At 71.8% G+C, this 56,600-nt stretch carries 50 protein-coding genes (2 of these 50 only partly in view); 38 read left to right on the top strand and 12 right to left on the bottom strand.

Going from position 1 to position 56,600, the window contains the following annotated elements; translation table 11 throughout:
- The 6 genes in view from HLB44_RS29315 to HLB44_RS29340 are tightly spaced (at most 24 nt apart) and all read right to left on the bottom strand, a layout consistent with a single transcriptional unit that may run on beyond the window.
- On the bottom strand, window positions 1-426 hold the 5' end (the start) of the coding sequence (locus HLB44_RS29315) for a diguanylate cyclase (protein WP_173131600.1). 2,328 nt of this gene lie to the left of the window's left edge; only the first 426 of its 2,754 coding nucleotides appear in the window; it begins with the start codon at window positions 424-426; the stop codon falls past the left edge of the window.
- On the bottom strand, window positions 423-2,549 hold the full coding sequence (locus HLB44_RS29320; protein ID WP_173131604.1) for an HD domain-containing phosphohydrolase: 2,127 nt from the start codon (window positions 2,547-2,549) through the stop codon (window positions 423-425). Before HLB44_RS29320 ends, HLB44_RS29315 begins: the two co-directional genes overlap by 4 nt.
- A 4-nt stretch (window positions 2,550-2,553) precedes the next feature.
- Window positions 2,554-2,892, bottom strand: coding sequence for a circadian clock KaiB family protein (locus HLB44_RS29325; protein WP_173131606.1), 339 nt, complete (start codon window positions 2,890-2,892; stop codon window positions 2,554-2,556).
- Window positions 2,889-3,236, bottom strand: coding sequence for a circadian clock KaiB family protein (locus HLB44_RS29330; RefSeq protein ID WP_173131609.1), 348 nt, complete (start codon window positions 3,234-3,236; stop codon window positions 2,889-2,891). The genes HLB44_RS29325 and HLB44_RS29330 overlap by 4 nt, the downstream gene beginning before the upstream one ends.
- The gene (kaiC, locus tag HLB44_RS29335; RefSeq protein ID WP_246312532.1) at window positions 3,233-4,948 is read right to left on the bottom strand and encodes a circadian clock protein KaiC; all 1,716 of its coding nucleotides are present in this window, start codon (window positions 4,946-4,948) and stop codon (window positions 3,233-3,235) included. Before kaiC ends, HLB44_RS29330 begins: the two co-directional genes overlap by 4 nt.
- A 24-nt stretch (window positions 4,949-4,972) precedes the next feature.
- A complete protein-coding gene (locus HLB44_RS29340; RefSeq protein ID WP_173131611.1) occupies window positions 4,973-6,379 on the bottom strand; it encodes a PAS domain S-box protein in 1,407 nt (468 codons plus the stop codon).
- A 175-nt stretch (window positions 6,380-6,554) separates the two neighbouring features.
- Between HLB44_RS29340 and HLB44_RS29345 the strand changes: the two genes are divergently transcribed.
- From HLB44_RS29345 to HLB44_RS29420, 16 genes are read left to right on the top strand one after another with little or no spacing between them, the layout of a single operon-like run.
- Window positions 6,555-8,921, top strand: coding sequence for an EAL domain-containing protein (locus tag HLB44_RS29345; protein WP_173131614.1), 2,367 nt, complete (start codon window positions 6,555-6,557; stop codon window positions 8,919-8,921).
- A gap of 52 nt (window positions 8,922-8,973) precedes the next feature.
- Window positions 8,974-9,888 (top strand): sigma-70 family RNA polymerase sigma factor, encoded by a 915-nt coding sequence (locus HLB44_RS29350; RefSeq protein ID WP_173131617.1) that lies wholly within the window; start codon window positions 8,974-8,976, stop codon window positions 9,886-9,888.
- 6 nt (window positions 9,889-9,894) lie between these two features.
- Window positions 9,895-10,845 carry a type IV pilus biogenesis protein PilM gene (locus HLB44_RS29355; protein ID WP_173131620.1) on the top strand — a complete coding sequence of 317 codons (951 nt, stop codon included), beginning with the start codon at window positions 9,895-9,897 and terminating at the stop codon, window positions 10,843-10,845.
- A complete protein-coding gene (locus HLB44_RS29360; protein WP_173131623.1) occupies window positions 10,842-11,444 on the top strand; it encodes a PilN domain-containing protein in 603 nt (200 codons plus the stop codon). The genes HLB44_RS29355 and HLB44_RS29360 overlap by 4 nt, the downstream gene beginning before the upstream one ends.
- On the top strand, window positions 11,444-12,115 hold the full coding sequence (locus HLB44_RS29365) for a hypothetical protein (RefSeq protein WP_173131626.1): 672 nt from the start codon (window positions 11,444-11,446) through the stop codon (window positions 12,113-12,115). The genes HLB44_RS29360 and HLB44_RS29365 overlap by 1 nt, the downstream gene beginning before the upstream one ends.
- Before the next feature lie 2 nt (window positions 12,116-12,117).
- Window positions 12,118-12,528 (top strand): hypothetical protein, encoded by a 411-nt coding sequence (locus tag HLB44_RS29370; protein WP_173131630.1) that lies wholly within the window; start codon window positions 12,118-12,120, stop codon window positions 12,526-12,528.
- The gene (gene mshL, locus HLB44_RS29375; RefSeq protein WP_173131633.1) at window positions 12,528-14,078 is read left to right on the top strand and encodes a pilus (MSHA type) biogenesis protein MshL; all 1,551 of its coding nucleotides are present in this window, start codon (window positions 12,528-12,530) and stop codon (window positions 14,076-14,078) included. Before HLB44_RS29370 ends, mshL begins: the two co-directional genes overlap by 1 nt.
- An 8-nt stretch (window positions 14,079-14,086) precedes the next feature.
- On the top strand, window positions 14,087-15,799 hold the full coding sequence (locus HLB44_RS29380) for a GspE/PulE family protein (RefSeq protein WP_173131636.1): 1,713 nt from the start codon (window positions 14,087-14,089) through the stop codon (window positions 15,797-15,799).
- A complete protein-coding gene (locus HLB44_RS29385) occupies window positions 15,796-17,028 on the top strand; it encodes a type II secretion system F family protein (RefSeq protein WP_173131639.1) in 1,233 nt (410 codons plus the stop codon). Before HLB44_RS29380 ends, HLB44_RS29385 begins: the two co-directional genes overlap by 4 nt.
- 56 nt (window positions 17,029-17,084) lie before the next feature.
- Window positions 17,085-17,357: a hypothetical protein gene (locus tag HLB44_RS29390; RefSeq protein ID WP_173131642.1), complete on the top strand. Its 273-nt coding sequence runs from the start codon at window positions 17,085-17,087 to the stop codon at window positions 17,355-17,357.
- Between the two features lie 49 nt (window positions 17,358-17,406).
- Entirely contained in the window at window positions 17,407-17,820 is a 414-nt protein-coding gene (locus tag HLB44_RS29395; protein WP_173131644.1) for a type II secretion system protein, read from the top strand.
- A gap of 28 nt (window positions 17,821-17,848) precedes the next feature.
- Complete coding sequence (locus HLB44_RS29400) at window positions 17,849-20,638, top strand: DUF6701 domain-containing protein (protein ID WP_173131647.1); 2,790 nt, start codon at window positions 17,849-17,851, stop codon at window positions 20,636-20,638.
- Window positions 20,619-21,095, top strand: a complete 477-nt coding sequence (locus tag HLB44_RS38000) for a pilus assembly FimT family protein (RefSeq protein WP_173131650.1) — start codon at window positions 20,619-20,621, stop codon at window positions 21,093-21,095. Before HLB44_RS29400 ends, HLB44_RS38000 begins: the two co-directional genes overlap by 20 nt.
- A complete protein-coding gene (locus HLB44_RS29410) occupies window positions 21,085-21,543 on the top strand; it encodes a type IV pilus modification PilV family protein (protein ID WP_173131653.1) in 459 nt (152 codons plus the stop codon). The genes HLB44_RS38000 and HLB44_RS29410 overlap by 11 nt, the downstream gene beginning before the upstream one ends.
- Before the next feature lie 7 nt (window positions 21,544-21,550).
- Complete coding sequence (locus HLB44_RS29415; protein ID WP_173131656.1) at window positions 21,551-22,438, top strand: prepilin-type N-terminal cleavage/methylation domain-containing protein; 888 nt, start codon at window positions 21,551-21,553, stop codon at window positions 22,436-22,438.
- Window positions 22,435-22,878, top strand: coding sequence for an MSHA biogenesis protein MshP (locus HLB44_RS29420; protein WP_173131659.1), 444 nt, complete (start codon window positions 22,435-22,437; stop codon window positions 22,876-22,878). Before HLB44_RS29415 ends, HLB44_RS29420 begins: the two co-directional genes overlap by 4 nt.
- 94 nt (window positions 22,879-22,972) lie before the next feature.
- Here the strand turns inward: HLB44_RS29420 and HLB44_RS29425 are convergent, their stop codons facing one another.
- Together HLB44_RS29425 and HLB44_RS29430 are read right to left on the bottom strand one after the other, a co-directional pair.
- A complete protein-coding gene (locus HLB44_RS29425; RefSeq protein ID WP_173131662.1) occupies window positions 22,973-25,027 on the bottom strand; it encodes a PAS domain S-box protein in 2,055 nt (684 codons plus the stop codon).
- Window positions 25,028-25,036: 9 nt separating this feature from the next.
- The gene (locus HLB44_RS29430; RefSeq protein ID WP_343051622.1) at window positions 25,037-25,783 is read right to left on the bottom strand and encodes a response regulator; all 747 of its coding nucleotides are present in this window, start codon (window positions 25,781-25,783) and stop codon (window positions 25,037-25,039) included.
- 249 nt (window positions 25,784-26,032) lie between these two features.
- Between HLB44_RS29430 and HLB44_RS29435 the strand changes: the two genes are divergently transcribed.
- The 9 genes from HLB44_RS29435 (at window position 26,033) to HLB44_RS29475 (ending at window position 37,018) form a co-directional block, all read left to right on the top strand.
- Entirely contained in the window at window positions 26,033-26,875 is an 843-nt protein-coding gene (locus tag HLB44_RS29435; protein ID WP_173131668.1) for a universal stress protein, read from the top strand.
- An 18-nt stretch (window positions 26,876-26,893) separates the two neighbouring features.
- Window positions 26,894-27,355, top strand: coding sequence for a universal stress protein (locus tag HLB44_RS29440; protein ID WP_173131670.1), 462 nt, complete (start codon window positions 26,894-26,896; stop codon window positions 27,353-27,355).
- A 7-nt stretch (window positions 27,356-27,362) separates the two neighbouring features.
- Window positions 27,363-28,085, top strand: coding sequence for an ABC transporter ATP-binding protein (locus HLB44_RS29445; RefSeq protein WP_343051623.1), 723 nt, complete (start codon window positions 27,363-27,365; stop codon window positions 28,083-28,085).
- Between the two features lie 13 nt (window positions 28,086-28,098).
- A complete protein-coding gene (locus HLB44_RS29450) occupies window positions 28,099-30,471 on the top strand; it encodes an ABC transporter permease (protein ID WP_173131676.1) in 2,373 nt (790 codons plus the stop codon).
- Window positions 30,472-30,473: 2 nt separating this feature from the next.
- On the top strand, window positions 30,474-31,697 hold the full coding sequence (locus HLB44_RS29455) for an efflux RND transporter periplasmic adaptor subunit (RefSeq protein ID WP_246312533.1): 1,224 nt from the start codon (window positions 30,474-30,476) through the stop codon (window positions 31,695-31,697).
- Window positions 31,698-31,791: 94 nt separating this feature from the next.
- Window positions 31,792-33,150: an MBL fold metallo-hydrolase gene (locus HLB44_RS29460; RefSeq protein ID WP_173131682.1), complete on the top strand. Its 1,359-nt coding sequence runs from the start codon at window positions 31,792-31,794 to the stop codon at window positions 33,148-33,150.
- A gap of 959 nt (window positions 33,151-34,109) precedes the next feature.
- A complete protein-coding gene (locus HLB44_RS29465) occupies window positions 34,110-34,835 on the top strand; it encodes an ROK family transcriptional regulator (RefSeq protein ID WP_173131685.1) in 726 nt (241 codons plus the stop codon).
- Between the two features lie 5 nt (window positions 34,836-34,840).
- Window positions 34,841-35,773: a LacI family DNA-binding transcriptional regulator gene (locus HLB44_RS29470; RefSeq protein WP_173131688.1), complete on the top strand. Its 933-nt coding sequence runs from the start codon at window positions 34,841-34,843 to the stop codon at window positions 35,771-35,773.
- Window positions 35,774-35,935: 162 nt separating this feature from the next.
- Entirely contained in the window at window positions 35,936-37,018 is a 1,083-nt protein-coding gene (locus tag HLB44_RS29475) for an aldose epimerase family protein (RefSeq protein ID WP_173131691.1), read from the top strand.
- A 27-nt stretch (window positions 37,019-37,045) separates the two neighbouring features.
- Here HLB44_RS29475 and HLB44_RS29480 read toward each other — a convergent pair whose 3' ends face one another.
- Both HLB44_RS29480 and araD read right to left on the bottom strand, forming a co-directional pair.
- On the bottom strand, window positions 37,046-37,948 hold the full coding sequence (locus tag HLB44_RS29480) for an SMP-30/gluconolactonase/LRE family protein (protein WP_173131694.1): 903 nt from the start codon (window positions 37,946-37,948) through the stop codon (window positions 37,046-37,048).
- 3 nt (window positions 37,949-37,951) lie between these two features.
- On the bottom strand, window positions 37,952-39,673 hold the full coding sequence (araD, locus tag HLB44_RS29485; protein WP_173131697.1) for an L-arabinonate dehydratase: 1,722 nt from the start codon (window positions 39,671-39,673) through the stop codon (window positions 37,952-37,954).
- 112 nt (window positions 39,674-39,785) lie between these two features.
- On the opposite strand from araD, the gene HLB44_RS29490 reads away from it, so the two are divergent.
- Entirely contained in the window at window positions 39,786-40,562 is a 777-nt protein-coding gene (locus HLB44_RS29490) for an SDR family NAD(P)-dependent oxidoreductase (protein WP_173131699.1), read from the top strand.
- 36 nt (window positions 40,563-40,598) lie between these two features.
- On the opposite strand, the gene HLB44_RS29495 is transcribed toward HLB44_RS29490, so the two are convergent.
- Window positions 40,599-41,564: a LysR family transcriptional regulator gene (locus HLB44_RS29495; RefSeq protein WP_173131702.1), complete on the bottom strand. Its 966-nt coding sequence runs from the start codon at window positions 41,562-41,564 to the stop codon at window positions 40,599-40,601.
- Window positions 41,565-41,708: 144 nt separating this feature from the next.
- Between HLB44_RS29495 and araD1 the strand changes: the two genes are divergently transcribed.
- The 12 genes from araD1 to HLB44_RS29555 all read left to right on the top strand — a co-directional run bounded on the left by araD1 (window position 41,709) and on the right by HLB44_RS29555 (window position 55,302).
- Entirely contained in the window at window positions 41,709-42,713 is a 1,005-nt protein-coding gene (gene araD1 / locus HLB44_RS29500; RefSeq protein ID WP_173131705.1) for an AraD1 family protein, read from the top strand.
- 81 nt (window positions 42,714-42,794) lie between these two features.
- On the top strand, window positions 42,795-44,228 hold the full coding sequence (locus HLB44_RS29505) for an aldehyde dehydrogenase family protein (RefSeq protein ID WP_173131708.1): 1,434 nt from the start codon (window positions 42,795-42,797) through the stop codon (window positions 44,226-44,228).
- A 31-nt stretch (window positions 44,229-44,259) separates the two neighbouring features.
- On the top strand, window positions 44,260-45,219 hold the full coding sequence (locus HLB44_RS29510; protein WP_173131711.1) for an ABC transporter substrate-binding protein: 960 nt from the start codon (window positions 44,260-44,262) through the stop codon (window positions 45,217-45,219).
- Window positions 45,220-45,250: 31 nt separating this feature from the next.
- Window positions 45,251-46,315: a multiple monosaccharide ABC transporter substrate-binding protein gene (gene chvE / locus HLB44_RS29515; RefSeq protein ID WP_173131714.1), complete on the top strand. Its 1,065-nt coding sequence runs from the start codon at window positions 45,251-45,253 to the stop codon at window positions 46,313-46,315.
- A 62-nt stretch (window positions 46,316-46,377) separates the two neighbouring features.
- On the top strand, window positions 46,378-47,919 hold the full coding sequence (gene mmsA / locus HLB44_RS29520; RefSeq protein ID WP_173131717.1) for a multiple monosaccharide ABC transporter ATP-binding protein: 1,542 nt from the start codon (window positions 46,378-46,380) through the stop codon (window positions 47,917-47,919).
- On the top strand, window positions 47,903-49,123 hold the full coding sequence (gene mmsB / locus HLB44_RS29525; RefSeq protein WP_173131720.1) for a multiple monosaccharide ABC transporter permease: 1,221 nt from the start codon (window positions 47,903-47,905) through the stop codon (window positions 49,121-49,123). The genes mmsA and mmsB overlap by 17 nt, the downstream gene beginning before the upstream one ends.
- Before the next feature lie 3 nt (window positions 49,124-49,126).
- Complete coding sequence (locus HLB44_RS29530; RefSeq protein ID WP_173131724.1) at window positions 49,127-50,611, top strand: sugar ABC transporter ATP-binding protein; 1,485 nt, start codon at window positions 49,127-49,129, stop codon at window positions 50,609-50,611.
- A complete protein-coding gene (locus HLB44_RS29535; RefSeq protein WP_173131727.1) occupies window positions 50,608-51,657 on the top strand; it encodes an ABC transporter permease in 1,050 nt (349 codons plus the stop codon). The genes HLB44_RS29530 and HLB44_RS29535 overlap by 4 nt, the downstream gene beginning before the upstream one ends.
- Window positions 51,658-51,757: 100 nt before the next feature.
- Entirely contained in the window at window positions 51,758-52,771 is a 1,014-nt protein-coding gene (yjfF, locus tag HLB44_RS29540) for a galactofuranose ABC transporter, permease protein YjfF (RefSeq protein WP_173131730.1), read from the top strand.
- A 22-nt stretch (window positions 52,772-52,793) separates the two neighbouring features.
- The gene (locus HLB44_RS29545; RefSeq protein ID WP_173131733.1) at window positions 52,794-53,711 is read left to right on the top strand and encodes a 2-dehydro-3-deoxygalactonokinase; all 918 of its coding nucleotides are present in this window, start codon (window positions 52,794-52,796) and stop codon (window positions 53,709-53,711) included.
- Entirely contained in the window at window positions 53,708-54,325 is a 618-nt protein-coding gene (locus tag HLB44_RS29550) for a 2-dehydro-3-deoxy-6-phosphogalactonate aldolase (RefSeq protein WP_173131736.1), read from the top strand. Before HLB44_RS29545 ends, HLB44_RS29550 begins: the two co-directional genes overlap by 4 nt.
- Before the next feature lie 122 nt (window positions 54,326-54,447).
- Window positions 54,448-55,302 carry a substrate-binding periplasmic protein gene (locus tag HLB44_RS29555; protein WP_173131739.1) on the top strand — a complete coding sequence of 285 codons (855 nt, stop codon included), beginning with the start codon at window positions 54,448-54,450 and terminating at the stop codon, window positions 55,300-55,302.
- Window position 55,303: 1 nt separating this feature from the next.
- On the opposite strand, the gene HLB44_RS29560 is transcribed toward HLB44_RS29555, so the two are convergent.
- Window positions 55,304-56,600, bottom strand: partial view of an ATP-binding protein gene (locus HLB44_RS29560; RefSeq protein ID WP_173131742.1) — the 3' portion only. 1,016 nt of this gene lie beyond the right edge of the window; only the last 1,297 of its 2,313 coding nucleotides appear in the window; its start codon lies off the right edge, out of view — the gene reads right to left on this strand; its stop codon occupies window positions 55,304-55,306.

The following is a 56,600-nucleotide window of genomic DNA, read 5'->3' on the forward strand; positions in this document are numbered from 1 at the left end:
CGGCACGACGAGGAAGATGCTGCCGGCGAGCACCATGCCGAGCGCGGTCGCGCGCGAGGGACGCCCGGGAAACGGATTGCGGCCGGGATCGATCAGCCAGGTGTGCAGCGCGCGACCATCGATGCCGAAGTCGGCGCCGAAGCCGTATTCCGCCAGCACCAGCAGCCCGAGCGCGGCGAGGGCGACGCCGGCGGCTGTCTTGACCGTGCGCCGCCACGCGGGCAGCCCCACGCCGGCCAGCAGCGCCAGTCCGGCCACTGTGAACCCCAGCGCGGTGTCGAACACCATCAGGAAGCCGGGCACCAGGCGCACCAGCTGGGGCTGCCGCAGCAGCCAGCCGGCCATCGTGAACAGGCCGAACAGTGCGAGCAGCGCGCCGAGCACGGCGACGCTGCGGCGGGCGAAGGGGGCAGACAGGGTGGTCATGACTTGTCCCAGCTGAAGCCGTGGGTCCGGAAGACGCGCAGGCAGGCGTCCACCGCTTGCGGGTCGAGCCACGAACCGCGCCGGGCCTCGACCTCCGCCAATGCCGCTTCGATGCCCAGGCCGGCGCGGTAGGGCCGGTGCGAGGACATCGCCTCGACCATGTCGGCCACCGCGAGGATGCGTGCCTCGAGCGCGATGGCGTCGCCCTTCAGGCCCTGCGGGTAGCCGCTGCCGTCGATGCGCTCGTGGTGCTGGTGCACCATCTCGGCCACCGGCCACGGAAAGCGGATGTCCTTGACGATCTCGTAGCCGGCCTGGGCGTGGGTCTTGATCAGCTCGAACTCGAGCTTCGACAGCCGCGTCGGCTTGGACAGCAGCTCCGCCGGCACCTGCACCTTGCCCAGGTCGTGGATCAGCGCGCCGAAGTGGATGCCTTCGACCGCCGGCTCGGCCAGGCCCATCTCGCGCGCGATCGCCGCCGCCAGCGCGGCCACGCGCCGCTGGTGCCCGGCGGTGTACGGGTCGCGCATCTCCACCGTCGCGGCGATCGCGTCGATGGTCGAGACCAGTGCCGCATGCAGCGTTTCCTGGGCACGACGGCGCTCGGCGATGTCGATGCGCTGCGCCGCGCGGGCGCGCAGGTTCGAGACGCCGTAGGCCAGGTTGGCCGCCAGCTCCTCCAGCAGCTGCACCTCGGCGGCATCGAACGATTCGTCGTCGGCGGCGGCGATGACCACCGCGGCGAGCGGTCGCTCGCCGGCCGCCAGCCGCAGCGGCAGTGCGAGCAGGCCGGGCCAGTGCTGGAAGACGCGCGGCCCGCACGGGGGACCCTGCACGGCCTCGCCGGCGCGCATCAGCTGCGTCCGGCCGAGCCGCAGCGCGCGCGCCAGCCCGTGCTGGCCGTGCGCGTCGTCGCGCCATGTCAGCGGGCCGGCGGCGAGCGCGGCGGGGTCGATGCCGGTGCAGCCGCGCGGCTCGATCGAGCACGGCGCATCGTCGAGCGCATAGCCGACGAAGGCCATCGGGTAGCCGCCGATATCGCACAGGATGCGCGTCATCTGCGCGATCAGCCCGTCCTCGTCGGCGGCCCGCACCAGCGCTTCGTTGCCGGCGCTCAGCGTCCGCAGCGCACGGTTGGCGCGTTCGATCGCGTGCTGGCGCGCCAGCCGCTCCGAGATGTCGCGGACGAACCCGGCCGCGCACCACCGCCCGTGCAGCCGGACCGCCGAGATCGCCAGCTCGACCGGCAGCTCCTCGCCGCCCTTGCGCAGGGCGTGCATCTCGACCACGTGGCCGATCACCGCGCCGCCGCCGTCGCCGACGAAGCGGGCGAAGCCGCCGGCGAAGGCGTCGTAGTAGCGCGCCGGCACCACGAGCCGGTGCAGTTCCGCGCCGACCGCTTCTTCGGCGGTGTAGCCGAGCATGCGCTCGGCCGAGGCATTCCAGAACGTGATCCGGCCGGTGCCGTCCATCAGGATCACCGCATCCATCGTCGCGCCCGTGATCGCCTGGAAGGTCTGCTCGCCGGCGCGCAGCGACTGCTCCACGCGCAGCTGGTCCTCGAGCAGGCTCAGCAGCGCCCGCCGCGAGCGTTCGGACTGCTCGAGCTGCGACCGCGCCAGCGCGCCGCGCTCGCGCTCGCGCAGGTCGGACACCACCAGGGCGACCCGGCCTTCGGTGCCGCCGAGCGGCGTGGCCGTCACCAGCGCCGGCCGGCCGCTGCCGTCGCCGCCGGCGAGGTCGATCTGCTGCGGCACGCCGGCCGCGGCGTCCGGCCGCAGCAGCGCGTCCAGCGCCGCGCGATCGCAGGCGACGGCCATCTCGCGCGCCAGCGTGCCGATCACCGTCTTCAGCGGGCGCTCCAGCAGGCGCGCGAGCGCCTCGTTGGCATACAGCAGGCAGCCCGACGCATCGACCGTGGCGGCGCCTTCGTGCATCGCTTCGACGAAGGCGCGGTACGGCGTTTCCGCGCCCTCCAGCGTGAACACGTTGTGCGCGCCCGGCGCGCCGGTCACCAGCGCGTCGACGCTGCCGCTGCGCAGCGCGGCCAGCACCGCCTCGGCCTCGTCGAGCCGCTCGCGCAGCGCCGCGTTCTCGCTCACCAGGTCGGGCTCGGCACGCATCGCTTCAGCGGCTGCGGATGTCGAGCGCGGCGAACAGACGCACGCGGTCGGACAGGTCGCCGATCAGGCGGCGCACCGGCGGCGGCGCGTCCTTGACGAGCGTCGGCGCGGCGAGGATGCGGCCCTGCAGCGCGAGCAGCGGCTCCTGGTAGACATCGATCACCTCCAGCTCGTAGCGCCCGGCCAGGTGCTGCTCGCACGCCGCGCGCAGGTTGGCGATGGCGTGCGCCGAACGCTCGGTGGCGCCGGTGACGTACAGGCGCAGCACATAAGCGGCCGCCGCATCGTCCTCGAGCGCGTGCTCGAAGGCCTGCGTCGCCGTCGGTTCGAGACGATCGCTCATGATGCCGTCCCTTGCGAGGGCAGGGCGGCCAGCGGTACCAGCTTCAGGCCCACCAGGGCCTTCTCGGTATCCGACAGGTCGCCGACCACCTTGCGCAGCGGCGGCGGCAGCTTGCACACCACCGTGGGCATCGCCAGGATGCCGTCCTCGTCGGCGCGCTGCGGGTCGGCCTTCAGGTCGATCACCTCGATGCGGTAGCGCCCGCGCAGGTGCTGCTCGGCGATGCGCTTGAGGTTGGCGAAGGCGGTCATCGAGCGCGCGGTCTGGCCGGCGACGTACAGGCGCAGCTCCCACACCTCGCCGGCGGCAGCGACGGCGGGGCCGGCGATGGCGGGCGCGTTCATGCGCGCTCCCCGGCGGCCGCTTCGTCCTTGCGCAGCGTGGCCCGGGCCGAGCGGTCGGTCTCCAGCAGCACCTCGCTGCGCTCGGCCTGCGCGATCAGCGTCTCGGCCTCGAGCATCTCGGCGGCCGATTCGGCGCGCAGCATCAGGATCCGGGCCTCGACCACCTCGCGCCGGCGCTCGATGTCGCGCCGGCGGGCCTGCACCTCCTGGGCCCGCACCAGCGTCTCGGCCTTCTCGGTGCTTTCCTGCACCTGGCGCGCCGTGCCCGTGAGCACGCCGGCGGTGCCGAGGTAGACATCGCGCAGCTCGATGCCGCGGTCGGTCAGCAGGAACTCGCGCATCTGGTTCGAGTGCGCCATGCCGCGCGACTTCAGCAGGTAGAGCAGGCGGTTGCGCTCGCCGTTGCTCTCCACGTCGCGCAGCAGCAGCCAGGTGTCGGCCAGCGACGAGATGTGGGTGTCGGTGGCTTCCAGCGTATTGCCGGCGTGGTTCAGGCTGGTGAACAGCGCGGTGATCTGCAGGCTCTTCAGGAAGTCGATCAGGCGCGTCAGCATCGCCCGCACTTCGAGCGCCGAGCCGATGGTGGTCAGGTTCGATATCGGGTCGATCACCACCACCTGCGGGTGGAAGCGGTTGACGGCGCGGTGGATGGTCGCCAGGTGCAGCTCGAGCCCGCAGGCGGTGGAGCGCGACGGCAGGATCTGCAGCTTGCCGCCGTCGACCCACGGTTGCAGGTCGATGCCGATGGAGCGCATGTTGCGCACGATCTGCGCCGGCGATTCCTCGAGCGCCAGGTACAGGCAGCGCTCGCCGCGGCGGCAGGCGGCGTCGACGAAGCTCGCCGCCAGGCTCGACTTGCCGGTGCCGGCGGTGCCGGACACCAGGATGCTGCTGCCGCGGTAGTAGCCGCCGCCGCCGAGCAGCGCATCGAGCCGGTGCACGCCGCTGGGCACGCGCTCGGACGACACCGCATGCGTGAGGTTCAGCGAGGTGATCGGCAGCACGGAGATGCCGTCGGCGTCGATCAGGAACGGGTACTCGTCGGGTCCGTGCACCGAGCCGCGGTACTTGACGACGCGCACCCGCCGCGTCGCGATCTGGTCGACGATGCGGTGGTCGAGCACGATCACGCAGTCGGCCACGTACTCCTCCAGGCCATGCCGGGTGTAGGTGCGGTCGCCGCGCTCGCCGGTGATCACCGCGGTCAGGCCGCGGGCCTTGAGCCACCTGAACAGGCGCTGCAGCTCGGCGCGCAGGATGGTCTCGTTGGGAAAGCTGCCGAACAAGGTCTCGATGGTGTCGAGCACGATGCGCCGGGCCCCCACCGAGTCGATCGCGTTGCCGAGCTGGATGAACAGGCCCTCCAGGTCGTAGTCGCCGGCCACCTCGATCTCGCTGCGGTCGAGCTGGATGTGCTTGATCGCCATGCGCCCGCTCGCCACCAGCGCATCGAGGTCCACGCCGAGCGAGGCGACGTTGCGGGTCAGCTCCGGCGGCGTTTCCTCGAAGGTGACGAAGACGCCGGGTTCGTTGCAGTCGAGGGCGCCGCGGATCAGGAACTCCATGCCGAGCAGCGTCTTGCCGCAGCCGGCACCGCCGCAGACCAGTGTCGGACGGCCCCGCGGCAGGCCGCCGGCGGTGATCTCGTCCAGGCCCGGGATGCCGGTGGGGCACTTCTCGATGCCGGTGGTCATGCCTGCTGCTCGGTCCATCGTCTGCTCCGTTCGTTTCGGGTGTTAGTCGGCGCTCGGATAGGGCGCCGGGTGTTCGAGTTGCCGCGCGAGCGTGTTGACCTCGCGCTTGAGTGCCAGCACGCGTTCTTCGCGGTCGAGCGTCAGCTGCTGCCAGCGCTGCAGCTCGTCGAGCTGCGCGCGCAGCGTCGCCTCGGCCTCGTGGCGGGCGGTGGCGTCGCGCACCGAGCCGAGCAGGCAGGGCCTGTCGCCGAGCAGGATCGGAGATCCCGTGATGTCGACGACGACGGCGCTGCCGTCCGACTTGCGCAGCGGCAGGCCGGCCCGGAAGTGCAGCTCGCCGCGGGCGCCGCGGTCGAACTCCCCGAGCACCTGCTCGAGCGCCGCGGGGTCGATGAACGTGGCGATGGGCAGGCCGTGCAGCTGGCCGGGGCCGTACCCGAGCAGGCGCTCCATGCTGCCGTTGACCAGCGTCACGCGCCGCGTGGCGACGTCCATCACGGCGATGCCGTCGGTGGTGTGCTCGAAGATGGCCTGGAACGTCGCCTGCGACTGGCGCAACGCCTGCTCGCCGTCGCGCGCGGCGCGCAGGGACATCACCAGCGCGATCTTGTCCGCGAGGCGCTCGGCGAACTCGACCTCGTCGGGCCTCCACCGCCGCGACGGATCGGCAGGCACGAGGCTTAGCAGCCCGACGCGCGCGTCGCCGACAGTGACCGCCGCATGCAGCGCGCCGGCGGCGTCGAAGGCCGCGTCGCGCGTGGGCTCGCCGCCGGCGTGCCGGCCGGTCGCGGCGTCGTAGTCGTCGATGCAGCGCAGCGGCGGTGCGCCGGAGCCGGCGAGCTCGACACGGGCCCTCACGGCAGCGGTGACGCGCGCCGCCACCTCGGTGACGTGCCGTACCACGCGTTCCACTTCGCCTTCATGCGCCGCGGCGGCGGCCGCGATGTCCTGCATCGCGCGCGCCTGATCGGCCGCCCGGTGGCGCACGGTGACGTCCTCGAACAGCAGCAGCACCTGGCCGTCGCCCGCCTCTCCGACCGGCTCGGCACGGACCAGGAAGAATTCGCCGTTGTCCAGGCACAGGTTGCTGTCGGGCCTGCGGGCGCTGCCGGGTTCGCCGCCGACCGCTCCGCCCTCGAGCGGCGCCTCGCGCTTCGGAAAGCAGTTCCAGTAGGGCCGCCCGATGAGGTCACCGGCCGGCGCACCGGCCCGCACGGCATAGGCACGGTTGCAACGCAGCACGCGCTGCTGGCGGTCGTGCACCACCAGCGGCATCGCGACCGCGTCGGCCATCTTCAGCCAGTCGCGCTGCGCCTGCGCAAGCGCACGGTGGGTTCGCTGCAGCGTTTCACGCAAGCGCGCGAGTGCAGGCTCGGGAGAGCGGACAGCCGGATGGTCCATGCCGGCCAGTCTGAGGCGCGCGCCGCGCTGCACGTTGACGAGCCTCAAGTCACGCCCGCGTCGCGCGCGCCGTCGGTGCTGCCGTGACATTGCTCACGCGCAGCCATCGCAACGTGCAGATGTCACGGCTGGCCGCGCCGCGGCCGCGCAACTGATGCAGATCAACCCCGCGCCGGGTTGAGCGAGAACACTGCGCGGCATCGGCAGCACCTGAGGTCAAACGATGGAAACGACGGACGTACAGCAGCGATCGCCCAAGGCGCACTCTCGCGACTCGATTGCGCTCGCGACCATCCTCGATCGGCTCGGCCCGAACGTGAGCGTGCAGCTGCTGATGGCCGACGGCACGCTGCTCCATGCCAACCAGGCCTCGCTCGACGCGGTGGGCACGACGCTGACCGACGTGATCGGCCTGCCGTTCCACGCGACGCCGTGGTGGCCCGTCAACCCGCACGAGCGCCAGCGGCTGCAGGCCGCGATGGAGGACGGGCTGCACGGCAAGCCGAGCCGCTTCGAGGTGCACCTGCAGCGTGCCGACGGGCGGATGACGACGGCGGACTTCACGCTCAATCCGGTGTTCGACGGCGCGGGCAAGGTGGCCTTCCTGGTGCCCTCGGCCTGCGACACGAGCGGGCGGCATGCCGAACGCGAGCGCATTTCCTTCCTTGCCGAGCATGATGCGCTGACCGGACTTCCCAACGCGCATCGGATGCGGCAACTGCTGCCGCAGGTGATCGCCGACGCCCGGCAGCTCGGCAGGCGCCCGGCGTTGCTGTGCATCGGCATGGACCACTTCAACCGCATCAACACCGCGCTGGGCCTGCCGGCCGGGGACGAGGTGCTGCGCACGATGGGCACGCGCATCGCGGCCTGCCTGGAGCCCGGCGACCTGCTGGCGCGCGGCAATGGCGACGAGTTCATCGTCGCGCTGGCGGCCCCGGCGGCACCCGACGAAGCCTGCGAGCAGCTGGTGCTGCTGCTGCAGGACACGATCGCCGCGCCGATCGTCGTGGAGGGTCGCGAGGTGGTGGTGACCGCCGGCATCGGCCTGGCCAGCGCCGATGCCGACAGGGCCGACCCCGACCTGCTGATGCGGCACGCCGGCATCGCGCTGGAGCAGGCGCAGCGCAGCGGCTGCGGCCGCAGCGCGACCTACGGGCGCGACCGGCTGGATGCCGATCCGGACCACCTCGCGCTCGCAGCGGCGTTGCGGCACGCGATCGAGCGCGATCAGCTGCACCTGGTCTACCAGCCGCAGGCCGACCTGGTGACCGGGCGCATCGTCGGCGTCGAGGCCTTGCTGCGCTGGCAGCATCCGCAATTCGGCCTGGTGCCGCCCGAGCGCTTCCTGCCGATCGCCGAGGAGACCGGCCTCGGCGCGGCGATCGGCGACTGGGTGATCCGCAGCGCGTGCCGCAAGGCGGCCGCGTGGCAGCAGCCGGGCTGGCCCGGCGTGCGCATCAGCGTGAACGTCTCGGCAGCCCAACTGCAGCAGGCCGACTTCGTCGAGGGCATCGAGCGCCGGCTGCGCGAAGCCGGCCTGCAGCCGCGCCGCTTCGGCCTGGAGATCAGCGAGAACCAGCTGATGGCGCGGCCGGACCAGGCAGCGGCACGGCTGCGCCGGCTGCGCGCGCTGGGCGTCGAGGTCGCGCTGGGCAATTTCGGCACCGGCCACTCCAGCCTCGCCTGCCTGCGCAGCCTGCCGCTGGACGTGGTGAAGATCGACCGTTCGCTGATCCCGGGCATCACCGCCGGCGCCGGGGCGCTGTCGATCACGCGCGCCATCCTGGCGATGGCCCACTGCCTGGGCATGAAGGTCGTCGCCGAGGGCGTCGAGAGTGCAGGGCAGCTGGAGCTGCTGGCGGCCAACCACTGCGACCGCGTGCAGGGCCACTTCGTCGGCGCGCCGGTGGCCGCAGGCGCCATCGACGACCTGCTGCGGGTGGGCCGCGCGTTGCTGGAGCCGCGGCGCAGGCATGCGCCGGTGCGCACCCTGCTGGTGGCCATCGACGATCCGGTGATGCTCGAGCGCATCCAGCGCCAGGTGCTGCTGCGCTTCGAGGAGCAGCTGCGGGTGGACACCTGCCGCAGCGGCCCTGATGCGCTGGAACGCCTGCGCGCCGGCCCGGTCGACGTGCTCCTGGCTGCCGGCAACCTGCCGGTCCTGGACGGCGGCACGCTGCTCAAGCTGGTCAAGGTGTTGCAGCCGAACACGGTGCGCATGATGGTGCTGGACGCGGCCGAGCTGGCCGCCGTGGCCGACGATCCGCGCCAGCAGGACGTGTTCCGCTACCTGTCGCGCGGCGGCGTCCTGGACCACCTGCTGCAGCACCTGAAGGCGGCGCTGGACCTGACCGACCGGCAGCGTGCGCTGCGCATCCTGGACATCGCGGTGGACGGCGCTCCCTATCAGCCAACGCCGGTGGAGCGCGAGCTGCGGCGCCTGGAGGAGCTGGAGCCCGGCCTGACCGCCATGCAGCACGGGCCGGACGGCGAGCTGCTGATGCCGCAGACGCTGCCGACGATGCCCGGCGACCTCTGGACCTCGGCTGCGGCGAGCTTGCCCGCGCCTTCGGTCCTGCGGCGCTGACCGCCTGCGCGATCTCAAACGCCACCGCCATCCCATCCAAGAGACTCCCGCCATGAACTCGATGCAGCACGTCAGCTCGGCACTGATCGCCCGAAACGAATCGTGGGTCCGCAAGCAGGCGAGCGCGATGATGCGACGCATGCCTTCGAACGTCGAGAAGGCCGACCTGATCCAGGTCGGGCTGATCGGCGTCGCGCAGGCCGCCTTGGCATTCCAGTGGGCCGGCGATCGCGACAGCGACGAAGCGCGCCAGGCCTTCGTGCGCTACGCCCAGCTGCGGGTCAAGGGCGCGATGGTCGATGAATTGCGCCAGATGGACCAGCTCGGACGTGCCGAACGGCGCAAGCTCCAGGTGCTGCAGATCGCACGCGAACGCTGGCGCGCGCTGAACGGCGTCACCCCCCGGCTGGGCGAGCTGACCACGCTGTGCGGCATGAGCATCGACGAGATCGATCAACTGGACCAGGTGGCGCAATCGCTGCAGATCGAGAGCCTGTCGGGCGACGACGACCGGGCCGACGACGAGTCCTTGCGCACGCCCTGCACGGCGAAGGACGAGGTCGAGGCGCGGGTCGACACGGCGATCGTGCTGCGCCGGCTCGGCCCGTTCTTCGCGGCGTTGCCCGAACGCGAACGCCGGGTGATCGACGCCTACCTCGGCATCGGCCTGTCGCCGATCGAGCTGGCCGCCGAGCTGAACGTGACGCCGTCGCGCGTGTCGCAGATCTACAAGGACCTGTGTGCCCGCATTGCAAACCAGGTTCAGCGCGGCGAGCAGCGCGGCGTGGACGGCATGGCCGCCGTGCGGGACCTGTCGCCGGACGAGCTGGTGTCGCGCCGGGAAGAAGATCTCGAACGGTCGGCCGGCTCGTGGGGACGCATGCTCGAGGAGGCCCTGGCCGAGCGGGTCGGGTCCGCGGGCGCGGACGAGCCGCTGGTGGTCGACATGAACACGCGCTGGGGTTGAGCGCGCATGCCGGCTGCGCTGTCGTCCTGGTTTCGCCGCGAGGCCGATCGCGGCTGGGTCGCGCTGGCGCCCGAGGGGGACCGGGTGCGCGCGGTGCATGTCGTGCACGAGCCCGCCTGCCGCCCGGCGCTGCGCTGGGCCTGCACGGGTAGCTGGGCCGAGCCGGCGCTGGCGCTGCGCGCGCTGCGGCGTGCGCGCCGTCTGCGCCGCGAACCTTCCGTGCTGCTGCTGCGGCACGGCCAGTACCGGCTGCAGGTGCTGGACGCACCCGAGGACGTGCCGCGCGAGCAATGGCGCGATGCGCTGCGCTGGCGCCTGAAGGACACGGTGGACTTCGCCGTCGAGGGCGCAGGCATCGACCTGCTCGACATCGCCCCCGACCCGCAAGGGCGGCGCCGCAGCTCGGTACTGGCGGTGGCCGCCGCGCGCCCGGTGCTCGAGCCGCTGGTCTGCGCCGGCCGCGATGCCGGCTGGCCATGGCAGGCGATCGACGTGCCCGAAAGCGCGCTGCGCAACCTCTGCCTGCTGTGCGCCGAGCCCGGCCGCGGCCAGGCACTGCTGCATGTGGGCAGCGCCCTCGGCACGCTGGTCATCACCGTCGGCACCGACCTGCTGGTGACGCGCGACATCGACCTCGGCCTCGACCGGCTGGCAGGCGCCGACGCGTCGGCCCGTCGCGCGCACCACGAGCGCGTCGGCCTCGAGCTGCAGCGCACGCTCGACAACATCGAGCGCCAGCATGGCCATGTCGACCTGGCGCGGCTGCAGGTGGCTCCCGGCGCGCCCTTGCACGACTTCATCGACTACCTGGGGCAACTGGTCGACGTGCCGGTGACGGCCTTCGAGCTCGGTGCCGTGCTCGACCTGTCGGCGGTGCCCGAGCTGGGCGATGCCGCGGAACAGGCCGGCTACCTGCCGGCCGTCGGCGCGGCGCTGCGCGGCCTCGAAGGGGCGTGACCGTGGTGCACCAGGTCAACCTGCTCGATGCCGGCCTGGTGGCGCGGCCGTCGGGTCCGGGCAGCCGGTCCGCGCTGGCGGCACTGGCCGCCGGGCTGGCCGTGGTGACTGCCGGCACGCTAGCGCTGCACGGGCTGGAGCGCAGCGCCGCAGCGCGGGCCGACGCGGCGGCCGCCGCCTTGCCGGCGCCGCAGCCGGCCGCCCAGGTGCCGCCGGCCGTGGCCCGGCTGAACGCCGAGCTGGCCCGGCTGCGCGCGCTGGAGGCCGCGCAGCGTGGCCTGCGCACGGCGCTGGCGAGTATCCCGGCCGCCGGCCCTGCGGGTTATTCGGAGCACCTGCTCGCGCTGGCGCGTCAGAGCCAGGGCGGGCTGTGGCTGACGCGCGTGGACATCGCGCCGGACGGCAGCACGCTGCAGCTCGACGGGCGCATGACCGACCCGCGCCAGCTGCCCGACTACCTGCGCCGGCTGCATGCCGAGCCGATGTTCAGGGGGCGCCAGTTCACGCAGCTGAGTGTCAAGGCGGTCGCGCCTGGTAGCGACGACGGTGCCGGTGCGGTCGAGTTCACGCTGCGCGGCGCTGCGGCAGTGCAGCCGTGATGAGCGGGGCGATCGTGCTGCACGACCGCGTCTGCACCGCGCTGGCGCGCGGCCGCCGTCGTTTCGACGCCCGTGCCGCGCGCGAGCGGCTGCTGCTGATCGCCGCGAGCCTCGCGCTGCTGGGTCTGATGGCGGACTTCTTCCTGCTCCGTCCGGCGCTGGCCGACTGGAGCGCCGCGCGCGCGCGCCATGCCGTGGCGGTCGCGGCGCTGCAGCGCGCCGGCGCGGACGAGGCGCGGCGCGTCGCGGTCGAGCAGCAGCTGGCGCGCGACGTGGCGCAGGGGCAGGCGCGTGTCGACCACGCCGCTGCCGAGTTGCGCGCCTTGCGTGCCACGCTGGTCGCGGCGCCCGAGATGGGGCCGCTGCTGGCGCGCCTGCTGTCCGGCGTGGCGGGCGTGCAGGTGCGGTCGATGCTGTCGCTCGGTCCGACCGAGGCTGCAGCCGCGGGCGCCGGCGCGCCGGCCGCCGCCACCCCGCTCTATCGCCACGGCGTGGAGCTCGTGCTCGAGGGCCGCTATGCCGATCTGCTGGGTGGCCTGCAGGCCATCGAAGCGCTGCCGCAGCGGATGTTGTGGGGGGGGCTGCGGCTGCAGGTCGAGCAGCACCCGACGGTCGTGCTGACCGTGCGTCTGTACACGCTGAGCGAGCAGCGCAGCTGGCTGGAGCTTTGAAGATGCACCTGCGTCATGCCGCCTTCCTACTTGCCGCCGGCGCGTGCGTGCATGCCGCTGCCGGTGCGCCGCTGGCCGATCCGACCCAGCCGCCGGCACGCGTTGCACCGGCCGCGACGGCCGCGACGGCCGGCGAGCCGGCGCCACCGTCGTGGCCGCGGCTGCAGTCGGTGCAGGTCGGCGCCGCGGGCGGAGCGAGTGCGCTGCTCGACGGCCGCCTGGTGCACATCGGCGATCGGGTCGGCGCGCTGACGGTGGTGGCCATCGACCACCAGGGCGTGCTGCTGCGCGGACCTCACTTTGCGCAGCGGCTGGCGCTGACACCCGGCATCAGCAAGGCCGGATCGCTGCCGGCCGCGTTGCCGCCGGTGGCGCTGCCGAAGCTGGCGGCGCGGACGGGGGCCCAGCCGTGATGGCCCCACGCCGCTTGCTGGCCGCCTGCGCGCTGCTGGCGTTGTCCGCCGGCGCGGCGGCGCTGGATGCGCCGCCGCCCGCGGGATCGCAGGCGCGCTTCGACCTCTCGGTCAACAACGCGCCGGCGGCGCAGGTCTTCCTGCAGCTCGGCGCGGGTACGCCGTACAGCATGCTGGTATCGCCCGAGGTGGCCGGCAACGTCACGCTGACGCTGAAGGACACCACCTTGCTGGAGGCGCTGGAGTCGCTGCGCGAGCTGTACGGCTACGAGTTCCGCGTCGCCGGCAACCGCATCCATGTGCAGCCCAACACCGTGCAGACGCGGCTGTTCCGCATCAACTACCTGTCGGGCCGGCGCGAGGGGGCGAGCGACATCCGCGTCACGTCGAGCTCGATGTCGCAGGGCGGCAGCACGCCGGCCGGCAGCGCCGCCGGCGCCACAGGCAGCGGCAGCGGTGCCGCGTCGACGCAGGCGCGCAACGAAGACACCGCGCGTGTGCGCACCACCTCCGATGCCGACTTCTGGCGCGAGGTGAGGGCCTCGCTGGCGGCGCTGGTCGGCAGCGCCGAGCAGCGCAGCGTGGTGATCAACCCGGCGGCCGGCGTGATCGTCGTGCGGGCCGCGCCGGCCGAATTGCGCCAGGTGCAGGCCTACCTGGCGGCGATGCAGCTGAGCATCGAACGCCAGGTGATGCTGGAGGCCAAGATCGTCTCGGTCGAGCTCAGCCAGGGGGCGCAGTCCGGCGTCAACTGGGCCGCCTTCGGCAGCGCCGGCAGCGGGCGCCTGAGCATCGGCGCGGCGGCGCCCGGCGCCACGCTGGCGCCCAAGGGCTCGCCGATCAGCGACGGCATCAACACCCTCACCGCCGGCGCCGGGCTGGCCGCCGAGGCCCTCGGCAAGGGCTTCTACGGGCTCGCGTTCCAGGCCTCGAACTTCGCCGCGATGCTCAACTTCCTGGAGACGCAGGGCAACGTGCAGGTGCTGTCGAGCCCGCGCATCGCCACGCTGAACAACCAGAAGGCGGTGCTCAAGGTCGGCAGCGACGAGCTGTTCGTCACCGGCGTGTCGACCACCACGACCACCAATGCCGCGGGCGGCACCGTGTCGACCCCCAGCCTGTCGCTGCAGGCCTTCTTCAGCGGCGTGGCGCTCGACGTGACGCCGCAGATCGACGACGCCGGCAACGTGATGCTGCACGTGCACCCGACGATCAGCAGCGTGAGCGAGAAGACCAAGCACGTCGACCTCGGCGCGCTCGGCAGCTTCCGCCTGCCGCTGGCGCTCAGCGCCGTCAGCGAGACCGACAGCATCGTGCGGATGCGCGACGGCCAGATCGTCGCCATCGGCGGCCTGATGACGCAGGAGCTGCGCGACGACCGCAGCGGCGTGCCCGGCGTCAGCGGGCTGCCGATCATCGGTGGGCTGTTCCGCCAGAAGACGGGATCGCTGACCAAGCGCGAGCTGGTGATCCTGATCAAGCCCTCGGTCATCGCCGACGGCGGCGCCTGGCCCGAGGCCGACGTGTCGATGTCCGCCGCCGGACGCTGAAAGCCCCGATGACCCGCCCCCAACGCGTGCGCCTCGGTGACCTGCTGGTGCAGGCCGGGCTGATAACGACTGAACAGCTCGGCCAGGCGTTGGCCGCGCAGCGCGGCACCGACCGGCGGCTCGGCCGCACGCTGATCGACAAGGGCTGGGTCGACGACGTGCAGATCGCCCAGGTGCTGGCGCAGCAGCTGCGCGCGCCCTTCGTCGACATGAGCCGGCGCAGCGTGCCCGAGGAGGTGGCGCGCCTGCTGCCCGAGACCCAGGCCCGGCGCCTGCGGGCGCTGCCGCTGGACCAGACCGCGACCACGGTGCGCGTGGGCATGGCCGATCCGACCGACCTGGCCGCCTACGACGAGATCGCCCGCATCCTCAAGCGCGAGATCGAGCTGGCAGTGGTGGCCGAGGGCCAGCTGCTGAGCGCGATCGACCGTTCGTACCGCCACGGCGACGACATCAGCGGCCTGGCGCGCGAGCTCGGCAGCGAGCTGGCCAGCGCGCAGGAAGACCTCGGCGACCTGCTGGGCCTGAACACCACCAGCAGCGAGGACGCGCCGGTGGTGCGGCTGCTGTACTCGGTGTTCGCCGAGGCGCTGCGCGTGCGCGCCTCCGACATCCACATCGAGCCGCAGGAGCGCCACCTGCGCATCCGCTACCGCATCGACGGCGTGCTGCACGTGCAAACCGAGGCCGATCCGAAGATCGCCAACGCGGTGGCCCTGCGGCTGAAGCTGATGTCCGGGCTCGACATCTCGGAGCGGCGGCTGCCGCAGGACGGCCGCTTCGCCGTCAAGCTGCGCGCCGGCGCGATCGACGTGCGCATCTCGACGCTGCCGACGCAGTTCGGCGAGTCGGTGGTGATGCGCCTGCTCGACCAGGGCGGCGGCCTGCTGTCGATGGCCGGGCTGAAGCTGCCGCCGCGGGTGGCCGACGCGCTGCAGCGCGCGTTGCGGCGCCCGAGCGGCATGCTGCTGGTCACCGGCCCGACCGGCAGCGGCAAGACCACCACGCTGTACGCCGCGCTGCAGGCGCTGAACAGCACCGAGCGCAAGATCGTCACGGTCGAGGATCCGGTCGAGTACCGCCTGCCCGGCCTGAACCAGGTGCAGGTGCTGGACAAGATCGAGCTCGGCTTCGACCGCGTGCTGCGCGCCGCGCTGCGGCAGGACCCGGACGTGATCCTGGTCGGCGAGATGCGCGACCGCAACACCGCCGAGATCGGCATGCGGGCCGCCCTGACCGGGCACCTGGTGCTGTCCACCTTGCACACGAATGACGCGGCCGGGGCACCGGTGCGCCTGCTCGACATGGGCGTGCCGCGCTACATGGTGGCGCTGACGCTGCAGCTGGTGCTGGCGCAGCGCCTGATCCGCCTGGTCTGCCCGCATTGCGCGGTGCCGCATGTACCGGACGCGCAGGAGCAGGCCTGGCTGGACGCGCTGGCCACGCCCGGCGAGCTGGCGCAGGCGCGGCTCAAGCGCGCGCCCGGCTGCAGCGAATGCAACCACACCGGCCACCTCGGCCGCACCGGCGTCTACGAATTCATCGAGATGACGCGGGCGCTGGTGGCCGCGCTGCACGACGCCGACCCGGCGGTCTTCACCGAGGCGGCGCGGCGTCAGATCGGCAGCCACACGCTCGCGCGCGGCGCGCTGGCGCTGGTGCTCGAGGGCCGCTCGACGATCGAGGACGCGATGCGCATCGGCAGCGCGGACGACGCATGAACTACGCGTACACCGGGCGATCCGCCGCCGGCGCGGTCGACGGCGTGCTCGACGGCGAGAGTGCCGCGCGGGTGGCCGACCAGCTGCTCGGTGCCGGCATCACGCCGCTGACCATCGTGCCGGCCGCCGGCCGCCCGACGAGCGGCTGGACGCTGCCCCGGCCGGACCTGCGGCAATGGCTGCTGCCGCCGGTGCGCGCCGAGGACCTGCTGCTGTTCAGCCGCCAGCTGCACACGCTGCTGCGCGCCGGCGTGCCGATCATGCAGGCGCTGGTCGGGCTGCAGGAGTCGGCCACCAGCGAGCGGCTGAAGCAGACGCTGCAGCAGCTGCGCGGCGGCCTCAACGCCGGGCTCGACCTGTCGACCTCGCTGGCCCGGCATCCGCAGGTGTTCGAGGGGCTGTACGTCGCGCTGGTGCGGGTGGGCGAGTCGACCGGCCGGCTCGACGAGATCTTCCTGCGCCTGTTCCACCATCTCGAGTTCGAGCTGGTCATGCGCCAGCAGATCAAGTCGGCGCTGCGTTATCCGATGTTCGTGCTGGCCGCGATGGCCATCGGCGTGGCGGTCATCAACGTGATGGTGATTCCCGCCTTCGCGACGGTGTTCAAGAGCTTCGGCGCCGAGTTGCCGCTGGCCACGCGGGTGCTGCTCGGCGCGTCGTCGTTCTCGGTGCACTACGGCTGGACGCTGCTGCTCGGCGGGGCTGCCGGCGGCTGGGCGCTGCGGCGCTGGATCGCGACGGCAGCGGGCCGGCTGGCCTGGGACCGCTTCAAGCTGCGCCTGCCGCTGGCCGGCCCGATCGTGCGCAAGGGCATGCTGGCGCGCTTCGCGCGCAGCTTCGCGCTCGCGCTGCGCAGCGGCGTGCCGGTGGAGCAGGCGCTGGGCATCGTCGCGCAGACGGTGGACAACCAGCACATCGCGCAGCGCATCGAGGGCATGCGCGACAGCGTGGGCCATGGCGAGTCGATCCTGCGCGCCGCCGCCGCGGCGCAGGTCTTCACGCCGGTCGTGCTGCAGATGATCGCCGTCGGCGAGCAGACCGGCGCGCTCGACGAACTGCTCGACCAGGTCGGCGAGCTCTACAGCCAGGAAGTGCAGTACGAGCTGAAGACGCTGGGCCAGCAGATCGAGCCGATCCTGATCATCGGCCTCGGGCTGCTGGTGCTGGTGCTGGCGCTCGGCGTCTTCCTGCCGGTGTGGGACCTGGGCAGCGTGGCGCTGCGGCGCTGAGCTCACGATGCGCCCGCACCGATCCGATCCCGTGACCTGGCCCGAGGAGCATGCCGATGCGGGAACTGCGACGCCGCCGCGCCGGGACGGCGCAGCTGGAATTCGCGCTGACGCTGATCGTGATCGGCATCGTCGTCGCGCTGGCGCTGCAGCAGCTGGCGCGGCTGCAGCGGGCTGCCGCGCTGGCGAGTGCCGAGACGGCGGCCGTGCAACGGCGTGCGGCCTCGGTGCTGGCCGACGGCTGCGACCTCGCGCGCCAAGACGCCGCCGCCCGCGCGCGCTGCGTGGCCGAACCAGCACCGATCCCCCGCAACGCCGCGGCGCCGTGATGCCCGATCCTGTTTTTCCTGTTCCCTCCATCAAGCAAAGGACCTCTCCATGAAGACCCGTCAATCCGGTTTCACGATGATCGAGCTGATCGTCGTGATCGTGATCCTCGGCATACTGGCCGCCGCCGCGCTGCCGCGGTTCATCAACATGCGCGGCGACGCCGAGCAGGCCGCGGCCGACGGCATCGCCGGCGCCGCCGCCGCGGCGATGAACCTCAACTTCAGCGGCTGCGCGCTGACCAACAACGTCGTCACGGCCAACAAGTGCGTGGCCGTGGACGCCTGCACCGACGTCGGCGCGCTGCTGCAGGGCGGCCTGGCGGCGGCGTACGCCGCCGCACCCGACGTGGCCGGCGCGGACATCGGCACGACCAACGGCAACACCGCAGTCTGCAAGGTCAGCAAGACGGTCGGCACGGCGACCTACACGGCGACCTTCAACGGCATCGCTGCCGGCAACTGAGACGGGCCCCGCGCCGCCACGACCGGCCATGCGCTGCCTCGCTCGGGCCCTGCGCGCCGCGCTGCTCGCGGCCGTGCTCTGCGCCGGTCCGGCGCGCGCCGCGATCAGCTACGTCGGCGCCAGCAGCGTGGCCAGTTCGAGCGCGACCAATACCCTCACCGTGGCGCGGCCCGCCGGCCTGGCCGCCGGCGACGTGATGCTGGCGCAGGTGACCCAGCGCTACGGCAACTACCCGCTGGCCCAGAACATGCCCGGCGTTCCGGCCGGCTGGAGCGTGGTGATCGGCACCGACGACGGCAACCTGGTCGGTACCGTGGTGTACCGCAAGCTCGCCGGCGCCGCGGAGCCGGCGAGCTACACGTGGACGCTGTCGCGCAGTGACCAGACGGCGATCGCAATCGTCGCGTTCCGCGGCGTCGACGGCGGCAACCCGGTCAACGCCAGCGCGGCGCGCAGCAACGGCGCTGCGACGGCTTATGCCACGCCGTCGGTCACGACGACCAGCGCCCAAACGATGCTGGTGGCCTTCTACAGCGCGGTCAACGGCAACGGCAGCGTCGCGGCGGCCACCGGCATGACGGGCGCGTTCAGCATCGGCACCGGCGCAGGCCCGAACGGCGCGGTGATCGGCGCCTCGTATGCCCTGCAGCCGGCCGCCGGTGCCAGCGGCAGCAAGGTGTCCACCGGCAACCCTTCGCTGGTCAATCTGGGCCTGCTGGTGGCCTTCGATCCCGGCACGGTGACCGGCCCCGACCACTACGAGCTGGCGCTGCCGGCCAGCAGCATCAACTGCCTGCCGAGCACCGTGACGGTGACGGCGTGCGCCGACAACAGCAGCCCCTGCACCAGTGCCTACGCCGGCGCCGCCGGCAGCAGCGCCACGCTGGCCACCAGCGGCGCCACGCTGGGCGCGACGACGGTCACGTTCAATGCCGCGGGCGTGGCCAGCACCACGCTGAGCTACCCCGGCGCGCCCGACCCCGGCGTGGTGGCGGTGACGCTCTCGGGCGAGCAGCTGCCGGCCGTGGCCGCGCGCCGGTGCTGCCCCAACGGCGCCAGCTGCACGACTGCCAACAGCTGCTCCACCACCTTCAACAGCGCCGGCTTCATCATCGCCGCAGCGGCCGGCGGCGCGGCGGCGACGATCCCGGTCCAGACCGCCGGCACCGCGTCGGCCGGCCATGTGCTGCGTGCGGTGCGCAGCAGCACCACCACGGCGGCGTGCAGCGCAGCGCTGACCGGCGCCATCACGGTCAACTGGGCCTATCGCTGCAGCAACCCGGCCCTGTGCAGCGGTGCCAACCTGATGGTGCTCAACGGTGGCAGCGCCACCCCGATCCAGCGCAACGACAGCGGCGCCCCGATCGCCAGCACGGCGGTGCCGATGAGCTTCGATGGCGCGGGCAATGCGCCGTTCAGCTTCACCTTCGCCGATGTGGGCCAGGTGGGGCTATGGGTGAGCAAGCTGGTCAACGGCGCGACGCTGTCGGGTTCCAGTAACACCTTCGTGACGCGGCCGGCGGGCTTCGTGGTCGACAGCATCACGCAGACGGCCAGCCCGTTCCTGGCCAACCCGGCGGCGGCCGACGCCGGCGGCCCGCGTTTCGTGCGCGCCGGCGAGCGCTTCGGCGCCCGCATCTCGGCGGTCGCCTCGACCGGCGCCGTCACGCCCAACTACGGCCGCGAGTCCACCCCCGAGGGCGTGCTGCTGGCGCGCGCGCTGGTGGCGCCGGCCGGCGGCGCCGCGGGCACGCTGTCGAACGCGCTGGTGGCCGGCGCGTCGTTCAGCAACGGCGTGGCCGCGCCGAGCGCGCTGGCCTGGGACGAGGTCGGCATCATCACGCTGAGCGCCGCCGTGGCCGACGGCGACTACCTCGGCGCCGGCAACGTCGCCGGGCCGGCCAGTGCCCGCATCGGGCGTTTCGTGCCCGACCGTTTCTCGATCGCCCCGGGCAGCGTGCAGCCGGCCTGCAGCAATGCCTTCAGCTACTTCGGGCAGGACGGCTTCGGTACCGATTTCACGCTGCGGGCCGAAAACGCGGGCGGCGTGATAACGCTCAATTACAGCGGCAGCTTTGCGCGGCTGGACTTGACGAGCTGGAGCCCGTTCGCCTTCTCGGCCGCCGGCCTGCCGGCCGGCGCGCTGCTCGGTGCCGGCGCCACGGCGCCCAGCGGCAGCTGGAGCCTGGGCCAGGCGGCCGTGTCGGCGCGCCACCAGGTCGGGCGGCCGCCGGCACCCAGCGTCGAAGCCGCGATCACGATCAGCGCCGCGCCGGTCGACAGCGACGGCGTGACGATGGCCGCCGCGCCGGTGGCCCCGGCCACGCCGCTGCGCTTCGGCCGGCTGCGGCTGTCCAATGCCTTCGGCTCGGAGACATCGAGCCTGTCGCTGCCGGTGCAGGCGCAGTACTGGAGCGGCCGCTCGTGGCTGCCCAACGGCGCCGACAGCTGCACCGTGGTGCCCGCCGCCGCCGTGGCGCGCAGCGGCACGCTCGACGGCAAGGGCGCGCCCAGCACCGCCTGGAGCACGACGCCCGGAGCCGTCAGCATCGTCGCCGGCAACGGCACGCTGCTGCTGTCGGCGCCGAGCCCGCCGATGACCGGCAGCGTGGACATCGCGTTGAACCTCGGTGCGGGCACGGTCGACCAGTCGTGCCTGGCGCTGCATCCGGCCAGCACCGGCGCCGGCCTGCCCTGGCTGCGCGGGCAGCAGGGCAGTTGCGCCCCGACCTGGGACCGCGATCCCGCCGCACGCGCCAGCTACGGCATCCACGCCCCCGAAACCCGCCGGACGCTGCATGCGCGCGAGCTCTTCTGAACGCGGCTTCACGCTGCCCGAGCTGGTGGCCGTGCTGCTGCTGACCGGCATCCTGGCGGCGACCGCGATGCCCCGGCTGCAGGGCTGGCTGAGCGTGCGCGACGACGGCTGGCGCGCGCAGCTGGTGGCCGCCCTGCAGCGCGCGCACCAGAGCGCCGTCGGGCATCGCCGGCTGGTGTGCGCCGACATCGGCGCGGGGGAGGTCACGCTGCGCATCGCCGCCGCCAACCCCGCCACCGCGTGCAGCGCAGTGCTGCAGGGCAGCGACGGCACGGCGCGCAGCGCCGACGCGCGGGGCGGCGCCGCGGCCGTCGTCAGCCCGCCCGGTCCGATCTACTTCCAGCCGTCGGGCCGCGTCAGCAGCGACGGCGCGGGCGCCAGCGTGGTCAACCGCAGCATCACCATCGCCGGCCAGCCGGCGATCATGCTGGTGGGGGAGACCGGCCATGTGGAATAGGCGGCGCCCGCGCGGCATGACGCTGATCGAGCTGGTGCTGTGCATCGTCGTGCTGGCGGTCGGCCTGGCCGGCGTGCTGCTGGCGTTCTCGACCGTCGCGCGCGGTTCGGCCGATCCGGTGCTGGCGCAGCAGATGCTGGCGATCGCCGAGGAGATGCTGGAGGAGATCGCGCTCAAGCCCTACGCCGCGGCGGCCAACGCGGCGCCGGCGGGCTGCGCGCGCACGGCCTTCAACGACGTGCGCGACTACCACGGGTATGCCAGCAGCGGGCAGGTCTGCGACATCGACGGCAACCCGATCGCCGCGCTGGCCGGCTGGTCGGTGCAGGTGCAGGTGCAGAGCGTGCCGCTGGGCGGCGTGGCGGCGGCGCTGCGCATCGACGTCACCGTCACGCGCGGCGCCGGCAGCCTGCGGCTGAGCGGCTGGCGCACCGACTTCGCGTCCTGAGGCCAGCATGCAGCGGCGTCACGGCACACGCGGGGTCACGCTGGTCGAGCTGGTGCTGGTGATCGTGGTCGGCTCGGTGCTGGCCGCCACGCTGCTGGTGTTCTTGCGGCCTGCGCTCGAGGGCTACCTCGCTGCGCGCGCGCGCGCCGACCTGGCCGCCCAGGCCGACACCGCGCTGCGCCGCATGACGCGCGACGTGCGGCACGCCGTGCCGAACTCGATCCGCACGCCGGGCGGTGCCTGCTTCGAGCTGGTGCCCAGCGCCGGCGGCGGCCGCTACCGCGCCGGCCCCGACACGGTCAACGATGCCGCCCCGGCCTGCGCCCCGGCGGCCGACTGCGCGGCCGCGCTGGACCCGGCGACCGCCACCGCCGCGTTCGACGTGCTGAGCGTGCTGCCCAGCCTGCCGGCCCCCGGCGACTGGGTGGTGGTGGGCAACCAGTCGCCGGGCGACGTGTACGTCGGCAGCAACCGCGCCGCGATCACCGCGCTGTCGATCCCGGCCGCGTCCTTCGGCCGCTATCGCCTGGCCATCGTGCCGCAGCAGTTTCCGCTCGGCCAGGCCAGCGGCCGCTTCAGCCTGGTGCCGGACGCGCAGCAGGCGGTGTTCTACGTCTGCAGCGGCGCCGACGGCACGCTGGATGCGCACGGCGACGGCAAGGGCACGCTCTACCGCCTGAAGCGCTACGGCTTCAACGCCGCCTACCCGGCGGCCTGCCCCTCGGCGGCCGGCGCCGATGTGCTGGCCACGCGCGTGCGCGCCTGCAATTTCGTCTACGACCCGAACCGCGGCGCCACGCAGCAGAGCGGCTTCGTGTGGATGGAGATCACGCTGGCGCGCAACGGCGAGACCGCCGCCCTGGCGATGGGCGCCCATGTCGAGAACGCGCCATGAGGCCGGCGCAGCGCGGCTTCGGGGCGATCGTCGCCATCGTCGTTGTCGTGGTGCTGGCGGCATTGGCCGCGGCGCTGGTGCGCCTGGGCGGCGCGGCGCAGACGGGCAGCGCACAGGCGCTGCTGGCCGCACGCGCCGCCCAGGCGGCACGCGCCGGCACCGAGTGGGGCCTGTACCAGGCCTTCAAGGGCGCCTGGGCGGCCTGCAGCGGCGCCAGCCAGACGCTGGACCTGGGCGCCGGCAGCGGTGCCCGCGTCACCGTCAGCTGCGACTCGCGGCTCTTCAACGAAGGCGAGTCGGCGCCCGGTGTCGCGCGCACGGTGCGCATCTACACGATCGATGCGGTGGCCTGCAACGGCAGCGGCAGCTGCCCGGACAACGCTGCCGCCACCGGCGCCCACTATGTCGAGCGGCGCCGCCAGGTCCAGGCCAGCGACTGATCGGGTGATGCCGGCGATGCCGCTTCGCTGCCGGCCGCTTTCGCCGAGCTCGCCGACTGTGCGCGCCGCCACTTCGCCCGCGGAGCCAGCGCCGTCAGGGGCGCCGAACGACGCGCGCGATCGCCGTGGCCAGCTGCTCGCGCGAGTAGGGCTTTGCCAGCAGCTGCCAGGTGTCCAGCGCCTCGCGGTCGGCCTGCAGCAGCTCGGACGAATAGCCGGACATCAACACGATCGCCAGCGCCGGCATGCGCCGCTGCGCCTCGTGCGCGAGCTGCGTGCCGCGCATGCCGGCGCCGAGCGCGATGTCGCTGAGCAGCAGGTCGAAGCCGGCGTCCGCCGACAGCGCGGGCAGGGCCTCCTCGGCGCTGCTGACCTGCGTCACCTCGCAGCCCAGCGACTCGAGGAAATGCCGCACCACCGTGGCGACCTCGGCATCGTCCTCGACCAGCAGCACGCGCAGGCCGGCGGGCACGCTGCCGGCCGCGGCGGCATCGGCGCCGGCGACGGGCGCGGCGCCCTCGGGCTGTGGGATGTACAGCGTCAAGGTGGTGCCAACGCCCAACGTGCTGTCGATCGTGATCACGCCGCGCGACTGGCGCACGAAGCCGTAGACCGTCGACAGCCCGAGCCCGGTGCCGCGGCCCGCTTCCTTGGTCGTGAAGAAGGGCTCGAAGGCGCGTTCGCGCACTTCGTCGGACATGCCGGCGCCGGTGTCGCCGATGGCGATCGCGACATAGGCGCCGTTGCGTGGGCCGGCCGGATCGAGCTCCAGCCGCAGGTCCGCGGGCAGGCCGTCGCGCGGCATCGCACTGAAGTGCAGCGTGCCGCCGTCGGGCATCGCGTCGCGCGCATTGATCGCGATGTTCAGCAGGGCCGATTCGAGCTGCCCGGGGTCGGCCAGCACCGGCGGGCAGCCGGGCGCGACATGCACCTCGATCGTGATGCGCTGGTCGAGCGTGCGGCGCAGCATCGCCGCCAGCGCTGCCAGCATCGCACCGATGTCGACCGCGCTCGGCTGCAGCACCTGGCGGCGCGAGAAGGCCAGCAGCTTGCCGGTCAGCTCGGCGCCGCGACGCGACGCACGCGCCGCGGCGGCAACGAGCTGCTGGCCGAAGGCGTCGCCGGCCAGCGCGGGCAACTCCTCGAGCACCTGCAGGTTGCCCTGGATCACCGTCAGCAGGTTGTTGAAGTCGTGCGCGATGCCGCCGGTGAGCTGGCCCACGCTCTCCAGCCGCTGCGCGTGCTTCAGCGCTTCCTCGGATTCGGCGCGCTGCACGGTGGTGGCGAGCAGGTTCGACAGCGACTGCAGGAAGCGCAGCTCGTCGTCGCCGAAGCGCATCGCCGTGTGGGAGCACACGGTCAGCGCGCCGATCGTGCGGCCGCGGTCGGACAACGGCGCCGCGAGCGCGCTGACCAGGCCATCCGTCAGGTAGGCCGGCGGTACCCGGAAGCGGGTCTCGCTGCGGTAGTCGGTCACCGTGACCGGCTCGCCATGCGCGACCACGTAGCCCGGTGGCGTGTCGGGCCGGTTGGGCACGCGGGCGCCGAGGCCTTCGCCGGGCAGCAGCCCGACGCCGCCGGCGACGCGGAACTCGAGCCGGTCCGGCTCGAGCAGGAAGACCAGCGCCACCTCGGCCTCCAGCGCTTGCGCGGCGGTGGCCGGCAGCTGCTGCAGCAGCACCTGCGGATCGCGCGCGTCCACCGCCAGGCGGCCGAGCTGGGCCAGGTGCTCGCTGTAGCGCGCCCGCTGCAGCGCCTGCTTGACGCGCGGATAGGCGCCGATGTCGCGGATCGCCGCGACCACCAGTGGCAGCCCCTGGCTCTGCAGCGGGCTGAGCGCGATCTCGACCATCACCTCGCTGCCGTCGCGGCGCTTGGCGACCAGCTCCATCTGCGTGCCCATCGGCCGCGACCGCGGGTTGTGGCCATAACTTTCGCGGTACGCGGCATGGCGCGGCCGGATGCCGTCGGGCACCAGCGCGTCGACGTTCAGGCCGACCAGCTCGTCGATCGAGTAGCCCAGCAGCTGAGCGGCCGCCGGGTTGGCCTGCACGATGAGCCCGACGGCGTCGGCGACGATCAGCGCATCGGGATAGGCCGCGAACAGCGTGCGGAAGAGCTGGGTGTCGTCGATGCCGGCCGAGTGCATCACGGGTGCTCAGCCGGCCGCCACCGGCGGCACGAAGAGGTAGCCGGCACCGCGCACCGACTTGATGATCTGCGGATCGTCGGCATTGGCCTCGATCTTCTTGCGCAGCCGGCCGACCTGCACGTCGATCGTGCGGTCGAAGGGCCCGGCCTCGCGGCCGCGCGTCTGCTCGAGCAGGAAGTCGCGCGACAGCACGCGGCCCGGATGTCGCGCGAAGGCGCACAGCAGGTCGAATTCGCCGGTCGTCAGCGCGACCTCCTCGCCCTGCGCACCGGTCAGGCGGCGCGCAGCGGTGTCGAGCGTCCAGCCGGCGAACAGCAGCTTGTCCCGGGCCGGCGCGGTGTCATTCGGCGTGGGGCGCACGGCCGCGGGCGGCTCCGCCGGCGCCAGGCGGCGCAGCACGGCCTTGATGCGCGCCAGCAGCTCGCGCATGTCGAAGGGCTTCGTCACGTAGTCGTCGGCGCCGACCTCGAGGCCGACGACCTTGTCCACCGCGTCGCCGCGGCCGGTGACGATCACCAGCCCGCAGTGCCAGTGCTCGCGCAGCTGCCGCGCGATCGTGAAGCCGTCCTCGCCGGGCAGGCCGAGGTCCAGCAGCACCAGGGCCGGCGGGTCGGTCTGCATCAGCGCCATCAGCGCGGCGCCGCGGTGCACCTGGCTGACCCGGAAACCCTGCATCTGCAGGTAGTTGGCGAGCAGCTGGGTGATGTCGGGCTCGTCGTCGAGCACGGCGACATGGGTGGCTTGAGGGTTCACGCGCGGACGGGGAGAGGCTGAACGGGCAAGCCTAGCAGCTTCCGCCGGCGTCTCGATCGCGCGCGAACGAGGATGCAGCAGCGGGTGGTGCACAGCGGGGCTGAGGGCCACGCCTCGCTCCGCTTGCGCTGGCGGGTCGTGCATTGATCCGGCGCAAGCCGCAGCGACGATGCCGGCCTAGAGTGGCGCGATGCGGAAACGACCTCCGCGACTCGATTGCGCTTCGAACGAAGGATCAAGGAAACCGCCATGACCTACCGCAGCCTGCTCGTCCTGCTCGACAACGATGCGCGTTGCGCTGAACGTACGCGTGTGTCGATCGGATTGGCGCGTGCGCTGGACGCCCACCTGGTCGGACTGGCCGCCACCGGGCGCATCCCGTGGCCGGTCAGCGTCGATGGTGCTGCCATGCTCGACCAGTTCGCCGGCATGGCGTGGGCGGCACTGCATGGGCAGGCCCAGCAGGCAGCGCGGCAGTTTGCCGATGCCTGCGGCGATGCGCGGCTGCACTCGGCGGAAACGGTGGTCGTCGAAGAGGACAAGGCGGTCGCGCTCGTGCGGCACGCGCACTGCAGCGATCTGGTCGTCGTCGGCCAGCCGGACCCCGACAGGGCCGACTGCCTGCTGCAGCGCGACACGGTCGAGAGCGTGGTGCTGCACAGCGCGCGGCCGACGCTGATCGTGCCCTATGCGGGCCAGTTCGGCACGATCGGCCAGCGCGTGATGGTGGCGTGGGACGACAGCCGCGAGGCCGCGCGTGCAGTGGCCGATGCGCTGCCGCTGCTGCGCCGCGCCGAGCAGGTGCAGGTCGTGGCTTGGCAGGAAGGCTCGCTCGAGGGCTCGGCGCCGCTGGCCGAGCGGCTGGGTACGCTGCGGCAATGGCTGGCGTGGCATGGCGTGGCCGCCGAGACGTCGGTCGAGACCAGTGGCATCGCCATCGCGGAGGCGATGCTGTCGCGCGCCGCTGACCTCGACGCCGACATGCTGGTGATGGGTGCTTACGGCCATATGCGCTGGACCGAGCGCATGCTGGGCGGCGCCACCCGCGGACTGCTGGACGCCATGACGGTGCCGGTCCTGATGGCGCATTGACCCCACGAAAGGCTGAACATGTACGAACGAATCCTGGTTCCCGTCGACGGCAGCCCCACTGCGCTGCGCGGCCTGCAAGAAGCCATTGCGCTCGCCGCGCGGCTCGGCTCGTCGATCCACGTGGTGCATGCCGTCGAGGTGACGCTGCCGGCGACCGACATCGTGGCGACGCGGCCGCTCGACGAGCTGATCGAGCCGCTGAAGGCGGCCGGCGAAAAACTCGTTGCCGCTGCGGTGGCCAAGGCGCGCGAGGCCGGCTGCACCGTCGAGGGCAGCGTGCGCTGCGAGCTCGGCCACGGCGTGTCGGACATCGTGCTGCGCGAGGCGGCGGACCGCCAGGCCTCGCTGATCGTCATGGGCACGCACGGCCGGCGCGGCATGCTGCGGCTGGCGCTCGGCAGCGATGCCGAGATGGTGCTGCGGGGCAGTCCGGTGCCGGTGCTGCTGGTGCGCAACCCGGGCGTTCCGGCCGACCGCTGAACGCTCCGTGGCTGCCACGCCGGACGGTGCCTTGCTGTTCCGCGCCCGCGGCCTCGCCAAGACCTACCGCAGCGGCGAGGTCGAGGTGCGTGCGCTGCACGACGTGAACCTCGACGTCGCGCGCGGCGAGTTCATCGTGCTGCTCGGGCCCTCGGGCAGTGGCAAGTCGACGCTGCTCAACATCCTCGGCGGGCTGGACGTGCCGAGCACGGGCACGCTCGAGTTCGCGGGCCGCCGCCTCGATGGCGCCGGCGAAGCGGCCCTGACGGCCTATCGCCGCGAGCACGTGGGCTTCGTGTTCCAGTTCTACAACCTGATCCCCAGCCTCACCGTGCGCGAGAACGTCGCGCTGGTCACCGACATCGCGCGCAACCCGATGCCGGTGGATGACGCGGTGGCGCAGGTGGGGCTCACCGAGCGGCGCGACCACTTCCCGGCGCAGCTGTCCGGCGGCGAGCAGCAGCGCGTCGCGATCGCGCGCGCCATCGCCAAGCGGCCCGAAGTGCTGCTGTGCGACGAGCCGACCGGTGCGCTCGACTACCAGACCGGCAAGCTGGTGCTCGAGGCCATCGCCCGCGTCAACCGCGAGCAGGGCACGACGGCGATCGTCATCACGCACAACGCCGCGATCGCCGGCATGGCCGATCGCGTGATCCGCCTGGGCGACGGGTGCATCCAGCGCATCGACACGCCGGCGCGCAAGCTGGCCCCGGCAGAGCTCGCGTGGTGAAACGCGGGGCGACATGAAGGCACTCGATCGCAAGCTCTGGCGCGACCTGCGGCTGCTGTGGAGCCAGGCGCTGACGATCGCGCTGGTGGTTGCCGCCGGCATCGCCGGCTTCGTCACCAGCCTGTCGGCGGTCGACTCGCTCGCCGCGGCGCGCGACGACTACTATGCGGCCGGCCGCTTCGCCGACGTCTTCGCCGCACTGAAGCGCGCGCCCGGCGCGCTGGAGGACGCCCTGCGCGAGCTGCCCGGCGTGGCCGACGTGCAGACCGGCCTCGACGCGATGGTCCGCGTGACGATCCCCGGCGTGCCGGATCCGGTGATCGGGCAGCTGATCGGGCTGGACCTGCGGCAGGCCCAGCGGCTCAACGTCGTCGCGGTGGCCTCGGGCCGGCCGCTGCAGGCCGACGACGACAGCGCGGGGGCCCAGCGCATCCCCGTGCTGGTGTCGCGCGGCTTCGCGTTGGCGCGCGGCCTGAAGCCCGGCGACGAGCTGCAGGCCCAGATCAACGGGCGGCTGCGCACCTTGCGCATCAGCGGCATCGCGCTGTCGCCCGAGTTCGTCTTCGCCGGCTTGTGGGGCATGCCCGACATGCGCGGCTACGGCGTGTTCTGGCTCGACCGGCGCGTGCTCGCGGCGGCCTACGACATGCAGGGCGCATTCAACAAGGTGGCCGTCCGGCTGGCCCCGGCTGCGGACGCTCAGGCCGCCATCGATGCGCTCGCGCATCGCCTCGCACCGTATGGCGGGCGCGACGTGCAGGGGCGCGCGCAACAGCCGTCGCACCAGATGCTGGACAACGAGATCAAGCAGCAGCGCGTGATCGGCACCGTGCTGCCGGCGATCTTCCTCGGCGTGGCGGCCTTCCTGCTGCACGTGGTGATCTCGCGGCTGGTCGGCACGCAGCGCGAGCAGATCGCCGCGCTGAAGGCGCTGGGTTATGCGGATCTCGCGATCGGTGCGCACTACCTGAAGCTCGTGCTGCTGATCGTCGCCGTGGGCCTCGGGCTCGGGCTGCTGCTGGGCAGCCGGCTGGGCGCGATGTTCACCGGGCTGTATGCCGAGCTGTTCCAGTTCCCGCGCTTCGAGCACCGCCTCGCGCCGTGGCTGGTGGCTACCAGCGCCGCGGTGGCGTTGATGACCGCGGTGCTCGGCACGCTGCATGCGGTGCTCGCCACCGTGCGCTTGCCGCCGGCCGAGGCGATGCGCCCGCCCGCGCCGGGGCGCTATCGCCGCACGCTGCTGGAACAGCTCGGCATCCGGCGCATGGCGCCGGCGCTGCGCATGATCGTGCGCAACATGGAGCGCCGGCCGCTGCGCACGGCGATGGGCATCGGCGGCATCGCCGCGGCGGTGGCGATCACGATCATGGGCAACTTCTTCCGCGATGCGATCGACACGATCGTGCACACGCAATTCGAGCTCGGGCTGCGTGGCGATGTCACGGTGTGGACGGCCGAGCCGGTCGACGACGCGGCGCGGCTCGAGCTGATGCGGCTGCCCGGCGTGCGCGCCGTCGAATCGACGCGCTTCGTGCCGGTCACGCTGATCCACCGCCATCGCCGCGAGCGCAGCATGATCCGCGCCTACGCGGCGCGGCCCGATCTCTATCGCGTGATCGACGTGGCCGGGCAGGCGACGCTGCTGGACGGCGGCGCCCTGGTGCTGACCGACCGCCTCGCCGACAAGCTGGGGCTGCGCGTGGGCGACGCCGTGCAGGCCGACGTGCTGGTCGGCGCGCCGCGCACGCTGGCCCTGACCGTCGGCGGCACGGTGCGCGAGATGATGGGCCTGAACGCCTACATGGAGCGCGGCGCGCTGAACCGCGCGCTCGGCGAGGGCGACGTCGCCACCGGCTGGGTGCTGGGCCTGGAGCCCGGCAAGGAAGGCGCGCTGCTGGAGGCGACCCAGGCCCTGCCGCGCTCGGCCGGCGCCTTCAGCAAGGCCACGATGCTGCGCAACATGCAGGAGATCAGCGCGCGCAACGTGCGCATCATGAGCACGATGCTGACGGCGTTTGCCGCGGTGATCTCGGTCGGCGTGGTCTACAACAACGCGCGCATCGCGCTGGCCGAGCGTGGCTGGGAGCTGGCCTCGCTGCGCGTGCTCGGCTTCTCGCGCGCCGAGGTGTCGGCACTGCTGCTGGGCGAGCTGGCGCTCGCCATCCTGATCGCGCTGCCGCTCGGCATGGCGGCCGGCTGGGCACTGGTCAACGGCGTCAACGAGCTGCTGCGCTCGGACCAGTTCATGTTCCCGGCCACGATCCGCGCGCGCACCTACGCCTGGGCCGCGTTGTGCGTGCTGGCCGCCGGCATCGCCAGCGCGCTGGTCGTGCGCCGGCGCATCGACCGCCTCGACCTGGTGGCGGTGCTGAAGACGAGGGAATGACGATGAAGAAGTCGACGCTCGCCGGCTTGGCCGGTGCCGTGGTGGCCGCGGGCCTGCTGCTGGCCTGGGCGTTCGCGCCGCGGCCGCTGGTGGTCGAGACCGCCGTGGCGACGCAGGGCCGTTTCGAGATGGCGATCGAGGAGGACGCGCGAACGCGCCTGCGCGAGCGCTACCTGGTGTCGGCGCCGCTGGCCGGGCGCCTGCAGCGCATCGCGCTGCGCGAGGGCGACCGGGTCGAGGCGGGTGCGGTGATCGCGACGATCGAGCCGGTGCTGTCGCCGCTGGTCGACGAGCGCACGCTGCGCGAGCAGCGCTCCCAGCTGGAGATCACGCTCGCGACGGTGCAGCGCGCCGGCGCACGCGTCGAACGCGCCCGCGTCGCGCGGCAGCAGGCGGCGAACGAGGCGCTGCGCAGCGAGCAGCTGGCGCAGCAGGGATTCGTTGCACCGACGCGGCTCGAGTCGGATCGGCTCTCGCTCGTTGCCGCGCAGAAGGAGCTCGAAGCGGCCGAGAGCGACCGCCGCGTCGCGGCGCATGGCGTCGACCAGGCGCGCGCCGCGCTGGCCGCCGTGCAGCAGCCCGCGGCGGGGCGTGCCTTCGCGCTGCGCTCGCCGATTGCCGGCACCGTGCTGCGCGTGCTGCAGGGCAGCGAGGCCAGCCTGGCGCTCGGCACCCCGCTGATCGAGCTGGGTGACCTGCGCGAGCTCGAGGTGGTGGCCGAGCTGCTGACCGGCGACGCGCTGAAGGCCGTGCCCGGCAGCCGCGTGTCGATCGAGCGCTGGGGCGGGCCGGCGGCACTGCAGGGGCGGGTGCGGCGCGTCGAACCGGCGGCCTTCACGAAGGTCTCGGCGCTCGGTGTCGAGGAGCAGCGGGTGAAGGTGCTGATCGAGCTGGTCGCGCTCGACGGCGCGCCGCCGCAGTGGCGGGCGCTGGGTGACGGCTTCCGCGTCGGCGTGCGCATCGTGACCCTGAGCGAGGAGGGCGCCGTGAAGGTGCCGGTGAGCGCGGTCTTTCCGGTGGCCGACGATGGCGGCGCCGGCATGGCGGTGTTCGTCGTGCGCGACGAACGCGCGCAGCTGCAGCGCGTCGACGTCGGCGGCCGCAACGGCAGCGAAGCCTGGCTGCGCAGCGGCGTGGCCGCGGGCGCGCGGGTGGTCGTCTACCCTCCGGCGGCCTTGCAGTCGGGTGCGCGCGTGCAGGTGCACGACGCCGGTGGCCGCACGTGACCGGCGCCGCGAGCTGGCACTTCCGTAACCCGCAGCGCGCCTTGCGTTTGCGCAAGCCGGCACCGTCCGTCCTTGGCGCGTTAGCGTGCGACGCATGCAGATCCAATTCCTCGGCGCCGCTGGCACGGTCACCGGCTCGAAGACCCTGGTCGAACACGACGGCCGCCGCGTGCTGGTCGATTGCGGCTTGTTCCAGGGCGTCAAGCAGCTGCGGCTGCGCAACTGGAACGCGCTGCCGCTGCCGGCCGAAGACATCGACGCCGTGCTGCTGACCCATGCGCACCTCGATCACAGCGGCTTCCTGCCGCGCCTGATGAACCTGGGCTTCCAGGGCCGCATCCACGCCACGCGCGCGACGATCGACCTGTGCCGCCTGCTGCTGGCCGATGCCGGACATCTGTTCGAGGAAGAGGCCGCCTACGCGAATCGCCACGGCTTCTCGCGCCACCGCCCGGCGTTGCCGCTGTTCAAGAAGGAGGATGCGCAGCGCGTGCTGCGGCAGTTCGTGCCGCAGGACTTCAACGCCAGCTTCGAGCCGATCGCCGGCCTGCGCGCGCGTTTGCAGCCGGCCGGCCACATCCTCGGCGCGGCCAGCGTGCGCCTCGAGGCGCAGGGCCGTTCGGTGCTGTTCTCGGGCGACCTCGGCCGCGACGACGACCTGGTGATGGAGCCGCCGGCGCCGCCATCGGCCAGCGACGTGGTGATCATCGAATCGACCTATGGCGACCGGCTGCACGAGGCCGTCGATCCGCTGGACCAGCTCGCCGACGTGATCGCGCGCACCGCGGCGCGCGGCGGCATCGTGGTGATCCCGGCCTTCGCGGTCGGCCGCGCGCAGGCGCTGCTGCATGCGCTGCAGCTGCTGAAGACCGCGCAGCGCATCCCCGACCTGCCGATCTACCTGAACAGCCCGATGGCCGCCGGCGCGACGCGGCTGTACACCGCCTGGCACGAGCTGCACCGCCTGGACGAGGCCGACTGCGCGCGCATCGCCGCCGGCACGAGGATCGTCGAGACGGTCGAGGACTCGAAGCGGCTGAACATGCTGAAGTGGCCGTCGGTCATCGTCTCGGCCAGCGGCATGCTGACCGGCGGCCGCGTGCTGCACCACCTGGTCGCCTTCGCCGGCGATCCGCGCAACAGCATCGTGCTGCCGGGCTTCCAGGCGCCGGGCACGCGCGGCGCGGCGCTGCTGGCCGGCGCCACCTCGCTGAAGGTGCACGGCCAGTACCTGACGGTGCGCGCCGAGGTCGCACCGATGGCAGCGATGTCGGCGCATGCCGACCGCGATGGCCTGCTGCGCTGGCTCGGCAGGCTGCCGTCGCCGCCGCGCGAGGTGCTGGTGACGCACGGCGAGCCGGCCGCCGCCGATGCGCTGCGCCTGGCGATCGAGGAGCGCTTCGGCTGGCCGGCGCGCGTGCCGGAGCAGGGCGAGCGCGTCGAGGTCCGCTGATGCGACGTCTCAGGCCGCTTGAAAGGCCGCAATGGCGATCGCGGCCATGGGCCTGGGCGCCGGGCGAGAACACCACCGACCGTTTCCATGGCGTGCGCGTCGCCTATGCGGCGGGCGCCACCTACGCCGGCGTCGCATACGAGTGGAACAAGGCCCGCGTTGGAGGCGAGGACACCAACAAGTCGCTGAGCGTCACCGCCAACCACAACTTCGGCGCGGTGAAGGTACATCAGCCAGGAGCGTGTGCTGCAGGCTGGGCTGCGCATGGCCTTCTGATCACGCCATCGAAGGTCGCGCTGCCGTCGCAGCAGACCCGGTGCCTGCATCGACCCGGTGGTGCAGGTCCTGCGAATGCAGGTCGGGTCTTGGCGTCCTTTCGTCCGCACTGCCTGCGGCATCGCAAACCACGACAGGAGGTGTCATGCTGGCCAACATCGTTGTCGCCCTCGTTGCGGCTGTTTGCGCGACCGCCCATGTCCGCGCAGAAGTCGTGGTCGCCGGCAGACCGTCGGCACGGGCATTCCGCATTTCACGGGCGGGGAGGCCGTGTCGCTGGCTCGCAAGGTTCATCCAACGCTGCTGCGCACATCGCTGACGCAGCAAGGCGCCATCCCGCGCCTGACAGCGCTGGCCACCTACGGCATGGGCGCGCGCCGCCTGGCACTCCTATGGGTCGACAACGAGTACGGCAGGAACGGTCGTCAGGCATTGATCGACTCGGCGAACCGCCGCGGTGCCAGCGTGGTCTCGCGACCGACGCCGTGGCCGCGTCGGCCTACGCGCTTCCGGTCGTCGCCTCGTGTGTTCCGTAGAAGTGGCTGCCTGAATCGTCCCGCGGCGCGTTTTCAATGCGCCGTTCTCGTCCTGTCGTTCGCCGACCACGTTCGGCAGCGCTTGCGCCCCTGCCGCCCGGAGTCCGTTACGCTCCATGAATCGAACCGGCGACAGGAGGGCGCACATTGTTGGTTGATCTGGCCGATGCTGCGGGCCACCAGCAGTTGCTCAAGAGCATCAACCGGATGACCTTGGTCCGGCACCTGTGCGTGCACCCCGGCCTGTCGCGGGCCGACCTGGCGGTTGCGGTGCAGCTGACCAAGTCGACCGTCAGCATGCTGGTGCGCGAGCTGATCGACGAAGGCTGGCTGATCGAACACGAGGTCGTTGTCACCGGCGATCTGGGGCGGCGGCCGACGCCGTTGTTCATCGACCCCGGGCGCCTGGTGCTGCTGGGGGCGGAAGTGGGCATCGAGGGCGTGCGCGCGGTGGTCACCTCGCTGACCGGCGAGGTGCTGGCGCAGGGGCGTTCGGGTTACGGTGGCGCGCGCAGCGCCAAGGCCAGCATCGGCGTGCTCGCGGCCACCATGCTGAAGGTCGCCGGCCGGCTCGACGGCGCCAAGCAGCGGGTCATCGGCATCGGCGTCGGCCTGCCCGGCGGGGTGGACGAGGCGAGCGGCTTCCTGCATTTCGCGCCCAACCTGGGCTGGCGCGACGTGCCCGTGGGCGACCTGCTTGCCGAGAAGCTGGCCGGCTCGGTGCTTCAGCGCGTGCCGCTCTTGCCGGTGCGCACGTCGCGCCTGGGCGTGGATGCCGTGGCCGTGGGCGCGGCGGCGCTGGTGCGCTACCGCCTCACGCGTCCGCTGATCGGGCCGGCATACGCCGCCCGCGCGGCGTCTGCCGGCGCGTGAAGGACGTGGCCGCCCAGCCCAAGCCGCGCAAGACCCGCCGGGCCGCGACGCTGGCGGACGTCGGCCGCGAAGCCGGCGTCTCGGCGATGGCCGCGTCCGCCGTGCTCAACGCGGCGAAGACGTCGACCCGCATCTCCGACGAGACGCGCGCGCGTGTGCTGGCGGCCGCCGAGAAGCTGCGCTACCGGCCGAACGCCACCGCGCGTGGCTTGGCGCATCGGCGCATGAACACGCTGGGCGTCGCCGCCACGCTGGTGGGCGACGAGCCCAACCAGTACTTCCTGGAAGTCTTCAACGGCATCATCCAGGGCGCGGCGGCAGGCGGCCAGACCGTCACCGTCTTCACGCTGGGCAACTGGGACGAGGCGGTGCGGCGCATCCCCGTCTTCTGCGACGGGCGCATCGACGGTCTGATCCTGCTCGCGCCGCTGCTCGAGCCCGAGGCCGCGCAGTGGCTGCCCGAGCACACGCCGGTGGTTTCGGTGCATGCGAACCATGCGATCGCCGGCGCCGTGAATTTGGAGTCCGACGAGGAAGCCGGCGCATTCCAGATGACCAGCCGGCTGCTGGCGATGGGGCACCAGCGCATCCTGCACGTGGGTGGCCCGCTCGGCACGCTCGGCGCCGAGCGGCGCGTTCGGGGCTACCTGCGGGCCCATGCCACGGCCGGCGTGGCGCCGCCGGCCGACCACGTGCTGCGGGGCGCCTACAGCGTCGAGGCCGGCCGCGATGCGCTGGAGTCGTGGTTGCGCCATCACCGCGGCCAGCCGCTGCCCGACGCGGTGTTCGCCGCCAGCGATGCCATCGCGCTGGGCTGCTGCTCGCGCGCATCGAGGCGCGCGCGCACGACACCGCCTACGGCGGCCCCCGCAACATCGTGCTGCCCACCGAGCTCGTGCCCCGCGCCACCCTGGCGGCGCCACGCAAGGCGCTGCTGACCATCGCCTGAAGGACCAAGGCACGCTCGCTTTCCCCTAGGCGACCGTGCAGCGCGGGCGACTGCCGCTGCGTATAGTTCGGACATCGAATTTAATAAGCGGCAGCACTTCGCACGTCGACGGATCGGCGGGTCGTGCGCTGCCGGGCATCGAGGTCTCGTGATGGATTCCAGTACCAGCGGCAACCTCCGGCTGCAGCAGCGCAGCGCCGGCTTCCAGGCGGGTGGCCAAGAGGTCACCGAATACCTGCTCGACGCGGGCACCGGCGTCTCGCTGTCGGTGCTCGACCTGGGCGGCATCGTGACCGCGCTGCACTGCCCCGACCGGCACGGCCGTCGCGGCAACGTCGTGCTGGGACCGGCGCGGCTGGACGAGCACCTGCGTCGCGCGCGCAACGTCAGCAGCCTGGTCGGCCGCTACGCCGGCCGCATCGCAGGCGGGCGCTTCACGCTGGACGGTCGCGAAGTGCAGCTGGCGGTGAACGAGGGGCCGAACACGCTGCACGGCGGCCCGCAAGGCTTCGCCGACCGCCTCTGGACCGTCACGCCGATGCCGGACGCGGCGGACGGCAGTGCCGCGATCGAGCTGGCGCTCGTCAGCGAACACGGCGACCAGGGCTTCCCGGGCCGGCTGCAGGTGCGCGTGCGCTACACGCTGACGCGTGCCGGCGAATGGCGCATCGACTACCACGCCGTCACCGACCGGCCGACCGTGATCAACCTGACGCACCACGCCTACTGGAACCTGGCCGGCGGCGGCAGCATCGAGGACCACCGGCTGACCCTGCACGCCAGCCGCCATGCCGCGCTGGACGCGGCCATGATCCCGCAGGGGCTCGACGACGTGGCCGGCACGCCGCTGGACTTCCGCGCCGGCCGCCGCATCGGCGACGGCCTGCGCGCGCCGCATCCCCAGCTTCGCGCCGGCCGCGGCTACGACCACTTCTTCGAGCTTCACCGCGCCGGCCCCGGCCTGATCCGGGCGGCCCGGCTGGAAGACCCGGCGAGCGGCCGCGTGCTGGAGATCGAGACGACCGAGCCCGGCGTTCAGTTCTATTCCGGCAACTTCCTCGACGGCACGCTCGAAGGCTGCCATGGGGCGATGCTGCGACAGGGCGATGCGCTGTGCCTCGAGACGCAGCACATCGGCGACGCGCCGAATCGCGCGCAGGGTCCGAGCACCGTGCTGCGGCCCGGCGAGGTGTTCACCAGCACCACGGTGCATCGCCTGAGCGTTGCGTCCTAGTGCATGAAGGACGCGTCTGTCCGTCGATCAGCCGGCGAACGCGTTCGCCGGCAGGCCGGTCGTATCGGTGTCGATCGCGAACAACGCGCCGGCCTGCGGCTCGGCGGCGAGTTGCGCCGGATCCAGCCCGAAGCGGGCGCTGGTGATGAACAGCGTGCGCAGCGCCGCGCCGCCGAAGGCGACGTTGGTGATGTGCGACGCGGGCAAGGGCACGCGCAGCAGCTCCGCGGCCGTGTCCGGGTCGTGGCAGCTCACGCAGGCGGCGCCCCAGTGCGCAATCCACAGGCGGCCTTCGGCGTCCGTCGTCATGCCGTCCGGGTAGCCGTCGTCGGGATCGAAACGCAGCCACAGGCGGGGCCGGGTGATCCGGCCGCTGCCGGGATCGACGTCAAACGCCCAGACCGCGCGCTCCACCGTGTGATTGACGTACAGCGTGCGGCCGTCGAGCGACCACGTCGGGCCGTTGGTCACCGCCCAGCCGAGGTCTGCCGCGCGAACGGCGCGGCCATCGGCGCCGTAGCAGTAGAGCGCGCCCGTGGGGGCGCGGCAGTCGAAATCCATGCTGCCGGCCCAGAAGCGGCCGGCGGGGTCGCACTTGCCGTCGTTGAAGCGGTTGCCGGTGCGCTCGGGCTCCGGCTGGTGCAGGCGCTCGAGCCGGCCGCTGTCGGGGTCGAAGAGCGCCAGCCCGCGGCGCAGCGCGACGGCCAGGCCCGGACGGTCCTGCCGTTCGGCCACGGCCGAGACCGTCTCGTCGAAGTGCCATTGGCGGCGCTCGCCGCCGTTCGCATCGCAGCGGTAGAGCGTGTGGCCCAGGATGTCGACCCAATACAGCGCCTGCTCGCGCTCGGACCAGCAGGTGCCTTCGCCGAGCGTGGCGGCGGCGTCCCACAGGCAGCGCAGCGGCGACAGCAGGCGGGGGGAGGTGGTCATGGTTCAGTGCGAATCGCGCGGCACCGGCGCACCGCTGCCGCCGACCAGGAAGTCGAGGTCGGCACCCAGGTGGGCCTGCTGCACGTGGTCCACGTACAGCTTGTACCAGCCGCGCTCGGGCTTGGGCGGCGCGGTCCAGTCGGCGCGGCGGCGCGCCAGTTCCTCGTCGCAAACGTCCAGGTGCAGGCGGCGGCGCGCCACGTCGAGCTCGATGACGTCGCCGTTACGCACCAGCGCCAGCGGCCCGCCCGCGGCCGCCTCGGGCGAGGTGTGCAGCACCACGGTGCCGTAGGCGGTGCCGCTCATGCGCGCGTCGCTGATGCGCACCATGTCGGTGATGCCCTTGCGCAGCACCTTCGGCGGCAACGGCATGTTGCCGACCTCGGCCATGCCCGGGTAGCCGCGCGGGCCGCAGTTCTTCAGCACCATCACGCAGGTCTCGTCGATGTCCAGCGCCTCGTCGTCGATGCACGCGTGGAACTCCTCGATGCTCTCGAACACCACGGCGCGGCCGCGGTGCTTCAGCAAGTGCTCCGAGGCCGCCGAAGGCTTGATCACCGCACCGTCGGGCGCCAGGTTGCCGCGCAGCACGGCGATGCCGGCGGCGGGCTTGAAGGGCTCGTCGTACGGCCGGATCACCTCGCGGTTCCAGCACGGGGCCTTCTCGATGTTCTCGCCCACGGCCTTGCCGTTGACGGTCAGCGCGTCGGTGTGCAGCAGGTGGCGGATCTCGCGCATCACCGCGGGCAGCCCGCCGGCGTAGAAGAAGTCCTCCATCAGGAAGCGGCCCGAGGGCTGCAGGTCGACGAGGCAGGGCACCTCGGCACCCAGGCGGTCCCAGTCGTCGAGCGTCAGCTGCACGCCCATGCGGCCGGCCACGGCGAGCAGGTGGATCACCGCATTGGTCGAGCCGCCGATCGCCGCGTTGGTGCGGATCGCGTTCTCGAAGGCGGCGCGCGACAGGATCTTCGACATGCGCAGGTCTTCGTTGACCATCTCGACGATGCGCCGGCCCGTCAGCTGCGCGAGGCGGTTGCGCCGCGTGTCGGCCGCGGGGATGGCCGCGTTCTCGGGCAGCGCCATGCCCAGCGCCTCGACCATCGAGGCCATCGTCGAGGCGGTGCCCATCGTCATGCAGCTGCCCTTGGAGCGGTGCATGCAGCTTTCGGCCTCGGTGAACTCATCCATCGTCATCTCGCCGGCGCGCACCATCTCGCTCATCTGCCACACGCCGGTGCCCGAGCCGATGTCCTTGCCGCGGAACTTGCCGTTGAGCATCGGGCCGCCGGACAGGCCGATCGTCGGCAGGTCGCAGCTCGCCGCGCCCATCAGCAGCGCCGGCGTCGTCTTGTCGCAGCCCATCAGCAGCACGACACCGTCGATCGGATTGCCGCGGATCGATTCCTCGACGTCCATGCTGGCGAGGTTGCGGAACAGCATCGCGGTGGGCCGCAGCTGCGTCTCGCCCAGCGACATCACCGGGAACTCCAGCGGAAAGCCGCCGGCCTCGTAGACGCCGCGCTTGACGAACTCGGCCAGCTCGCGGAAGTGGCCGTTGCACGGCGTCAGCTCGCTCCACGTGTTGCAGATGCCGATGACCGGGCGGCCGTCGAGCAGGTCATGCGGGTAGCCCTGGTTCTTGATCCAGCTGCGGTGCACGAAACCGTCGCGATCGGTCCTGCCGAACCAGGCCTGGCTGCGGCGGAACGGCTTCTTCGAATCCATGAGCTCTCCTGGCACTTGACGGCCGCGAGCATATCGCCGCACACTGATATCAGAAAAATAACGAAATCAACTAGTGACATACACGTTTAGATATACAGACACGGAGAACCGCATGCCCGCGCCCGCCGCCCCCACCTCGTACCCCAGCCTGAAGGGCCGCCGCGTGTTCGTCACCGGAGGCGGCTCGGGCATCGGCGAAGCCATCGTCGAAGCCTTCGCCGTGCAGGGGGCGCAGGTCGCCTTCATCGACGTGGCGGAAGAGGCCAGTGCCGCGCTGGCGCAGCGGCTGGCGGCCGCGGGCCTGCCCAAGCCCTGGTGGGCGCGATGCGACGTGCGCGACCTGGACGCGCTGCGGCGCAGCCTCGCCGAGGCGGCCGCCGCGGTGGGCGACTTCCACGTGCTGGTGAACAACGTGGCGAGCGACGAGCGCCACGCGTTCGAGGACGTCACGCCCGAGTATTGGGACGAGCGCATGGCGCTGAACCAGCGCCCGGCCTTCTTCGCGATCCAGTCGGTGGTGCCCGGCATGCAGCGGCTGGGCGGCGGCGCGATCGTCAACCTGGGCTCCTCGGGCTGGCAGCTGAAGGAGGGCGCGTACCCGTGCTACGCGATCGCCAAGTCCTCGGTGAACGGGCTCACGCGCGGCCTGGCCAAGCCGCTCGGCGCCCACGGCATCCGCATCAACACGGTCACGCCCGGCTGGGTGATGACCGAGCGGCAGGTGAAGCTGTGGCTGACGCCCGAGGGCGAGGCCGCGCTCGAGCGCAACCAGTGCCTGAGCGACCGGCTGGCGCCGCGCGACATCGCGGCGATGGTGCTGTTCCTGGCCTCCGACGACGCGCGGCTGTGCACTGCGCAGGAGTTCAAGGTCGACGGCGGCTGGATGTGAACCGGCGGCCCGGGTGGCGGCGCGCCCGGCGCTGCCTCACGGCGCGGCGTCGAGCGTGATGCCGTACGCCGCCAGCGCGGCCTTGCGCAGCGCCTCGAGCATCGCCTTGCCGCCCGGCGACAACAGGCGGTCGGTGCGCGTGATGAGGCCGAAGCTGTCCATCTTGCAGGGCAGGTGGATCGGCAGCAGGGCGACCATGCCGTGCTCGGCGTAATAACGTGCGACATCGGTGGCCACCACCGCCAGCAGGTCGCTGCGCTGCAGCATGCGCGTGATGAACAGCAGCGCGGTGGTCTCGATCAGGTTGCCCGGCGGCTCGAGCCCTTCCTCCTGGAACATCAGCTCGAAGCGGTGGCGCAGCACGCTGCCCACCGGCGGCACGATCCAGCCCGCACCCACCAGGTCGCGCAGGCCCAGGCGCGCCACCGACAGCAGCGGGTGTCCGGGCCGCGCCACCGCGGACACCGGTTCTTCCACCAGCGACTGGTAGCGCAGCGCGCGCTTGTCGTGGGTCTCGAACAGGCGCCCGACCACCATGTCGAGCTTGCCCTGCTGCAGGCGCTCCATCAGCACATCGCTGGTCTCGATCTGGAGCGCAACGCGCAGGTTCGGATGCGCCTGCTTCACCAGCGCGATCGCCGCCGGCAGCAGCGTCATGCCCGGGGCGGTGATCGCGCCGATGCTGACCTGCCCGAGCCGGCCGGCCTTCAGCGCCTCGATCTCGTCATGCGCCTGCGACAGGCTGGCCAGCGCCATGCGGGCGTGGCGGATCATCGCCTCGCCGTACCAGGTCGGCCGCATGCCGCGCGGCAGACGCTCGAACAGCGACGCGCCCAGCGCGTCCTCCAGGTCCTTCAGCAGCTTCGAGGCCGCGGGCTGGGTCATGTTCAGCACCTGCGCCGCGCGATGGATGTTGCCTTCCTCCTCCATCGCCACCAGCAGCAGCAACTGGCGCGTCTTCAGGCGCGCGCGGATGAACCAGTGGGTGTACGGAGCGGGCATCGTTCAGGGCTCTGAATCAGGTATGCCAGATCGTATATCGATCATTGCTCAATATCTATTGGTTAGTTATCGGGTGACTTCGTAGGATGCGCCGCGAGAGCACCCCGGCCGGCCGCAGCCGCGCCCGACCCCGCAGGAGACACGATGCGACTGATCCAGTACCTCGATGCGCAAAGCCGCCAACGCGTGGCCGTCACGGCCGGCCGCGGCGAGCCGGTGCGTTCGATCGAGGGCTTCGACAGCAGCTACGCGCTGGCGCTGGCCGCGCTGCAGGCGCGCACGCCGCTGCAGGACTTCGTCGAGGGCCTGCCAATGCAGGCGGGCAACGAGAGCTGCGCCGAGTTGCTGGCGCAAGGCCGCGTGCTGCCGCCGCTGACGCACCCGGATCCGGCGCGCTGCCTGGTCAGCGGCACCGGCCTGACCCACCTGGGCAGCGCCGCGACGCGCGATGCGATGCACCACAAGCTCAGCGGTGACGAAGCGGCGCTGTCGGACTCGATGCGCATGTTCAAGTGGGGCGTCGAAGGCGGCCGCCCCACTGGTGAATCCGCCGGCGTGCAGCCCGAGTGGTTCTACAAGGGCGACGGCAGCATCGTCGCCGCGCCGGGTGCGGCGCTTCAGTCGCCCGCGTTCGCGCTCGACGGCGGCGAAGAGCCCGAGCTGGTGGGCCTGTACGTCATCGGTCCCGACGGCCGCCCCGCGCGCCTGGGCTTCGCCATCGGCAACGAGTTCTCCGACCACATCACCGAGCGCCAGAACTACCTGTACCTCGCGCATTCGAAGCTGCGGCCCTGCGCCGTGGGACCCGAGCTGCGCTTAGGCGCGCTGCCGGACGACCTGCGCGGCAGCAGCCGCATCCGCCGCGGCGCCGAGCTGGTGTGGGAGAAGCCTTTCGTGACCGGCGATGCCAACATGTGCCATTCGCTGGCCAACCTGGAGTTCCATCACTTCAAGTACGCGGCCCACCGTCGGCCGGGTGACGTGCACCTGCACTTCTTCGGCACCGCGACGCTGAGCTTCGCCGACGGCGTGCAGGTGCAGCCGGGCGACCGCTTCGAGATCGAGCTGCCCGGCTTCGGCGAGCCGCTGGTCAACCCGCTCGCGGCGGAGCCGACCGGCTTCGCCCTCGGCGACGTGCACGCGCTGTAATGAACATGCCCCCAAGCTCGCTTCGCTCGCGGCCCCCCGAGGGGGCGCGTCAGTGCCTACGGGCGGCCGGGCGCCACTGACATGGCAGCACTCAAGCACTTCATCAACGGCCGCTGGGAGACCGGCGTCACGCTCGGCTCCAGCGAGAACCCGTCCGACCTGTCGGACACCGTGGCCGAGTTCGCGCGCGCCGATGCCGCGCAGACCGAGGCCGCCATCCGCGCGGCAGCCGATGCGCGCGAGGACTGGGCCCACAGCACGCCGCAGCGCCGCTTCGAGGTGCTGGATGCGATCGGCAGCGAGATCCTGGCGCGCAAGGAGGAGCTCGGCCGGCTGCTGTCGCGCGAGGAGGGCAAGACGCTGCCCGAAGGCGTCGGCGAGGCGGCGCGCGCCGGCCAGATCTTCAAGTTCTTCGCCGCCGAGGCGCTGCGCATCCCCGGCGAGAAGCTGGCTTCGGTGCGGCCCGGCGTGGAGGTGGACGTCACGCGCGAGCCGGTGGGCGTGATCGGGCTGATCGCGCCGTGGAACTTCCCGCTGGCCATTCCCGCCTGGAAGATCGCGCCGGCGCTGGCCTACGGCAACACGGTGGTCTTCAAGCCCGCCGAGCTGGTGCCCGCCTGCGCCGCGGCGCTGGCCGAGATCATCAGCCGCGCCGGCCTGCCCGCGGGCGTGTTCAACCTGGTGATGGGCAGCGGGCGACTGGTGGGGCAGACCATCGTCGACAGCCCGCTGGTCGATGCGATCAGCTTCACCGGTTCGGTGTCCGTCGGCCAAGGGCTGCTGAAGTCCGCGGCGGCGCGCCAGGCGAGGGTGCAGCTCGAGATGGGCGGCAAGAACCCGCTCGTCGTGCTCGACGATGCCGAGCTCGACCGGGCGGTGGACTGCGCGGTGCAGGGCAGCTTCTTCTCGACCGGGCAGCGCTGCACGGCGTCGAGCCGGATCATCGTCACGCCGGGCATCTTCGACCGCTTCGTCAGCGCGCTGCGCGAGCGCACGCGGGCGCTGGTGGTCGACCATGCGCTCAAGCGCGGCACGGAGATCGGCCCGGTGGTCAGCCAGGCGCAGCTCGAGCAGAACCTGTCGTACCTGGAGATCGGCCGCGCCGAAGGCGCCGAGTGGCTGGCCGGCGGCGAGCGCCTGCAGCGCGATACGCGCGGCCACTACATGAGCCCGGCGCTGTTCATCGCCGAGCCGCAGCACCGCATCGCGCGCGAGGAGATCTTCGGCCCGGTGGCCTGCGTGATCCGCGCGCAGGACTACGAGCATGCGCTGGCGCTGGCCAACGACACCCCGTTCGGCCTGTGCGCCGGCATCTGCACCGGCAGCCTGAAGCATGCCGCTCACTTCCGTCGTCATGCCCAGGTCGGCATGGTGATGGTGAACCTGCCCACCGCCGGGGTGGACTTCCACGTGCCCTTCGGCGGACGCAAGGGTTCGAGCCACGGCCCGCGCGAGCAGGGCCGCCATGCCGTGGAGTTCTACACCACGGTCAAGACCGCCTACATCCACGCGTGATCACGCGCACGACAGCAGAGGAGACAAGAGCATGAACATCCCACGTCGCACCGTCCTGGCCGCCACCGCGGCTGCCGCGCTCGCCAGCGCACTGCCCGCCATGGCGCAGAAGAAGATCGTGCTGGGTTTCAGCCAGATCGGCGCCGAGAGCGAATGGCGCACCGCGAACTCCGAATCGATCAAGCAGTCGGCCAAGGACGCGGGCATCGAGCTGAAGTTCTCCGATGCGCAGCAGAAGCAGGAGAACCAGATCAAGGCCATCCGCTCGTTCATCGCGCAGAAGGTCGACGTGATCGCGTTCTCGCCGGTGGTCGAAAGCGGCTGGGGCACCGTGCTGCGCGAGGCCAAGGCGGCCAAGATCCCGGTGATCCTGACCGACCGTGCCGTCAACGAGAAGGACGACTCGTTGTGGGTCACCTTCATGGGCTCGGACTTCGTCGAGGAAGGCCGCAAGGCCGGCCGCTGGCTGGTCGACAAGATGAAGGACGCCAAGGGCGAGGTGAACATCGTCGAGCTGCAGGGCACGGTGGGCTCCGCGCCGGCGATCGACCGCAAGAAGGGCTTCGAGGAAATCGTCAAGGCCGATCCGAAGTTCAAGATCATCCGTTCGCAGACCGGCGACTTCACCCGCGCCAAGGGCAAGGAGGTGATGGAAGCCTTCCTGAAGGCCGAGGGCAAGAAGATCAACGTGCTCTACGCGCACAACGACGACATGGCGATCGGCGCGATCCAGGCCATCGAGGAAGCGGGCCTGAAGCCGGCGAAGGACATCGTGATCATCTCGATCGACGCCGTGAAGGGCGCCTTCGAGGCCATGATGGCCGGCAAGCTCAACGTCAGCGTCGAGTGCAGCCCGCTGCTCGGCGGGCAGCTGATGCAGGCCGTGAAGGACCTCAAGGCCGGCAAGACGCTGCCCAAGCGCATCGTCACGGAGGAGGGCATCTTCCCGATGGAAGTCGCCGCCAAGGAATTCCCCAAGCGCAAGTATTGATTGAAGCGCAAGCACCGATCAGGAGACGTTGATGAAGAAATGGATCACCCGGCTGGCCGCAGCGGCGACGTGCACGGCAGCGTTCCTGCAGCCCGCCGCGGCGCAGGACAAGGGCACGGTCGGCATCGCCATGCCCACCAAGTCGTCGTCGCGCTGGATCGCCGACGGCCAGAACATGGTCAAGGAGTTCCAGGCCAAGGGCTACAAGGCCGACCTGCAGTACGCCGAGGACGACATCCCGAACCAGCTGGCCCAGGTGGAGAACATGATCACCAAGGGCGTGAAGGTCCTGGTGATCGCGGCGATCGACGGCACCACGCTGTCCGGCGCGCTGCAGAAGGCGGCCGACAAGGGCGTCAAGGTCATCGCCTACGACCGGCTGATCCGCGGCACGAAGAACGTCGACTACTACACCACCTTCGACAACTTCCAGGTCGGCGTGCTGCAGGCGGGCTCGATCGTCGACAAGCTGGGTCTCAAGCAGGGCAAGGGCCCCTTCAACATCGAGCTCTTCGGCGGCAGCCCGGACGACAACAACGCCTTCTTCTTCTACGACGGCGCGATGAGCGTGCTCAAGCCCTACATCGACAGCGGCAAGCTGGTGGTGCGCAGCAAGCAGATGGGCATGGACAAGGTGGGCACGCTGCGCTGGGACGGCGCCACCGCGCAGGCGCGCATGGACAATCTCCTGTCGGCCTTCTACGGGCGTGACAAGCTGCATGCGGTGCTGAGCCCGTACGACGGCATCTCGATCGGCATCCTGTCGTCGCTGAAGGGCGTGGGCTACTGCAGCGCGCAGCAGCCCTGCCCGGTGGTCAGCGGGCAGGACGCCGAGGTCCCGTCGGTGAAGTCGATCCTGCGCAGCGAGCAGAGCTCCACCGTGTTCAAGGACACGCGCGACCTGGCGCGGGTGACGGTGAACCTGGTGGATGCCGTGCTGGCCGGCAAGCAGCCGGAGATCAACGACACCAAGACCTACAACAACGGCACCAAGGTCGTGCCGTCCTACCTGCTGAAGCCGGTGGCCGTCGATTCGGGCAACTGGAAGAAGGTGCTGGTCGACAGCGGCTACTACAAGGAGTCGCAGCTGCGCTGAAAGCCGTCGGGCCGCCTCGCGCCGCGTGATGGCGCGAACGGCTCCGCAGGGCGCTGACATCCATGGACGTTTTGCTCGACATGCGGGGCATCCGCAAGACCTTCCCCGGCGTGGTCGCGCTCGACGGTGTGAACCTGGCCGTGCGCGCCGGCGAGATCCACGCCATCGTCGGCGAAAACGGCGCCGGCAAGTCCACGCTGATGAAGGTGCTGTCGGGCGTCTACCCGCACGGCAGCTACGAGGGCGAGATCCGCTTCGAGGGCGAGCTGCGCCGCTTCGCCGGCATCGCCGACAGCGAAGCCTGCGGCGTCATCATCATCCACCAGGAACTGGCGCTGGTGCCGCTGCTGTCGATCGCCGAGAACGTGTTCCTCGGCCATGAGACGGCACGCGGCGGCGTCATCGACTGGGCGCTCGCGCATCGCCGCGCGCGCGAGCTGCTGGCGCGCGTCGGGCTGAAGGAATCGCCGGCCACGCTGGTGACCGACCTCGGCGTGGGCAAGCAGCAGCTGGTGGAGATCGCCAAGGCACTGGCCAAGGAAGTGAAGCTGCTGATCCTCGACGAGCCCACCGCCAGCCTGAACGAGAGCGACAGCGCTGCCTTGCTGAACCTGCTGCTGGAGCTGAAGCGGCAAGGCATCGCCTGCATCCTGATCTCGCACAAGCTCAACGAGATCGAGCGCGTGGCCGATGCGATCACCGTGCTGCGCGACGGGGCCACCGTCGCGCACCTGGACTGCCGCACGGTGGTGCCGCGGCAGGATCTGATCATCCGCCACATGGTCGGCCGCGAGATGGCCGACCGCTACCCGAAGCGCACGCCGAAGATCGGCGACACCGTGTTCGAGCTGCGCGACTGGTGGGTGCACCACCCGCTGCATGCCGAACGCGCCGTCGTGAAGGGCGTGAACCTGCAGGTCAGGCGCGGCGAGATCGTCGGCATCGCCGGCCTGATGGGCGCCGGCCGCACCGAGCTGGCGATGAGCGTCTTCGGCCGCAGCTGGGGCAGGCGCATCCGCGGCACGGCACTGGTGCACGGCGAGCCGCGCGACCTGTCGACCGTGCAGAAGGCGGTGGACGCGGGCCTGGCCTACGTCACCGAGGACCGCAAGTCGCTCGGGCTGGTGCTGAACGACTCGATCACCCGCAATACCACGCTGGCCAACCTCGAGGGCGTGGCCCGGCACGGCGTCATCGACGAAGGCCGCGAGCACCGCGTGGCCGAGGACTTCAGGCGCAAGCTCGCCACGCGCTGCGCCGGCGTGCACCAGCCGGTGGTCAACCTCTCGGGCGGCAACCAGCAGAAGGTGGTGCTGGCGAAGTGGCTCTTCTCCGAGCCCGAACTGCTGATCCTGGACGAGCCGACCCGCGGCATCGACGTCGGCGCGAAGTTCGAGATCTACTCCCTCATCGCGCGGCTGGCCGAGGAAGGCCGCGCCATCGTGCTGATCTCCTCCGAGATGCCGGAGCTGCTGGGCCTGGCCGACCGCCTCTACGTGATGAACGAAGGCCAGTTCGTCGCGGAATTCCCGGTGGCGCAAGCGTCGCAGGAGCGGATCATGCATGCCATCGTCAACGCGAGTCGCAATGAGCGCTGTGCCTGAAGCCGAATTCTCCACCCCGCGGCGCGACGCCGCCGGCGCGCGCGAGGCCGCCCACTTCCTGAAGCAGAACCTGCGCGAGTACGGCATGCTGCTGTCGCTCGTCGCCATCATGGTGTTCTTCCAGGTGATGACCGACGGCACGCTGCTGCAGCCGCTGAACCTGACGAACCTGGTGCTGCAGAACAGCTACATCGTCATCATGGCGCTGGGCATGCTGCTGGTGATCGTCGCCGGGCACATCGACCTGTCGGTGGGCTCGGTGTGCGGCTTCATCGGCGCGCTCGCGGCGGTGCTGATGGTGAACTTCGACTGGCACTTCGTGCCGGCCACGCTGGCCTGCCTGGCCGCGGGTGCGGCGATCGGCGCGGCGCAGGGCTGGTTCGTCGCCTACTTCAAGATTCCTTCGTTCATCGTCACGCTGGCCGGGATGCTGGTGTTCAAGGGACTCGCGCTGGCGCTGCTGCAGGGGCAGTCGGTCGGGCCGTTCCCGGAAACATTCCAGCTGCTCAGCTCGGGCTTCATCCCCGAGGTCTTCGCCTCCGGGGCGGGGTCCGAGCTGCGCTTCACCTCGCTGCTGCTGGGCGTCGGCGTGGCCGCGGCGATGGTCGTGGCGGCGTGGCGCGCGCGCAGCCATGCGCAGATGCACGGCATGGAGCTGGAGCCCTTCGCGCTCTTCGTCGCACGCAACGCGGTGTTCGCCGCGATCCTCGTCGGCCTGGCGTGGGTGATGGCCTCGTACAAGGGCCTGCCCAACGTGCTGATCGTGATGTTCGTGCTGATGGTGGCCTACGATTTCGTGACCTCGCGCACGGTGCCTGGCCGCCGGCTTTACGCGTTGGGAGGCAACGAGAAGGCCGCACGGCTGTCGGGCATCAAGACGGAGCGCCTGGCCTTCCTGACCTTCGTCAACATGGGCGTGCTGGCCGCGCTGGCGGGGCTCGTCTTCGCCGCGCGACTGAACACGGCCACGCCCAAGGCGGGCCTGGGCTTCGAGCTGGACGTGATCGCCGCCTGCTTCATCGGCGGCGCCTCGGCCTCGGGCGGCGTCGGCAAGGTGATGGGCGCGGTGATCGGCGCCTTCGTGATGGGCGTGATGAACAACGGCATGTCCATCCTCGGCATCGGCATCGACTACCAGCAGGTGATCAAGGGCGGGGTGCTGCTGGCCGCGGTGTGCCTGGACGTCTACAACAAGAACAAGTAGCGGATGCTGCGGCTCTCCGGGATCACCAAGCGCTTCGTCGGCGTGCAGGCGCTGCGCGACGTGCAGTTGCACCTGCGCGCGGGCGAAGTGCATGCGTTGATGGGACAGAACGGCGCCGGCAAGTCCACGTTGATCAAGGTGCTCACCGGCGTGCACCCGGCCGACGACGGCGAGATCCGCCTCGCCGGTGAGCCGATCCGCCCGCGCTCGCCGGCCGAGGCGCAAGGCGTCGGCATCGCGACCGTCTACCAGGAGGTGAACCTCTGCGGCAACCTCTCGGTGGCCGAGAACATCTTCGCCGGCCGCCTGCCGCGGCGCGCCGGATTCATCGACCGCGCGCGCATGGTGCGCGAAGCGCGCGAACTGCTGCGCCGACTGCATCTGGACATCGACGTGGGGCAGCCGCTGGGCCGCTACCCGGTGGCGGTGCAGCAGATGGTGGCGATCGCGCGCGCGCTGGGCATGCACTCGCGCGTGCTGATCCTCGACGAGCCTTCCTCCAGCCTCGATGCCGACGAGGTGCAGCACCTCTTCGCCGTGCTGCGCGGGCTGCGCGCGCAGGGGCTGGCGATCCTCTTCGTCACGCACTTCCTCGACGAGGTCTACGCGCTGGCCGACCGCATCACGGTGCTGCGCAACGGCGAGTTCGTCGGCGAATACACGCCGCCCGAGCTGCCCGCGCCGGCGCTGGTGGCGGCGATGATCGGCCGCGAGCTGGCCGCCGAGGGCGCACGCCAGCCGGCCGCGGCGTCGGGCGGCGGCGCGCCGCTGCTCGAGACGCGGGGCCTGGCGCGCCGCGGCGCGCTGCAGCCCGCAGACCTGCAGATCCGGCCCGGCGAAGTGCTGGGGCTTGCGGGGCTGCTCGGCTCGGGCCGCACGGAGCTCGCGCGGCTGCTCTTCGGCATGGACCGGCCCGACCGCGGCGAGCTGCGCGTCGATGGCCGCGTGGTGAGCTTCGAGCATCCGGCGCAGGCGGTCGCGCTCGGCCTGGCGATGTGCCCGGAGGAGCGCAAGATCGACGGCATCGTCGCCGACCTGTCGGTGCGCGAGAACATCGTGCTGGCGCTGCAGGCGCGGCAGGGGCTGTGGAAGGTCCTGTCGCGGCGGCGCCAGCAGGAGATCGCAGAGCGCTACATCCGCGCGCTCGACATCCGCACCGCCGATGCGGATACCCCCATCGGTCAGCTGTCGGGCGGCAACCAGCAGAAGGCGATCCTGGCGCGCTGGCTGGCGACCGAGCCCCGGCTGCTGATCCTGGACGAACCGACACGCGGCATCGATGTCGCGGCGAAGCAGGAGATCATGAACGAGATCGTGCGCCTGGCGCGCGCCGGACTGGCGGTGCTGTTCGTCTCGTCGGAGCTCGACGAGATTGCGCGCCTGGCCGACCGCATCGCGGTGCTGCGCGAGCGGCGCCTCGTCGGCGAGCTGCCCGGCGGCAGCGACGAGGCGACCATCGGACGGCTGATCACCGGGGCGGTGACATGAGCGCGTCGCGCCGCCTGTTCGGCCACCGGCTGTTCTGGCCCGTACTTACGCTGCTCGCGCTGCTGGCGCTGAACGCGGCCTTCAACCCGGGCTTTCTGCAACTGCGCTGGCGCGACGGGCATCTCTACGGCAGCCTGATCGACATCCTCAACCGCGCTGCGCCGCTGGTGCTGGTGTCGCTCGGCATGACGATGGTGATCGCCACGCGCGGCATCGACATCTCGGTCGGTGCGGTGGTGGCGATCAGCGCGGCGATCGCCGCGCTGATGGTCGGCGGCCAGCTCACGGTGGTCGACGGCGTACCGACGATGAACAGCCGCTTCCCGATGCCTGTGGCGCTGGCGGCGGCGCTCGGCGTGGCCGCGCTGTGCGGGTTGTGGAACGGCGTGCTGGTGGCCGGTGTCGGCATGCAGCCGATCATCGCCACGCTGATCCTGATGGTGGCCGGGCGCGGCATCGCGCAATTGCTCACCGGCGGGCAGATCATCACGGTGTACTACCCGCCGTACTTCCACCTCGGCAATGGCTACCTGCTGGGGCTGCCGTTCTCGGTGTTCGTGGCCGGCGCGGTGGCACTGGCGCTGCACGGAATGCTGACGCGCACCGCGCTGGGCCTGTTCGTGCAGGCCATCGGCATCAATCCCGCGGCCGCGCACATGGCCGGCGTGCGGCAGAAGCGGATCACCGTGGCCGCCTACGTGTTCTGCGGCCTGTGCGCCGGCCTGGCCGGGCTGCTGATCAGCTCCAACGTCAAGAGCGCCGACGGCAACAACGCCGGCCTGCTGATGGAGCTGGACGCGATCCTGGCGGTCACGCTCGGCGGCACGCTGCTGACCGGCGGCCGCTTCAGCCTGGCCGGCACCGTGCTCGGCGCGCTGATCATCCAGACGCTGACCTCCACGATCTACTCGATCGGCGTGCCGCCGGAAATGAACCTGCTGGTCAAGGCGGCGGTGGTGTTCGTCGTGATGCTGCTGCAATCGGCGGAATTCCGGGCGATGGTGCGGCAGTGGGCGGTGCGTCCCGCGCCGGGGGCTGTGCGATGAACGTGCCCGCCCAGGAGGGTGCGCCGATGAGCCCCGCCCGGCCGCCCGAAGGGGCTCAGCCCCGCTTGGCGGGGAGGCGCGAAGCGCCAGGGGTGCTCTCATGACCGCGACTGAAGCGCTCACCGGGCGTGCGCCGCCGGTGCGCGGTCCGCGCCTCGATCCGCGCCACGTGCCCTTGGCGGTGACGACAGCGCTGTTCGCTGCGATGTTCGGCTACGGCGGCGTTGCCTACGACGGCTTCTTCTCGGCGCAGGTGCTGCTGAACCTGCTGATCGACAACGCCTTCCTGCTCATCGTCGCGGTCGGGATGAGCTTCGTGATCCTTGCCGGCGGCATCGACCTGTCGGTGGGCGCCGTGATCGCGTTCGCGACGATGCTGCTGGCGTGGCTCGTGGAACGCCAGGGCTGGTCGCCCGCCGCGGCCATCGCGCTGGTGCTCGTGCTCGGCACCGCCTTCGGCGCGCTGCAGGGCTGGCTGGTGCAGCGCTTCCGGCTGCAGCCCTTCATCGTCACGCTGGCCGGCATGTTCCTGGCGCGCGGCTTGTGCTACGTGATCAGCATCGACTCGATCAGCATCGAGAACGAGAGCTTCGTCGCCGTCGCGCAGGCCCGCGTGCCGCTGGGCGGCGAGGCCTCGGTCAGCGTCGGTGCGCTGGTCGCCGTGGCGGTGCTGGCGGCCGGGCTGTACCTGGCGCATGCCAGCGACTTCGGACGCGCTGTCTACGCGTTAGGCGGCAACGAGCACTCGGCGCTGCTGATGGGCCTGCCCGTCGCACGCACCATGGTGCTGGTGTACACGCTGTCGGGCCTGTGCTCGGCGCTGGCCGGCGTGGTGTTCGCGTCCTACATGCTGTCCGGTTATGGCCTGCACGCGATGGGGCTGGAGCTGGACGCCATCGCTGCCGTGGTGATCGGCGGCACGCTGCTGTCCGGCGGCGTCGGCACCCTGGCCGGCACGCTGTTCGGCGTGCTGATCCTGGGCATGATCCAGACGCTGATCAGCTTCGACGGCAGCCTCAGCTCCTGGTGGACGCGCATCGTCATCGGCGCGCTGCTGTTCGCGTTCTGCGCGCTGCAGCGCCTGTTCGAGCGCCGGCCGGGCCCATCGACCTAGGATCCTCATGACAGAAAACGCGATGCGCCGGCCCGCGTTCGTCGGCATCGACTGGGGCACGACCAATCGCCGTGCCTGGCTGCTGGACGACGCCGGCGAGGTGCTGGCGCTGCACCGCGACGAGCAGGGCAGCCTGGCCTGCCGTGGCCGCTTCGTTGGCGCGCTGGAAGACCTGCTGGCGCGCTGGCCGGCGGCGCGGGGCGTGCCGGTCGTGATGTCGGGCATGGTCGGCTCGGCGCTGGGCTGGCAGGAGGTGCCGTACCTCGACGCGGGTGTGCCGCTGGCCGAGCTGCCGCGCCACGTGGTGCCGGTGGCGGACGCGCCGGCTGGCGCGCACTGGTGCATCGTGCCCGGCCTGTGCTGTCGCGACGGCGCCGGCCGCGTGGACGTGATGCGCGGCGAAGAGACACAACTTCTCGGTGCGGACGCACTGGCCGCCGGCGATGGCTGGACGGTGCTGCCCGGCACGCACAGCAAGTGGGTGCGGCTGCACGGCGGCGTGGTGGCCGAGCTGCGCACCTACCTGAGCGGCGAGCTGTTCGCGACGCTCCGCGCGCAGGGCACGCTGGCGCCGCTGATGGCCGTTGCGGCCGACGATGCCGGCGCGGCCTTCGATCGCGGCGTGCAGGCCCTGGGCGACGAGGAGCTCGGCCATGCGCTGTTCGGCGCACGGGCCCGCGTCATGGCGGCGGGCGCGCCCGCCGCCGGCACGGCCGACTACGTCAGTGGCCTGCTCATCGCCGCCGAATGGCGCGACGCGCTGCGCCGCGGCCTGCCGCCGGGGCAGCCCGTGCGCCTGCTCGGCGAGCCGGCGCTGGCCGAGCGCCATGCCCGGTGTGCGCGCCACTTCGGCGGCCGCACCGAGACGCTGGACCCGCAGGCGGCGCAGCTCGCCGCCTGGCGGACCTTCCTTCGAAGCCTGTCGGAGCACCCGTCATGAGACCTGCCTTCGCCGCCGACCTGCCGCCGCTGGTGGCCATTCTTCGCGGGCTGCAGCCCGAACGCGCGGCCGACGTCGGCCGGGTGCTGTTCGACTGCGGCCTGCGCGGCGTCGAAGTGCCGCTGAACCGGCCCGGGGCGTTGCCGGCCATCGCCACGCTGGCGGCGATGGCGCCCGCCGATGCGCTGGTCGGCGCCGGGACCGTGCTCGCCGAGGCCGACGTCGATGCGGTGGCGCAGGCCGGCGGCCGGCTCATCGTGTCGCCGCATTTCGATCCGGCGATCGTCGCGCGCACGATCGCGCGCGGGCTGATCGCTGCGCCCGGGGTCTTCACGGCCAGCGAGGCCTTCGCCGCGCTGCGGGCCGGCGCGCACGCGCTCAAGCTGTTCCCGGCCGAAGGCAGCAGTCCGGCGGCATTGCGCGCGCTGGCCACCGTGCTGCCCGAGGACACGCCGCTGTGGCCCGTCGGCGGCCTCGAGCCGGAGCACCTGGCCGCCTGGCGCGCGGCCGGTGCCACCGGCTTCGGCATCGGCGGCGCACTGTTCAAGCCGGCGTTCGATCTCGACGAGATTGCACGCCGGGCGCGCGCTTTCGTCGCTGCCTGGCACGGCTGAGCCCCCGGCCGGCCCTGCGGCACGCGCCCTTGGTGGGGCACTCACGCCTTCCTCGTTCGCGTCATTGCGCCCAGAATGGAACGTGCTCGTCTCCCGTGGAGATGGCCGGCCATGAGGTGTCCATGAAGTTGCTCGCCCGCCTGCTGATCGTCCTGCTGTTTGCCGCCCAGGGCGCCGCCGCCGCCGAGGTGGTCCGCTTCCCGCGGCCCGAGTTCGAAGGCGATCGTCGCTTCGATTACGCGCGGGAGTTGCTGAAGCTGGCGCTGTCCAAGGTCGGCCCGGACTACCGCGTCGAGCATGCCGAGTCGCCGATGAACCAGGAGCGCCAGATCCTGGAGCTCGAGGCCGGGCGAACGATCGACGTCGCGCCGATGCCGAGCTCGGCCGAGCGCGAGGCGCGTTTGCTGGCCGTGTACATCCCGATCAACCGAGGCGTGCTGGGCCTGCGGCTGGGGCTGGTGCGCAAGGGCGACGCGGCGCAGTTCGCCGGCGTGAACAGCCTGGACGACGTGAAGCGATTGCGCCTGGCCCAGGGGCAGTATTGGCCCGACACGGAGATCCTGCGCGCCAACGGCATTCCCGTGATCATCGGGCCGAGCTACGAGGGATTGTTCAAGATGCTGGTCGGCAACCGGTTCGACTACTTTCCCCGCAGCGTCCTGGAGATCTGGAACGAGCAGGCCAGCAACGCCGATGCACTGGAGGTCGAACCGCGCATCGCGCTGTACTACCCCTACTACACCGCGTACTTCATGCTCAACAAGGGCAACACGCGCCTGTCCGAGATCATCCGCCAGGGGCTGGAGAAGGCGATCGCCGACGGCTCCGCCGACCGGCTCTTCGACCAGCACTTCGGCGAGCGCCTGCGCCGCGCGCAGCTGGACAAGCGCGTCATCATCGAACTGAAGAACCCGCTCGTCACGCCCGGCACGCCGGTGAACCGGCCCGAGCTGTGGTACGACTACCGCCGGAAGTAGCTCACGCCGGCGGCACCGCCGGGCCCACCCAGTGCGCCAGCGTGCCGTACAGCTCATCGACGTTGATGGGCTTGGCGATGTGGTCGTTCATGCCCGCGGCCAGCACCTTCGCGCGTTCGCCGACCAGCGCGTTGGCAGTCATCGCGATCACCGGCAGGTCCTGCCAGCGGGGATCCTGGCGCAACCGCCGCGTGGCCTCGTAGCCGTCGAGCACCGGCATCAGGCAGTCCATCAGCACGGCGTCGTAGCGGGCGCCTTCCAGCATCTGCAGCGCCTGCTCGCCGTCCTCGGCCACGTCCACTTCGAGCTTGGCGCGTCGCAGCAGCGACAGGGCGATCTCGGCGTTGATCGGGTTGTCCTCGACCAGCAGGACTCGCCGGCCGATCAGCCGCGAGGGGTCCGCAGGCGCCGGCGCCCGCTGGGGCCTGGCCGGCGACCGCAGCGGCAGGCGCAGCTCGAAGCCGAAGCGGCTGCCCTGCCCAGGCAGACTCTCGACGTCGATGTCGCCGCCCATCATGTGCACCAGGCGCTGGCTGATCGCCAGGCCCAGCCCGGTGCCGCCGTAGCGCCGGCTCGTGGACGCCTCGCCCTGGGTGAACGGCTGGAACAGGCGCTGCCGCTGGTCGATCGACATGCCGATGCCGCTGTCCTGCACCTCGAAGCGCAGGCGCACCGCGTCGGCTTGCGCTTCAACGACCCGCACGCGCAGCGTGACGCCGCCGCGTTCGGTGAACTTGACCGCGTTCTGCCCCAGGTTCAGAAGCACCTGTCGCAGGCGCGAGGGGTCGCCCTCCAGCGCTTTCGGCAGCCCGGGCGGCAGCTCCACCTGCAGCGCCAGTCCCTTGTCCTTCGCGGCCAGGCCGACGATGTCGGACACGCCCTCCAGCACGTCGCGCGGGTCGAACACGATCGCCTCGAGGTCCAGCCGGTCCGCCTCGATCTTCGAGAAGTCGAGGATGTCGTTGATGATGCCCAGCAGCAGCGTGGCCGCGCGGTGGATCTTCTGCACCTGGTCGCGTTGGGGCGCCTTCAGTTCCTCCTGCAGCAGCAGATAGCCCATGCCGATGATGGCGTTCATCGGCGTGCGGATCTCGTGGCTCATGTGCGCCAGGAAGGCGCTCTTCGCCTCGCTGGCGATCTCGGCCGCGCGGCGCGCCTCCCGGTCGGCTTCGGCCTGGCGGCGCTCGGTGATGTCGCGCGCGATGCCCACGGTGCCCGCCACGCGTCCGTCGGCATCGATCAGCGCGGTCTTGAGGGTCTCGATGAAACCGACGCTGCCATCGGCACGGGCATGCTGC

The organism is Pseudaquabacterium terrae, from assembly GCF_013266755.1.
Classification (GTDB): Bacteria; Pseudomonadota; Gammaproteobacteria; order Burkholderiales; family Burkholderiaceae_C; genus Pseudaquabacterium; species Pseudaquabacterium terrae.

Excerpts from the sequence above, each read along its gene's own strand:
- HLB44_RS29390 (WP_173131642.1), top strand. The coding sequence starts at position 17,085 with ATGCGGGAACTGCGACGCCGCCGCGCCGGGACGGCGCAGCTGGAATTC.
- HLB44_RS29420 (WP_173131659.1), top strand. The coding sequence starts at position 22,435 with ATGAGGCCGGCGCAGCGCGGCTTCGGGGCGATCGTCGCCATCGTCGTT.
- HLB44_RS29495 (WP_173131702.1), bottom strand. The coding sequence starts at position 41,564 with ATGCCCGCTCCGTACACCCACTGGTTCATCCGCGCGCGCCTGAAGACG.
- HLB44_RS29370 (WP_173131630.1), top strand. The coding sequence starts at position 12,118 with ATGCACCTGCGTCATGCCGCCTTCCTACTTGCCGCCGGCGCGTGCGTG.
- HLB44_RS29385 (WP_173131639.1), top strand. The coding sequence starts at position 15,796 with ATGAACTACGCGTACACCGGGCGATCCGCCGCCGGCGCGGTCGACGGC.
- kaiC (WP_246312532.1), bottom strand. The coding sequence starts at position 4,948 with ATGGACCGAGCAGCAGGCATGACCACCGGCATCGAGAAGTGCCCCACC.
- mmsB (WP_173131720.1), top strand. The coding sequence starts at position 47,903 with ATGAGCGCTGTGCCTGAAGCCGAATTCTCCACCCCGCGGCGCGACGCC.
- HLB44_RS29455 (WP_246312533.1), top strand. The coding sequence starts at position 30,474 with ATGAAGAAGTCGACGCTCGCCGGCTTGGCCGGTGCCGTGGTGGCCGCG.
- HLB44_RS29450 (WP_173131676.1), top strand. The coding sequence starts at position 28,099 with ATGAAGGCACTCGATCGCAAGCTCTGGCGCGACCTGCGGCTGCTGTGG.
- HLB44_RS29475 (WP_173131691.1), top strand. The coding sequence starts at position 35,936 with ATGGATTCCAGTACCAGCGGCAACCTCCGGCTGCAGCAGCGCAGCGCC.
- HLB44_RS29395 (WP_173131644.1), top strand. The coding sequence starts at position 17,407 with ATGAAGACCCGTCAATCCGGTTTCACGATGATCGAGCTGATCGTCGTG.
- HLB44_RS29320 (WP_173131604.1), bottom strand. The coding sequence starts at position 2,549 with ATGCGTGCCGAGCCCGACCTGGTGAGCGAGAACGCGGCGCTGCGCGAG.
- HLB44_RS29530 (WP_173131724.1), top strand. The coding sequence starts at position 49,127 with ATGCTGCGGCTCTCCGGGATCACCAAGCGCTTCGTCGGCGTGCAGGCG.
- HLB44_RS29480 (WP_173131694.1), bottom strand. The coding sequence starts at position 37,948 with ATGACCACCTCCCCCCGCCTGCTGTCGCCGCTGCGCTGCCTGTGGGAC.
- HLB44_RS29410 (WP_173131653.1), top strand. The coding sequence starts at position 21,085 with ATGTGGAATAGGCGGCGCCCGCGCGGCATGACGCTGATCGAGCTGGTG.
- HLB44_RS29330 (WP_173131609.1), bottom strand. The coding sequence starts at position 3,236 with ATGAACGCGCCCGCCATCGCCGGCCCCGCCGTCGCTGCCGCCGGCGAG.
- HLB44_RS29440 (WP_173131670.1), top strand. The coding sequence starts at position 26,894 with ATGTACGAACGAATCCTGGTTCCCGTCGACGGCAGCCCCACTGCGCTG.
- HLB44_RS29535 (WP_173131727.1), top strand. The coding sequence starts at position 50,608 with ATGAGCGCGTCGCGCCGCCTGTTCGGCCACCGGCTGTTCTGGCCCGTA.
- mshL (WP_173131633.1), top strand. The coding sequence starts at position 12,528 with ATGGCCCCACGCCGCTTGCTGGCCGCCTGCGCGCTGCTGGCGTTGTCC.
- yjfF (WP_173131730.1), top strand. The coding sequence starts at position 51,758 with ATGACCGCGACTGAAGCGCTCACCGGGCGTGCGCCGCCGGTGCGCGGT.
- HLB44_RS29550 (WP_173131736.1), top strand. The coding sequence starts at position 53,708 with ATGAGACCTGCCTTCGCCGCCGACCTGCCGCCGCTGGTGGCCATTCTT.
- HLB44_RS29380 (WP_173131636.1), top strand. The coding sequence starts at position 14,087 with ATGACCCGCCCCCAACGCGTGCGCCTCGGTGACCTGCTGGTGCAGGCC.
- araD1 (WP_173131705.1), top strand. The coding sequence starts at position 41,709 with ATGCGACTGATCCAGTACCTCGATGCGCAAAGCCGCCAACGCGTGGCC.
- HLB44_RS29555 (WP_173131739.1), top strand. The coding sequence starts at position 54,448 with ATGAAGTTGCTCGCCCGCCTGCTGATCGTCCTGCTGTTTGCCGCCCAG.
- araD (WP_173131697.1), bottom strand. The coding sequence starts at position 39,673 with ATGGATTCGAAGAAGCCGTTCCGCCGCAGCCAGGCCTGGTTCGGCAGG.
- HLB44_RS29415 (WP_173131656.1), top strand. The coding sequence starts at position 21,551 with ATGCAGCGGCGTCACGGCACACGCGGGGTCACGCTGGTCGAGCTGGTG.
- HLB44_RS29425 (WP_173131662.1), bottom strand. The coding sequence starts at position 25,027 with ATGCACTCGGCCGGCATCGACGACACCCAGCTCTTCCGCACGCTGTTC.
- HLB44_RS29510 (WP_173131711.1), top strand. The coding sequence starts at position 44,260 with ATGAACATCCCACGTCGCACCGTCCTGGCCGCCACCGCGGCTGCCGCG.
- chvE (WP_173131714.1), top strand. The coding sequence starts at position 45,251 with ATGAAGAAATGGATCACCCGGCTGGCCGCAGCGGCGACGTGCACGGCA.
- HLB44_RS29355 (WP_173131620.1), top strand. The coding sequence starts at position 9,895 with ATGCCGGCTGCGCTGTCGTCCTGGTTTCGCCGCGAGGCCGATCGCGGC.
- mmsA (WP_173131717.1), top strand. The coding sequence starts at position 46,378 with ATGGACGTTTTGCTCGACATGCGGGGCATCCGCAAGACCTTCCCCGGC.
- HLB44_RS29400 (WP_173131647.1), top strand. The coding sequence starts at position 17,849 with ATGCGCTGCCTCGCTCGGGCCCTGCGCGCCGCGCTGCTCGCGGCCGTG.
- HLB44_RS29460 (WP_173131682.1), top strand. The coding sequence starts at position 31,792 with ATGCAGATCCAATTCCTCGGCGCCGCTGGCACGGTCACCGGCTCGAAG.
- HLB44_RS29350 (WP_173131617.1), top strand. The coding sequence starts at position 8,974 with ATGAACTCGATGCAGCACGTCAGCTCGGCACTGATCGCCCGAAACGAA.
- HLB44_RS29325 (WP_173131606.1), bottom strand. The coding sequence starts at position 2,892 with ATGAGCGATCGTCTCGAACCGACGGCGACGCAGGCCTTCGAGCACGCG.
- HLB44_RS38000 (WP_173131650.1), top strand. The coding sequence starts at position 20,619 with ATGCGCGCGAGCTCTTCTGAACGCGGCTTCACGCTGCCCGAGCTGGTG.
- HLB44_RS29365 (WP_173131626.1), top strand. The coding sequence starts at position 11,444 with ATGAGCGGGGCGATCGTGCTGCACGACCGCGTCTGCACCGCGCTGGCG.
- HLB44_RS29490 (WP_173131699.1), top strand. The coding sequence starts at position 39,786 with ATGCCCGCGCCCGCCGCCCCCACCTCGTACCCCAGCCTGAAGGGCCGC.
- HLB44_RS29545 (WP_173131733.1), top strand. The coding sequence starts at position 52,794 with ATGCGCCGGCCCGCGTTCGTCGGCATCGACTGGGGCACGACCAATCGC.
- HLB44_RS29345 (WP_173131614.1), top strand. The coding sequence starts at position 6,555 with ATGGAAACGACGGACGTACAGCAGCGATCGCCCAAGGCGCACTCTCGC.
- HLB44_RS29505 (WP_173131708.1), top strand. The coding sequence starts at position 42,795 with ATGGCAGCACTCAAGCACTTCATCAACGGCCGCTGGGAGACCGGCGTC.
- HLB44_RS29435 (WP_173131668.1), top strand. The coding sequence starts at position 26,033 with ATGACCTACCGCAGCCTGCTCGTCCTGCTCGACAACGATGCGCGTTGC.